The organism is Nocardiopsis nanhaiensis, assembly GCF_054778635.1.
Genome location: NZ_BAAGZJ010000034.1, coordinates 1 through 57,165, shown reverse-complemented (window position 1 = coordinate 57,165; position 57,165 = coordinate 1). Strand labels below are relative to the sequence as shown.

Below are 57,165 nucleotides of genomic sequence, written 5' to 3'. Positions count from 1 at the left end.
CACCTTCCCGACCCGGTCGGCGACCTCCTGGCTGATCAAGTCGGCGGCCCATCCGTTCATCGACCCGTAGCCTGTCGCGTACACCACGAGGTCGGCCGGGAGCTCCGTGCCGTCCTCGAGAACCACGGAGTCCTCGGTCAGCTCACGGACCTGGCCGTGCGCGAGCTTCACGTCCCCGTCGGCGACGAGGTCGGCGGCGCCCACATCGATGTAGTAGCCCGACCCTCGGCGCAGGTACTTCATGAACAGCCCGGACTCGTCGTCGCCCCAGTCGAGCCGGAACCCGGCCCTCGCCAGGCGTTCGTAGAAGTCCCGGTCGCGCTCCTTGATCGCGGCGTAGATCGGCTGCTGGAACGTGTGCATGATCCGGTACGGAAGTGATGCGAAGGTGAGGTCGGCCTTGTGCGTCGTCATGCCCGCGGCCAGGGCGCGCTCGGAGTAGAGGTCGCCTAGCCCGAGGTCCATCAGGGAGTCGGAGCGCACGATGTGCGTGGACGAGCGCTGCACCATCGTCACGTCGGCGCCGTTCTCCCACAGTGCACCGCAGATGTCGAAGGCCGAGTTGTTCGACCCGACGACCACGGCCCTGCGGCCCCGGTAGGCGTCCGGGCCGGGGTGCTCGGAGCTGTGGTGCTGCTCCCCGCCGAACCGGTCCTGTCCCGGGAGCTCGGGCACGTTGGGTTTGCCGGACATGCCGGTGGCGAGCACCAGGTGCTTGGGACGCAGCGTGAGCTCCTCGCCGTCCCGGTCGACGACGACGGTCCACTCGCCGCTCTCCTCGTCGTAGGCGGCGCTCTCACAGGTGGTGGAGGACCAGTAGTTGACCTCCATGACCTTGGTGTACATCTCCAGCCAGTCCGCGATCTTGTCCTTGGGGGCGAACACGGGCCAGTTGCGCGGGAAGTCCAGGTAGGGGAGGTGGTCGTACCAGACGGGGTCGTGCAGGCAGAGTGACTTGTACCGGTTGCGCCACTGGTCGCCGGGCCGGGCGTGGCGGTCGACCACCACGTACGGGACGCCGAGCTGGGTGAGCCGGGCCCCGAGCGCGATCCCGCCCTGGCCGCCGCCGACCACCACCACGTAGGGCTGGCGGCTGCGGCCCATCTCCTCGACTTCGGCTTCGCGGGCCTCGGCCCAGGTCACCCGGTCGCTGCGGGCACCGTGCACCGTACCCAGCGGGCGCGATGCGCCCGCGGACTCCTCGTGTCCCTTGAGCTCGTAGAGGGTCGTGAGGAGGGTGAACGCGCCCTCCTCGGTCAGGCGCAGGTGCCCGCGCCCGCGGCCGACCGCGGTCTCGAAGCCGATCCAGGCCTCGACCACCCCGTCGCTCTCGGTCGGTTCCTCCTCGGTGTGGAAGCCCGACGGGTCCGCGGTATCGAGGACGGAGGCCAGCAGGTCCGCCACGCCTTCGGGCCCCTCGACGGTCCGCAGGTTCCAGGTGAACGCGACCAGGTCGCGCCAGAAGCTCGTGGCGGCGAACATCCCCGCCGCCCGTCGGGTGTCGCGCGCGGTGAGCGCGGCCTCGAAGTCCGCGAGCCACGCGTCGACGCGTCGCTGGGGAGTGGACAGTCCAGACGAGTCCGCCTCGGATTCGGTGAAGAGTGTCATGGGACAGCCTCCTTGGCGTAATGTGACTGTCATCACAGGACAAATCGGTGCGCGGCGCACAGAGTTGCGGATGATTGCACGGGGCGGCCGCACGGAGTGGTGGACCCCCGGGTGTCGGCGCATTCGCGCACCCCAGGACGGACTGCGCGAGGACGGTGAGTCGTGAGAGGCTTCAACGCGATCGCTCCCGGCACCGACCTGCCCGCCCACGCCCGGTCCCTGCACCGGACCCGCAGCGCGGTCATCGGCGGGGACCGGCCCCCCGAACACCCGCGCACCCTCGTTGCCCGCTCCTGGTCGCGGGTGCTGGAGATGGGCGTCGACCCCGACGGCGCCAACCCCCGGCTCGTTCTCCCCCTCGACCAGATCGAGCGGCGGCGCCGAGAGTCCCCGCTGGCACCGGTGGTGGACGAGTTGCGCCGGATGCTCGCCGACGTCGCGGAGGCCTCACAGTGCCTCATGGTGATCACCGACGCCGACGGCGTCATCCTCTGGCGGGACGGCGCCACCCGGATCCGGATGCGTGCAGACAGCCTCGGCTTCGGGGAGGGGGCCTCCTGGACGGAGCGAGCGGTGGGCACCAACGCGATCGGTACCGCAATAGCCGAAGCCCAGCCGGTGGAGCTGTTCGCCGCCGAGCACTTCGAGAAGGGGCAGCTCCCCTGGTACTGCACCGCTGCGCCGATCCACGACCCCCGGACCGGGGCGATGCTCGGTGTCGTCGATGTCAGTGGTCCGGCGCTGACCCTGCACCCGCTGGTCGGCGCGCTCGTCGCGAGCGCCGTGCGCCTGGCCGAGATGCGCCTGGCCCGCTACCACGAGCAGAGCCTCGAGCGGCTGCGCGCGTCCGCGGGCCCGAGGGTAGCGGGCGCTTCCGGGCCCCTGTTGCTCGTCGACGAGGACGGTTGGGTGGCGCACAGTGCGGGGCTCGCCGCCCGGGAGCGTGTCGCCGCTCCGGTGGAGGACCGGGCGCTCACCGTGCCCGGCCTGGGGGTGTGCCTGCCGGAGCCGGTCCGGGGAGGCTGGTTGGTACGCCCGTGCGGTGACACGACCACGGTGGCGCTGAGGCTGGACCTGTCCGGGCCGCCCGCGCTCGAGGTCACCGGCGGGAGCGCCCCTTGGCGGAGCCCGCTGAGCACCAGGCACGCCGAGATCCTGCTGTCGCTGTACCTGGCGGGGCCGGCCGGCCTGAGCGCGTCGGCCCTGAGCCGGGCGCTTCACGGGGACGGGGACCACGTCGTCAGTACCAGGGCGGAGGTCTCCCGGCTGCGCAGGGCCGTGGGGTCGGTGGTGGCGTCGCGGCCCTACCGGATCGAGGACGGGGTCCGCCTCACCGTGGACACGGGCGGCGCCGAGCGCTTGGACGACTGCGCGTTCGTCCGCACCAGTGCCAGCCACGGAGTGCGTGCCCTCCTCCCGCCCTGAGGAGCCGAGCCCGCCGGTCCTGCAGGGCGGTTGCCGGGTCCAGGAACGTGTGTGCCTGCCGGGTCCGAAGGTGCGCGTTCGGCGTTGCCGCGTGCCGCTGCGGCCCGTACGGATCTAGTGTGGCGGTGATCAAACCCGTGGTCATGGCCGCAGTTTGCATGTTCATACATTTACGTGCATACTTTTTGCATGTCCAAGGTGCTCACTTCCCTGCCTGTCGGTGAACGTGTCGGAATCGCCTTCTCCGGAGGCCTCGACACGTCCGTAGCGGTCGCGTGGATGCGCGAGAAGGGCGCGGTCCCCTGCGCTTATACCGCCGACATCGGCCAGTACGACGAACCCGACATCGCCTCGGTGCCCGGTCGTGCCACCGACTACGGGGCGGAGTTCGGCCGCCTTGTCGACTGCCGTGAGGCCCTGGTGGAGGAAGGGCTCGCCGCTCTCGCCTGCGGAGCGTTCCACATCCGCTCCGGCGGCCGCGTGTACTTCAACACCACCCCGATCGGCCGGGCCGTCACCGGCACCCTGCTGGTGCGGGCCATGCTCGAGGACGGCGTCCAGATCTGGGGTGACGGCTCCACCTACAAGGGCAACGACATCGAGCGGTTCTACCGCTACGGACTGCTCGCCAACCCCTCCCTGCGCATCTACAAGCCGTGGCTGGACGCCGAGTTCGTCACTGAGCTCGGCGGCCGCAAGGAGATGTCGGAGTGGCTGGTCGCACGGGACCTGCCCTACCGGGACAGCACCGAGAAGGCCTACTCCACCGACGCCAACATCTGGGGCGCCACACACGAGGCCAAGGCACTCGAGCACCTCGACACCGGCATCGAGATCGTCGACCCCATCATGGGCGTGCGGTTCTGGGACCCCGAGGTCGAGGTCGCCACCGAGGACGTGACGATCGGCTTCGAGAAGGGCCGTCCGGTCAGCCTCAACGGCAAGTCCTTCGCCACCTCCGTCGAGCTGGTCCTCGAGGCCAACGCGATCGGCGGCCGCCACGGCATGGGCATGTCCGACCAGATCGAGAACCGGGTCATCGAGGCCAAGAGCCGCGGTATCTACGAGGCCCCGGGTATGGCGCTGCTGTTCGCCGCCTACGAGCGGCTGGTCAACGCCATCCACAACGAGGACACCCTCGCCACCTACCACAACGAGGGACGCCGCCTCGGCCGGCTCATGTACGAGGGGCGCTGGCTGGAGCCGCAGGCCCTGATGCAGCGCGAGGCCCTGCAGCGCTGGGTGGGCACCGCGGTCACCGGCGAGGTGACCCTCCGCCTGCGGCGAGGGGACGACTACTCGATCATGGACACCACCGGCCCGGCGTTCAGCTACCACCCGGACAAGCTGTCCATGGAGCGCACCGAGGACTCCGCGTTCGGTCCGAGCGACCGCATCGGCCAGCTGACCATGCGCAACCTCGACATCGCCGACTCCCGCGCCAAGCTGGAGGAGTACTCCGCCCTGGGCATGGTCGGCGACTCGCACCCGACGTCGATCGGCGCCGCCCAGGCCGCCTCGACCGGCTTGATCGGCGCGATGCCCGAGGGCGGTGCCGAGACGATCGCCTCCCGCGGCCAGGGCTCCGAGGACGACCTGCTCGACTACGCGGCCATCGAGGCCGGCACCGACTGATCCGGCATAGGAATCGGGCGGCCCGCCGCCCACCGCTTCCGTCCGCCCCGCCCGGTCCACAGAGCGGGGCGGACGTGTGTCCGGGGCCGGGGCCGAGCTGGCTGGTCAGGCGGGAGCGGCCGCCTCGATCGCACCCCACGTGAGGCTCTCCAAGTGGGGCCCGAGCACCCTGCCTTCGGTGAGGAGGGTCTCGCTAGCCCGGTCGCCCAACTCCGCGCGCAGTTCCCCCTCGTGTTCGCGGATCAACGCGTAGAGGCGCCCCCACCACTCCGGCCCGGCCGGAGGGGGTGGCCGGGGTGGACCTGGGCCTGACGTCCCTGGCGGTGGTCGCCGACTCCGACGGTGGGGTGTGGCAGGTGGCCAACCCCCGCCACCTGGAGGGGGCACTGACCGACCTGCGCCGGGCCTGCCGGAGGGTGTCGCGGCGCCGGGGCCCGGACCGGCGCACCGGGCGCCCTCCCTCGAAGCGGTGGGTCAAGGCCGACCGGGCCCGCAACAGGGTGCACCACCGGGTGGCGAATGTGCGCACTGATGCGCTGCACCACCTGACCACCAGTGTGGCGCGCGAGTACGGCACGGTGGTCATCGAAGACCTGAACGTGGCCGGGATGGTCAAGAACCGGCGTCTGGCCCGTCGCATCTCTGATGCGGGGTTCGGGCAGATCCGCCGCCAGCTGGACTACAAGACCGCCTGGAATGGCGGGCGCCTGGTGGTGGCCGACCGGTGGTTCGCCAGTAGTAAGACCTGCTCGGGGTGCGGGGCGACGAAAGCCAAGTTGCCGCTGCACGTTCGGGTGTTCGACTGCGACGCATGTCCCCTCGTGCTGGATCGGGATGTCAACGCAGCACGCAACCTCGCCGCCCTGGCGGCGCAGGTGGGCAGTACCGTACCGGAGTGGCCGGAGACCGGGGAGCGAGGGCTCCGAAGGCCCGTGGAGCCGACCGTAGGGCCCGCACCACCCGCACCCGCCGCAGGGCGGGTGCGGGGCGGGCCGGTGGCGCAAGACCGCACAAGCGGAAGGAAACGGGACACCGTCGTCAGGACACCCAACCCAGGTTGTGGTGACCCCGTCACGGACCTTTCGTGCACACATGCACGGGATGCTGATGATTGCTTAAGACATCAGCAACGGTACTGCTCATCCCACGCGCGTGCCCACAGGTCCCCGAGCAGAGGGCTGCCGTACTGGGCGCGGAACTGGGCGTCGAAGAGGTCGGGGGTCATCTCCCCGATGTCCGCTGTCTGGGATTCGCCGGTAGCGGGCGGGTGTTCGTTCGACAAGAGCCGACTCCTCGAGATCGGGGGTGGTCCTCGCACCAGAGTCTCGCAGCGGTCCCCAGCCGGGGGATTCCAGGCCGGAGGAGTGCCGTAAGTCCTGGTCATGCGGGTGGAGGCCGGGTCCTTCGGCCCTACACCGGACTAAGTACAAAACTTGACTTACTCCAGAAAACGCGGCAGACTTCGAGGCATGCCAACCCCTTCGGATTTCGAGCAGATGCTGCGCGAGTCCGCCCTGCGGGTGACGAGCCCTCGGTTAGCGGTGCTGACCGCCGTGCACGACCACCCGCACGCGGACACGGAGTCGATCATCGACGTCGTGCGGGGGAACCTCGGCACGGTGTCCAATCAGGCCGTCTACGACGTGCTCAAGGCGCTGACCAGTGCGGGGCTGGTGCGACGCATCCAGCCACAGGGCACCGTGGCCCGTTACGAGACGCGGGTCGGGGACAACCACCACCACGTCGTGTGCCGGTCCTGCGGTGCCATAGCCGACGTCGAGTGCGCCGTCGGCCACGCACCCTGCCTGACAGCGTCCCACGGCCACGGCTTCGCGATCGATGAAGCCGAAGTCGTCTATTGGGGCGAGTGCGCCGAGTGCTTCAGCGCACACAGCCCCTGAAACAGCAAGTTCACCCCTTCCCTAAGGAAGTCGATGTCTGAGAACAACGACGTAGTCGCGCCCACACCCGCGGAGAACCAGGGCGGCGGCTGCCCGGTCGCGCACGGTGCCCGGGCCCCGCACCCGACCGCCGGCGGTGGCAACCGCGGCTGGTGGCCGAATCAGCTCAACCTGAAGATCCTGGCCAAGAACACCCCCGTGTCGAACCCGCTGGGCAAGGACTTCGACTACGCGAAGGCCTTCGAGGCCCTTGACCTGGACGCCGTGAAGGCGGACATCGCCGAGGTCCTGACCACCTCCCAGGACTGGTGGCCGGCCGACTTCGGGCACTACGGCCCGCTCATGATCCGCATGGCCTGGCACAGCGCGGGCACCTACCGCTCGCACGACGGCCGTGGCGGCGGCAGCGCCGGCCAGCAGCGGTTCGCGCCGCTGAACAGCTGGCCGGACAACGTCAACCTGGACAAGGCCCGCCGCCTGCTGTGGCCGGTCAAGAAGAAGTACGGCCAGAACATCTCCTGGGCCGACCTCTATATCCTCACCGGCAACGTCGCGCTCGAGTCGATGGGTCTCAAGACCTTCGGCTTCGGCGGTGGCCGCGAGGACGTGTGGGAGCCGGACGAGGACGTCTACTGGGGTCCCGAGACCGGCTGGCTCGACGACGAGCGCTACACCGGCGACCGTGACCTCGAGAAGCCGCTGGCCGCCGTCCAGATGGGCCTCATCTACGTCAACCCTGAGGGCCCGAACGGCAACCCGGACCCGATGGCCGCCGCTCGCGACATCCGCGAGACCTTCGGCCGCATGGGGATGAACGACGAGGAGACGGTCGCCCTCATCGCCGGCGGTCACACCTTCGGCAAGACCCACGGCGCCGCCCCGGACGACAACCTCGAGGCCGACCCCGAAGAGGCCGGTTTGGAGATGCAGGGCCTGGGCTGGAAGAACCAGCACGGTGCCGGCAAGGCGGGCGACACCATCACCTCGGGTCTCGAGGTCACCTGGACCACCACGCCCGCGCAGTGGGGCCAGGGCTTCTGGAAGAACCTGTTCGAGTACGAGTACGAGCTCACCAAGAGCCCGGCCGGCGCGAACCAGTGGGTCGCCAAGGACGCCGAGGAGATCATCCCCGACGCCCACGACGCCACCAAGAAACACAAGCCGACCATGCTCACCACGGACCTGTCGCTGCGCGTCGACCCGGTCTACGAGCCGATCTCGCGCCGCTTCTACGAGGACCCCGAGGCCTTCGCCGACGCGTTCGCCCGCGCCTGGTACAAGCTGACCCACCGCGACATGGGCCCGAAGGCGCGCTACCTCGGCCCGGAGGTCCCCGAGGAGACGCTGATCTGGCAGGACCCGCTGCCCGCCCAGGAGGGCGAGGTCATCGGTGACGCCGAGATCGCCGAGCTGAAGACGAAGATCGCCGAGTCCGGTCTGTCCGTCGCCCAGCTCGTGTCCACCGCGTGGGCCTCTGCGTCGAGCTACCGCGACAGCGACAAGCGCGGCGGCGCCAACGGCGCCCGCATCCGCCTGGAGCCGCAGATCGACTGGGAGGTCAACAACCCGGCCGAGCTGCGCGGCGCCCTCGCCAAGCTGGAAGGCGTCGTGGAGGCGTTCAACGCCTCCTCCGCCAAGAAGGCCTCCCTCGCGGACGTGATCGTGCTCGCCGGCGGTGTCGGTGTCGAGCAGGCCGCCAAGGCGGCCGGCCAGGACGTCACCGTCCCGTTCACCCCGGGCCGCGTGGACGCCACGGCCGAGCAGACGGACGCCGAGTCGTTCGCCTACCTCGAGCCGGTCGCCGACGGCTTCCGCAACTACTACGGCAAGCAGAACCGCCTGCCCGCCGAGTACCTGCTGCTCGACAAGGCGAACCTGATGGGTCTGAGCGCGCCGGAGACCACCGTCCTGGTGGGCGGCCTGCGCGTGCTGGGCGCCAACTACGACAACTCCGACGTGGGTGTGCTCACCGACAAGCCGGGCACGTTGACGAACGACTTCTTCGCCAACCTGCTCGACTTCGGCACCAACTGGGCGCCGACCGGTGAGACCTCCGCGACGTCGCAGACGTTCGAGGCAAAGGACGACTCCGGTGCGGTCAAGTGGACCGGCAGCCGCGTCGACCTGGTGTTCGGCTCCAACTCCGAGCTGCGCGCCGTGGCCGAGGTGTACGCCTCCGACGACGCCAAGGAGAAGTTCGTCCAGGACTTCGTCGCGGCGTGGACCAAGGTCATGAACGCCGACCGGTTCGAGATCGCCTAAGGTCGCGTTCGTGTGCCCTCCTCCATGAGCGGCACCCGGATCCGGAACCGGCCCGACCGCCTCGGTCGGGCCGGTTTCCGTTGGGGCGGCTCTCCGGCACAGCGGACGGAGTGGGCTGGTTCACCCGCCTCCGCGACAGGACGCGTCAGGCCACTTCGGGCCCTGGGGTAGTGTCCTGGCGCGAACGGCCGGTACTGTCATGCGGCGAACCGTGCTCGCCGCGGGCAGCAGCCAAGGTGGCGGCCGTTCGCTCCTGTGTGAGAACTGTGCAGACGCGGGTGGCGTTGGTCTCGCTACCGCGAATCGGGTTGAACCCGAAGATAACGAAGTGGTATCGATAAGAGATATGCGTGTCGATCAGACCCCCGTGAGCCGCCCAGCGTCGGTGCCGACCGCCCCCGCCCCGGCAACGAGCTGGATCGATTTTGCCCGGGTCGTCGCGGCCGCGGCCGTCGTGATCGTCCATACGATCTCGCCGCTGGTGAGCACCGCCTACGCGGACCTCAACACCCCGCCCTGGTGGGTCGCGAACGTCCTGGACTCCGCGCTGCGGTGGTGCGTGGCGGTGTTCGTGATGCTCAGCGGGGCCTTGCTGCTGCGCCCGCGGGACGAGAACACCGGGGACTTCTACCGCAAGCGGTGGGCCAAGATCGGCGTGCCCCTGGTGGTGTGGACCGCCGGCTACCTGCTCTGGATGCGGTGGCGCGACGACATCAGCCTCGCCGACGCCGCCGGTCAGGCCGCTTCGGGATCGCCCTCGATCCACCTGTACTTCCTGTACATCATCGCTGGCCTGTATCTGTTCACACCGTTCCTGCGGACGGTGGTGGCCCACACGTCGCGCTCCGGGCTCTGGTGGTTCGTCGGAGTGTCGCTGGCTGTGGGCGTCACCGACCAGATCCTCGCCATGGTCGACGGTGCGGGCGGCGTGACCGCCGTGACGCAGTTCGTGCCCTTCCTCGGCTTCTACATGCTCGGGTACCTGCTGCTGCACAGCGAGCCGAACCCTCGGGCGACCCGCTTCGGCGCCGTCTCCTTCACCGTAGGAGTCACCGTCATCGCGGTGGGCGCGTGGGTGGCGACCATGGTGCAGGGGGAATGGGGGACCGGCGGCGAGTACGTGTACGACTTCCTGTCCCCGCCGATGGTGCTCGCGGGTGTGGGCGCCTTCCTGCTGCTGCGCGCCGGGGGACTGCGCCTGGCGGAGGCCACCGGACCCGTGGCGGTCAGGGCGACCAAGGCCGTCGGTGCGCTGTCCGGACTGAGCTTCGGCGTCTACCTCGTACACGTCATGGTCCTGAACACACTGCGCGACATCGGCGGCACCTTCGAGGGCACCCAGGCATTGATGGCGGCGAGCGGCTACGCGATCGCGACCGCTGCCATCAGCCTCCTCTTGGTGGCCGTCGCACAGCGGATCCCGCTGCTGCGCGCGACGGTCTGACCGTGCTCCCTCGCTGAACAGGCACCCGCTCCTGTGACGCCCCCACCGCCTGCTGGCCGGTGGGGGCGCCCGGCCGCAGACCGTGGTGCCGGTTCCCGCCGTTCGGGCAGGTCAAAAACGGGGCGACCCCAGTGTCCGCACCCGGCTACCATGAGCCCCATGTGCAGCCCGATCGCCTTCACGGAGCTCCGCCGCCTCTAGCGGCGGCGCCCGATCCCACCTCAGCGTCCTGCCGCCAGAACCGTGTCAGCGGGCGGCTACTGAATGCTGCCCGGAACATCTCTTCCGAGCGGTAGACACCTTTGTCTTTCACATCGAAACACCAAGATTCCCGGCGTGACGCCGGCTCCGCGCGGCCCTGGGTCGCGCTGACGTTCCTGTCGATGCTGCAGTTCGTGATCGCCATCGACGTCACCGTCGTCAACATCGCGCTGCCGTCGATCGGAGCGGACCTCGGGGTCCACACCCGGCAGCTGACGTGGGTCGTGGTCGCCTACACCATCACCGGAGGCGGCCTCCTCATGCTGGGAGGGCGCCTCGCCGACCTGTTCGGCCGACGGCGGGTCCTGATCGCCGGCACCTGGATCTTCGGCGGGGCCTCCCTGCTCGCGGGGCTCGCCCCGACCTTCGAGTGGCTCGTGGCCGCACGCCTGCTCCAGGGCGTCGGTGAGGCGCTGATCCTGCCCGCCGCGATGGCGAGCATCATCGTGCTCTTCCCGGAGGGCCCGCGCAGGTCCAAGGCGCTGGGCATCTGGGCGGCGGTGGCCAGCAGCGGGCTCGTCGTCGGGTTCGTGATGTCCGGGGTCATCACCGAGCTCTTCGGGTGGCGCTGGATCTTCCTGGTGACCGTTCCGTTCATCGCGATCGCACTCGTCGGGGTCCTAGCCGTCGTCCCGGCGGCCCACCGCCCCTCCCGGGTCCCGCTCGACGTCGCGGGCTCCCTGCTGCTCACCGCGGCGCCCCTGCTGTTCGTCTTCGGTGTCGTCGAGGCGGGAGAGGGCAGCGGTACCGGCATCGGCACGCTGCCGCTCGTGGCACTGGTCGCCGCAGTGGCCGCGGCGGTGCTGCTCGTCGTCGTGGAGCGCCGCGCCGCCGACCCGATGGTCCCGCTCGGCTTCCTCCGGAACTCGGGACGGCTGTCCGCCAACGCCGCGACCGCGTGCCTGAGCGCGGCGCTGTCGACCTCGTTCCTGCTGTTCACGCTGTACCTCCAGGACCGGATCGGCCTCTCACCCCTCCAAGCAGGGCTGATGCTGCTGCCGCTGGCGATCGCGCTCATCGCGGTGGTGACCTTCGTGCCACGCGTGATGGAGAAGGCCGGGCCCGCCGTCGTCGCGCGCACGGGGATCACGTCGACGGCCCTCGGCATCCTCTACTTCGCGACGACCGCCTGGTTCGGCGCCTCAGCGCCGACCTTGATTCCGGCGATGCTGCTCATCGCGGTGGGTATGGGCTTCGGCCTGGTCGGGCTCCAGTACGCGGCGGTGTCCGGGGTGACCGAGGAGAACGCCGGCATCGCATCGGGCATCCAGCGCGCCTCCGACCAGCTCGGCGGTGCGGTCGGCGTGGCGCTCTACATCGGCCTCGGGTTCTCCCCGCTGATGGCCCGCTTCGGGGACCCGTTCATCACCGCGAGTCTCATGGCCACCACGGGACTCGTCCTGGCCGGACTACTCACCCGAGGGATCGGCCGCGCCGAAACGGCGGATGACGAGGCCGAGGACGCTACCGCCTGACCGACGGCCACCCACGCGGTGCGGAGGCGCCTTGGCCCAAAGCCCGGTACCTCCGCACCGTGTTCGATCCGGGCGCGGTCGGTGAGTTCCTGGACCGGGCCGGTCCTGGCCTCCGTGAAGGAACGCCGTCCCCGGTACCGGCGCAGCGGTCTGTAGGAGCGACCGAGTGGCCAGAGCCAGCCGTTCGGCGTTTTCCGGATCGAGTGTGTCCAGGGTGAGTGGCAAGGACCTGCCGCGGTCGATCGCGGTGAGCGGCGAGTCCGGAGGATGGTCGATGAAGCGGTGGACGGGGGAGACGGACTTCTCGACGGGGCTGGCGGCGAGTGCCGAGAGCGCGCGTATCGTCACGCCGATCGCCGCGGGGAGGACGCTGGTGTCACCGCTCTTGGTGAAGCCGGGGTGGTAGAGCACGTAGCGGACCGGATTGTCGGGTCGAGCGGCGAACGCCACCCCGAGGAGGTCGTTCGCGCGCCCGGCCTGGAGCTGCGCGGTGACCATGCCGTAGCCGTGTTCGAGCTGGAGATCATCCCAGTGGATGCGCCCCTTCCGCACGCCCACGCCGGCGACGTTGACGATGACGGGGGTCTCGCTCCGCCGCAGCAGGGGGCTGAGCTCGTGGCTGAGGACGTAGCGGCTCAGGTAGTAAAGGGCGAACACCTGCTCGAAGCCCTCTGCGGTGACCGTCCTCTTCGGCGCCTGACGGTTGGCGAACAGGGCGAGCGCGTCGACGGCGTCGTGGCGCGCGGCGATCCGGCGGATTGCGGAGCGGGTTTCGCCGATGCTGGCCAAATCGACCCGGATGAATTCGATCCGGCCCGCGGCACCGGTCCGCTCGGCCTCGCTGAGGAGCCGACCGCCCTTGTCGGGGTTGCTGCCGAGCACGATGACGGTATCGCCGCGCCGGACCCGCGCCAATGCGAGCGCTCGACCCATACCGTCCGTTCCTCCGCTGACGACGATGACGGGCGGGCGGTCCGCGCTGCTGGACTTCGGGGCTTCCGGGCTCATGCTGCTCCTCGTTACTGTCGGTACGGAGCACCATCTTCGATAACGAGAAGCCAGCGGGGAAGAAGGCAGTTTGATGTCCGGTACGCACACGAATGTGCCCTTCATCGCCGGTACGCCCTTGAAGGGCCCGGTCCCCGCCGACGAGTACGAGCGGTGCCCGGTGACTGACTTGCTCCGGCGGATCGGTGACAAGTGGACGATCCTGGTGATCGTGCTGCTCGGCCAGCGCGCACACCGCTTCAACGAGCTCCACCGCGGCATCGAGGCCATCAGCCAACGCATGCTGACCCGTACGCTGCGAGGGCTGGAGGCCGACGGCCTGGTCCACCGGGAGGTATTCCCCACGCTTCCGCCGAGCGTCGAATACAGTCTTACCCCCCTCGGGCGGACGCTGCTCGAACCGCTCTCCGCCCTAGCCGAGTGGGCGGTCGAGCACGGAGCGGAGATCGCCGCCGCCCGAGGGTCCGGCTGACCCGGCCCCTGTTCTGGTCCGGGTGCGTATGACCCACCTGCCCGGAATCCACCGGCTGACCGTCAGGTGGAAGCATCCCGCCAGGCCCGGCGCAGCTGTTCGGCGACGACGCCCACCGCGGGGCTCTGGTGGCGTCGGGGGTGGGTGATGATGTGGACTCGGCAGTCCGGAAGCGGAGGGCCGTCGAGGACCCTCAGCGTGCCGGAGCGGATCTCGGACTCCGCGGTGATCCGCGGCAGCACGGTCCAGCCGAGACCGACGTCGACGCATCGTTTGATGGCCTCCACGCTGCCGAACCGCGACCGGCGTCCGGGTGCCTCCCCGGTGGCGGAGAGCTGGTCGGCGACGCCGTCGCTGTAGCCGCACCCCTCTTCGATCAGCAGAGCGTCCCGGCGCGTCAGCTGTGCCCACGTCCCCGTACCCTCGGTCCCGGTGCTCCCTCCTTCGGCGCCCCCTCTTGGGGTGCCTTGGTCGAGGAAGACCAGGGGTTCGGTGCCGGCCGGCTCGATCGTCAGCTCCGTGGGCGGTTCCCGGGGCTCCATCGACAGGGCGAGGTCCACCGTTCCCCGGCGCACCGAATCGAGGGCATCGTCGATGCCGCCCGGGGTGACCCATACCTGGACCGCGGGCTCCGCCCGGCGGACAGCGCTGATGATCGCCGGAAGCCGGTACGTGCACAGGGATTCGGGGGCCATGAGGCGTACGGTGCCTGACGGGCGGCCGCTGCCGCAGGCGGCCGCCCGCAGCCGCCCCTCCGCTGAGAGGACCTCTTCTGCGCGCGGGACGAGCCGGGCGCCGACGTCGGTGACGGCCACCCCGGTGGGGAGGCGGTCCAGCAGACAGCCGTCCAGCTGCCGTTCCAGCTTCTGCACGTGGCTGGTGACCGTGGACTGCGTGTAGCCGAGTTCCGACGCGGCGTCGGTGAAACTGCCCAGACGCGCGACCGCGAGGAAACTGCGCAGGAGCCGGGTGTCCACGGTGCCTCCAAACCGCCTGGAGTAGGATCTATTTAGTCTTGCAATGGATTCAATCATGAATCATTGTTTGACGCGATAGCATCCCGGGCCGGACGCTGGACCCGTGAGTGAACAGCGCAGTGAGAACCCGCGACGGACGCCGAGCGCGGACGGAAGGCGGGGCGACAGGCTCGTCGTCCTGCTGGTCGTGACCTTCCTGGCCTTCGTCAACTACGCGGCCCTGCTGTCCGTGGTGCCTCTCTGGGCCTCCGAGGGCGGCGCGGCCAGCGTGGTGGTCGGTGCGACGACGGGTGTGATGATGGCGGCCACGGTGGGCACCCAGCTGGCCATGCCGTGGCTGTTCGCCCTCTTCCGGCTGCGCACGATGATGGTCTTCGGTGCTGTGCTGCTGGGAGCACCCACCCCGCTCTACGCACTTTCCACGGAGGTCGTGCCGATCATGGCGATCACCGTGGTCCGGGGCATCGGCTTCGCCTTCGTCGTCGTGGCCGGGGCCACCCTGGTCGCGGACCTGGCCCCGGAGGGCAGGCTCTCGACCGCGGCCTCCTACTACGGGGCCGCCGCCGCGCTGCCGAACCTCGCCGCGCTGGCCGGAGGGGTGTGGACCGCCCAGACGTGGGGCTTCCCCCTCGTCTTCGGAGCCGCCGGTGCGGCCAGCCTGCTCGGGGCGGTACTGGCGGTCCGCCTGCCCGGGAAGAACCGCGGATCGTTCCACCTGGTGTCGGTGGGCGATATGCGCGCGATCGCCGCGCCGATGCTGTTGTTCCTGGTGACGGCGGGTTCGTTCGGGGCAGCGACTACGTTCCTTCCAGTTTCCGGCCCGGGGGCGGGGGCCGTGGCGCTCGCCCTGCTTGCGGCGTCGGTCGCCCTGGTGGTCGCGCGGCTCGGGGCGGGCGCGATCGGTGACCGGTACGGGCCGGGGCGGCTTCTGACGGCCTCGGTGCTCACCGGAGCCCTCGGAAGCGTCCTCATCGCCGGGTCGCTGGACGGACCGACCTGGGTGCTGCTGCTCGGGGCTGCGCTCCTGGGGGCCGGCTTCGGGGCGTGCCAGAACGAGTCCTTCGTGGTCACCGTCCAGCGGTTGGGGGCGGGACGCGGAGGCACGGCGAGCACCGTCTGGAACATCGCCTATGACGGAGGGCTGGGGCTCGGCGCGGTGGCGCTCGGGTGGGTCATCGGCGGCTTGGGATACGCGGGGGCGTTCGTCGCCATGGCCGCGGTTGCCGCGGCCGTGACGACGCTCTGCTGGATGCCCCGGCTCCCGCGCCTCGCGGGCAGGGCCGCGCGGTAACCGCCCCGAGCCGCCCTTGCCAGGTCAGCGGGGTTGATCTCAGGGAACCCTCGTACTTGTGTGAGGAGTGCACACAGAAGACATGAAAATCTCACTTGTCGACCGCATAAGCCTCTCGTAGGGTTCCTCTTGGTTTCGAGGAAAACGAGGATGCGCGAAGGATGGCGGAAGGGGCGGAGTGCCCTGCTTATGGCAAGTCTGACCAGTTCCCCGGCCATCTCCCAGCTTCGCTTTTCCCGGGCTGTCCATCCGTCGGTCCGATTTCCCGGCCACATGAAGGAAACGGTCCGTATTTCCAACGCCGGGCGAACAGCACGGATGTTCGAGGTCGGCCCTGGAGACCCCGGAGAGGGCCGCCCGGACATCGGCAAGGTACACGGCCACCGACCCGGCCACCGGGTCCGTCGGCGTTCTGCCTGCCCCGCGTGCCCCCGCCCAGGTGATCAACGAGGGGTCCTCCATGTTTGCGACGCCGGTATGGCTGGGATGGCGTTCTGTACGCCACCGGCCGGGAATCGTTCTGGGCGCGACGATCGTCCTGACGATCGCGGCGACGCTCGTGAGCGCGTTCGCCTTCATCTACTACTCCGCTGACCAGCAGGTAGCAACCGTCGAACGGTACGCCGCAGCTCCCGTGGTGGTGGCTTCCGACTACCCTTTCGGCGGGGTACCGATGGAGGTGACCGAGCGCATCGGCCAGTTGCCGGAGGCAGCCGAAACGGTCCCCGAGGTGAACTTCCCCGCTTCCGTGCTCACCCCGGACGGCGACGCGCTCCAGGTGCCGGGAACCCAGAACAGCTTCGGGCACGGCTGGGGCAGCGCCCCCTTGACCCCCTTCGACACCGTCGAGGGCGAACCACCGCGAACGGACACCGACGTCGTCGTCGATCAGGAGGTGGCCGCGACCGGCGGTATCCGGGTCGGAGACCGGGTCCGGGTCCTGGTCCTGGGAACGATCGCCGAGTACGAGGTCTCGGGGATCGCGGCCCCGGCACAGGGCGTCTCCTGGGACTACCAGTCCGCGCTCTTCGTCGAAGACGGCCACGCCTGGGACCTGTGGGAACTGGCCCCTGACCGGGCGAGCGCGATCGGCGTCCTGCCGGCCGACGGGGTCAGTGCGTCGGTCGCCCAGGATGCGGTCGCCGCGGTCCTGGGGGACACCGGGGGAGGTGAGTACCGTGCCCTGGCCGGGGCCGAGCGCGGCGAAGCCGAACAGAACATCTCCGCCCAGGCGGACCAGGCCGCGGCGTCCTCCATTTTCATGCTGCTGGTGTGGACCGCGGTGGTTTCCACGGGTGTGGTCGCCGGCGCCATCGGCCTGGCCGTGCGCGGGCGCGGCAGGGAGATCGCCGTCCTGCGTGCGGTGGGTGCCGCCCCGCGACAGGTACGCCTCATGGTCGCCGGTGAGGCCTTGGTGCTCTCCTTGGCGGCCCTCGTCATGGGTCTTCCCCTGGGCCTGCTCATCGCTGAGGCACTGGCCACGGGCGGTCTGACCCTGGGAGGCGGGTTCAGTCCGGCTTACAGTGTCCATTTCACGCCGGCGGCGGTCCTGGCCACGGTGCTGTTCGTCTTGCTCTCGGCACAGGTCTCAGGGGCGATCGCCGCACGGTACGCCCTGCGGATCCGCCCCTCCGAAGCGCTGGCCGAGTCCACCACCGAAGGGCGCGAGCTCGGCCGCGGCCGCGTCGTCGCCGGCCTCGTCGCCCTGGCTGGCTCGCTCGCGGGCGCCTTCGCCCTGGCCTTCCTCGCCTTGGAGGGCACGAGGGGCGACCTGGCGAACACGGCCACGGTACTTTTGGGCGTGGCGGGGGCGGGTCTGTTGGCACCGTGGCTGTTGCGGGGGACCACGCGCCTGATGCGCCGCCTCAGGGGCGGGCGGCCCAAAGGGCCCGGGCTGGCGCTGGCGAACGTGTCCTTCTACCACCGCAGGTTCGCCAGTGTGGCAGGCTCGCTGCTTCTGGGGCTGACCCTGGTCGGCGCGGCCGGAGCCGCGCAGCTGTACAACAACTGGCTGGCCGGCGATCGCGGGGCCGAGGCCTTCTCCTCCGACTTCATGGTGGTCACCACCGGCGATGACGGCTTCGGCGACGGCTCCCTCGCCGCGGCCGCCGACATCCCCGGTGTGGCTGCCGCCACTTCGCAGGCCGACCTGCCGGTAGAGGTGGACACCGCCGCCCAGGTACCGGAACAGGTGATGGCGACGGTGGTTACGGACGACGCGGACGCGACCGTGGACCTTGCTGTGGCCGAGGGCGGGTTCGCCCCTCAGGAGGCGGGGGCAGCCATGGTCAGCACCTACTTCGCCCAGGCCAACGATCTGAGTGTGGGCGACACCATGACGCTGCACGGACCCGATCCCGAGCTCGCGCAGGAGATGAGGGTGTCAGGCGTCTACGGCGAAGGGTTCCTCGGTCGGCAGGTCACGTTGGGCCCCGCCGCCGCCGAAAGCATCGGCATCGGCCCGGTGTGGTCGGCGGATCTGCACCTCAGCGTCGAGGAGGGGGCCGATACGGTCGCGGTGCGGGACCGGCTGGAGGAGGCCTTCCCCGCACAGTCCGCTACCGGCCTGTTCCACATTCACGACCGCGACGGCATCCGGGACCACTCCATGCAGATGTGGGCGGAGCAGAACACGTTCGGATCGAACGCGGTGATCCTGATCGCTGTGTTCCTCGCCCTGGGAGCAGCGAACTCGATCAGCGTCGCCCAGTTCGACCGCACACGCGAGTTCTCGAGTATGCGGTTGCTGGGGATCAGCGGGCCCCAGACCTACCGGACCGTCGGTTCGGAAGTGGTGCTCACCGTGGGGGTGCTCCTTGGCATGGCGGCGCTCGTGACCGTATGGATCGCCGCGCTCCTCGGACTGGGCTACAGCGGAAGCACCCTGACCGTGCTGCCGCATCTGCTGCCCTACGGCCCGGTCCTCGCCCTGGGCGCCTTGGCGCTGGTGCTCTCCACCTCGGGCGCGCTGGGCGCCGTTCGCAGCGCCCGAGCCAAGTAGCCCCCACCAACCGGAACACACGTGAAAGGCGTCCCTAATGCCGATGTCGAACGAGGGTCCCCGCGTCGGCGGGCGCGCACCCGTCAGTCCTCGCCCCGCTGTGCGCGTCTCGGGGCTTTCGAAGTCCCACGGGCAGGGGTCCGCTGAGGTGGCGGCGCTACGCGACGTGACGGTTGACCTGCCCGCCGCGTCCTTCACCGCGATCATGGGGCCCTCGGGATCCGGTAAGACCACCCTCTTGCAGTGCGCCGCCGGGCTGGCGGAACCCACCAAGGGCAGCGTCACCTTGGGCGAGACCGATATCGCGGGTCTGGACGAGCGGCGCCTGGCCCCCCTCCGCAGGGAGCGGATGGGGTTCGTCTTCCAGGGGTTCAACCTGCTGCCCGCACTCACTGGACGCGAGAACGTGGTGCTTCCCCTGCAACTTGCGGGGCGTGCGGTGGACACCGGGTGGCTGGAGGCCATCCTGGAGCGGACCGGTATGCGCGAGCACATCGACCGCCACCCGCACCAGCTGTCGGGCGGCCAACAGCAGCGCGTCGCCCTGTGCCGGGCATTGATGGCACGGCCCGAGGTCATCTTCGCGGACGAACCCACAGGCGCCCTCGACACCCGCACCGGGCAGGAGATCCTGTCCCTTCTGCGTTCCGCCGTGGACGATCTCGACCAGACGGTGGTGATGGTGACCCATGAACCGACGGCGGCGGTCCACGCCGAACAGGTCCTCTTCCTCCGGGACGGTCGGATCCAGGGCAGTGTGGTACGGCCTACGGTGGCCTCGATCACGGAATTCCTTGCCCGTTCCGAGAGCACACGCTGACCGGACGGTCTAGTCGATCCACCCGTTTTCCCTGGCTATTCGATAGGCGTCCGACCTGTTTCGCGCCCCGAGTTTGACGGTGCAGGAACGCAGGTAGTTCTGGACCGTCCCTTCGGCCAGATGCAGTCTGCGGGCCACGGATTTGACGGGCTCCCCTTTCGAGGACATTTCCATGATGTGTGTTTCGCGCGCTGTGAGCGGACCGGAATCGTGGTTGAGCGCATCGGCCACGATGTTCGGATCAAAGACCTTGACGCCGGAATCCACGCTGCGAATGTTCTGGGCAAGATCGTCCGGTGAGATGTCTTTGCTGATGAAGCCGAGAGCCTTGGTTCGCAGCGCCTGCCGGAGGTTGGCGGGTGTGGCGTAGCTGGTGATGAACAGCGTCCGGCACCGCGGCAGCGCCTCGTTGATCTCTCTCGCGGCGTCGAACCCGCTGATGCCGGGTAGCCGCACATCGAGCACCGCCACGTCCGGTTCCGCTTGCCGTGCCGTCTTCAGGACGTCCTCGCCCCGGTGGCACTCGGCCACCACCCTGATGTCGGATGTCAGGGCGAGTGTTTTCGCCAGCGCCTGGCGCAGGATTGCCAGGTCCTCTGCCAGAAGCACCCGGATTGCGGGCTTTCGATCTGGTTTCGGCATGGGGTTTTCCGTTTTCTTTCTCTGGGGGAAGTTTGAGAGGAGTCTATCTGCTGGCTGTCGGATAGGGGGTGGTCGCGGAGTTCAGGATACTTCCTGGTAATCGTATGACCAGCGAAAATTCCATCCGGGGTGCGGGGTTGGAGTGCGCCGCGGTCGCGTGTGGCTGATATCGGTCACATGATGGAACTGTGGTTGAAATAATGGTAGGAATCTGAAGTGTCCGTTCTTTGTGGGAGACGCGTGGAAGAGAGTCCTTTGAAGTCGGACACGTCGATGGAGCGTTCGATGGATGGACGGCCTGCCGGGCATGGCACTGAGGGTGACTTGCTCCGCACGGCGGGCGTGTTTGCCCTGGTGCTAGTGCTGACCCTGGTGATCGGATGTGCGGTCCTGGCTTGGGCTTCGGCGGGCGGGAACACCGATGCGCTCCTGCTGGCCGTGTCGGCCGCTGCCTTCGCCGTGCTGGCCGGGATCCACACCGTGCAGGTGCGTCGGGCGATCGCGGCCCACCGCCTGGTCGTGTCGTTGTCGCTGCTCGTCCTTCAGGCAGCCCTGGCCGTGGGTCTGCTGGCGCTCGGGGGGTGGCTGTGGCACGGTTCCACCGGCCTGCTGGCCAGTGCCGCACTCCTGGTTCTTCCGGGGCGCTGCGGCAGGTGGACGGCCGGAGCGATCACCGCGGCCGTCGCTCCCTTGGCCGCCCTGATGTCCCTGTCGTGGGAGCAGTGCCTGCACTGGCTGAGCTGCCACATCGTGGTGGTCGGCATCATCTGGTCCCTGGTGTTCTTCGCCCGGTCGATGCGGACGCACGCGCGGAAGGTCCAACGGAGCGAACGGGCCCGCTTCTCGTCGGACATCCACGACATCATGGGGCGGACCATTACCGGAATCACGCTCCAGGGGCAGCTCCTGCACCAGATGAGCTCGGGAAAGCCCGAACTGCAGGGCGAGGTGCGCAACCTGATGACCCTGGCCCGGGGCGCCCGCTCCGAAATGCGCTCCGCCGTCGCCGCGACCTGGTCCACGTCCTTGGCGGAGGAGTTCACCCGGGCGGAGGTGATTCTGCACGACGCCGCCATGGACGTCTCGGCGGAAGTCCAACCCTGTGCCCTGCCCCACGACATTGACCGGGCGCTGGCGCTCACCCTGCGCGAGGCGGTCACCAACATCCTCGTGCACAGCAGCGCGACCGAGGTGCGACTGTCCCTCAGGCGAACCGGCTCCGCCGTGACCATGACAGTGCGCAACGACGGGGCCGCCGAGGGGCCGGTGGAATGGGGCACCGGGTTGGCCGGGATCCACGAGCGCTGCCGGGAGTTCCAGGGTGGGATGAGCGCGGGGTCCACCCCGCGCGGAGCGTTCACGCTGACGTGCCGCATGCGGGTCGCCTAGCTCCTCCGTCCCACGTCCGGGCAGCTCCTCCTCGCCCTCGCTCCGGCGGAGGCATGCCCTATCCTGATACCGAGAACGATGATCGCAGTAATGAGCGGAGCGGGACATGGGCGGCACGAAGTGGACTTCGACCCAGTGGGCGCGGAACGGCGACGTCCGGCTGGCTTACGACACGTTGACCGGCTCCGCCGACGGGGAGCCGCTCCTGCTCATCATGGGTCTGGCGGTCAGTCGGCAGTGGTGGCCCGACGACCTGTGCCAAGCGCTGGGCTGGCAGGGCTTCTCGGTCGCCCGCTACGACCAGCGGGACTCCGGCGAGTCGACCTACCTGCCATCTACCAAGAGCCACCAGCCCTTCAAAGCGTTGCTGGGCAAGCGCGGCGAGGCGTACACGGCCGAGGACACGGCCGACGATGCCGTCGCGGTGATGGACGCCCTCGGGTGGGGGTCCGCGCACCTGGTCGGTGTGTCACTCGGCGGTGCCGTCGCGCAGCGCGTCGCCGTCCGCCACCCGGGCCGGGTCCGTACCCTGACCTCGATCTCGGCGGTCCCCGGCGACGCGGCGGGGCTGGGCACCCTGCGCTACATCCACCTGCCCGGCCTCGTCCGGACCAGCCGGATGCGCCACCCCGACACCAGAGAGGGATCCATCCAGGCCAGCGTCGACATCGCCCGGTTCTGCGCGGCGCCCGGCCACCCCTTCGACGAGCAGGAGGCGCGGGAACGGGCCGAACGCCTCGCCGAGATCGGCGTCGGTGACACCAATGCGCAGAGCCGCCAGATCGGCGCCCAGTGGCACGGCCCGGCGATCAGCACGATCACGGCGCCCACGCTGGTGCTGCACGGCCAGGACGACCCCCTGATCCGGCCGCGCGCCGCAAGCGCGATCGCCTCCCGGGTTCCCGGTGCCCGCCTGGTCACCCTGCCGGGCGTCGGCCACGACATCCCCGCGCGGGTGCGGCACACCGTCGCCGCGCAGATCCGAGCGCTCGCGGACAGTACGACCGGTCTGGCCGAACCGTCGTGACCCCGGCGATAGAAGCGCGTGCCGATCCGGCTAGCTGGGCTCTCGGATTGCGGTGACCAGGTCGTTCGCGGTCTCGGCGAGAGAGTCGAGGGCGTGGCGCAGAGGCCTGCGCGAAGCAGCACCGGCGTTGGTGACGGCCAGGACGCGCCGCGTCGGGGCCGGGTCGCCGTAGAGGGGGATGCGCACCACCGGGTAGCGGTCCGACCAGCGGGCCAGGCGCGACACCAGGCACACCCCGAAGCCGCGGGAGACCAGGGCGGTCCCGGTCTCCCACTCGTTCACGTAGTGGGCGACTTCGGGGGTGAACCCCGCGCTGGCGCAGGCGGTCATGACCAGTTGGTGGTAGGTGGTGCCGAGGCGCGCCACGATCCAGGACTCCGCTGCGGTCTCGGACAGGCGCACTTCCGATCTCCGGGCGAGCGGGTGGTCCAAGGGCACCAGCAGGTCGAGGGGGTCGTCGATCAGGTGAAGCTGGTCGAAGCGGGGGTCGGAGGCGGGGGGTGTGGTGGGGGTGAGCACCACGACGGCAAGGTCGACCGTGCCGGAGAGCACCAGGTCATAGCATTCGGCGGGCTCGGCTTCGATGGCCTGGGTGCGCAGGTGGGGGTAGGCCTCGTTGAGGCTCGCCATGGTGGGCGGAAGCAGCACACCGGCGGCCGTGGAGAAGCCGCACAGGGTCAGTGTTCCGGTGGGCTCCTCCACGTGCTCGGCGAGTTCGGCCCGGGCCCGCTCCCACTGGGCGAAGAGTATGTCGGCATGGGTCAGCAGAGTGCGGGCCCCCGACGTCAGCCGGACCTGGCGCCCGTGGTGGGTGAGCAGCACGACCCCCAGTTCACGGGAGAGCTGCTTGATCTGCTGGGACACGGTCGAAGGGGTGTAGTTCAGCGCCCGCGCCGCCGCGGTCACCGTCCCGTGGTGGTTGATCATGCGCAGCATCTGGAGCCGATGGTCGATCATGTGTCCTCACCGAACGAAATCCTTCAGTAACGTGTGCTATTCAAGCACGGTTGGTCGGATGCATGCTGGGGCCATGAAGCCCCGAGGTCGCCGACCGTTGAACGTGCTGGGGTCGCGGAGCCCCATGCAGCGCATGGCCGTCGCGGGTACCGCGCTGGCCGCCCTCTCCGCCGCCGCCAACATGGTCAGCCCGCTGTACCCGACCTACCAGCAGCTGCTGGGCATGTCCGATCTGACCATGACGGCCCTGTACGCCACCTTCGCCGCCACGGCCCTGCCCGCGCTGCTGCTCTTCGGCCCGGCCGCTGACGCGGTGGGGCGCAGACCCGCTCTGGCGGCCAGTCTCGTCTGCGCCTTCGCGGGAACCCTTCTCTTCGCCCTCGGCGGTGCCACCGGCACCCTGTTCCTGGGGCGAGTGCTGCTGGGCATCGGGCTGGGAACGGGCACCGGCGCCGGCATCGCGATGATGGTGGAGGCCTCGCCCGCACGGCGCCCGATGAGCGGATCGACCCTGGCGACCTTGGCCTTCGTGGGTGGAAGCGGGGCTGGGCCGCTCATGGCGGGCATCGTCGGCCAGTACGCCAAGGACCCGACCACCACGCCCTTCCTCGTCATGCTGGGCCTGCTGGCGACCGTGTACCTGTTGGTGCTCACCCTTGGCCGGGGAACGCCGGTCGTACGGCAGCGCTGGCGACCCACCCGGCCCTCGGTGCCCGCCGCTATGAAGCACAGCTTCGCCATCGCCGCCCTCACGGGCTTTGTGGGGTGGGCGGTCGTCGGCATCTTCTTGGCACTGCTGCCCTCCCTGGTGGACGGCTTCGGGGCGGCGTCCAACCTCGCGGTGTCCGGTGCCGTGGTCGGCGCGCTCCTGACGTGTTCGGCACTCAGCCAGCTGGGCGCCCCGCGGCTGGAGCCACGGGCAGCGCAGACCATCGGTCTGACCGCTTTGGCTATCGGCATGGCGGTGCTGGTCGGCTCCCATCTGCCGTTGTTCTCCGGAGCGCCGGCCCTGGTGATGACGGCGGTGGCGGCCGTGCTCTCCGGTTGCGGACACGGCCTCAGCTACTGGGGAGCCGCGACGGAGGTCGACGCCCTCACACCCGAGGGGTGCCGCGCGGGGGTCACGGCTTCCCTGTACCTGTCCTTCTACGCCGGTGCGGGAGCCCCCGCCGTGGTGGTGGGGCTGCTTTCCCTGGGGACACCGTTGATCAGCGCGATCCTGCTGGTGAGCATGGGCCTCTCGCTCTGCATCATCGTGCTCCTACCGGTTCCCAGCCTGGTGCAGACCCCGGTGCTGAGTCGGCCGGTGCCGCCCCTTCCCCGCAGGGCCGATTCCGTCGGAACCGGCGACCCCGGCACCGGATCGGCGGTGGCGGCCGCCCCCGCTGCGGCCGGGCTCGGCCGCTAGACCGTTCCGCCGGGAAGCTCCTGTTCGAACCAGACCACTTTTCCGTTGGCGCGGGCGCTGCTGCCCCACCGCCGGGCCAGGCGGCTGACCAGGATGAGCCCGCGCCCGCCCTCGTCGGTCTCTGCGGCGTTGCGGATGACGGGACGCTGGTGGTCGTCGTCGAACACCTCGCAGAGGAGGTGATCGTCGTGGAGGAGCCGCAACTCGATCGGGTTCGCGGCGTGCCGGACCGCGTTGGTCACGAGCTCGGTGGCCAGCAGTTCCGTGGTGTCGACGAGTCCGTGCAGGCCCCAGGCGGCCAGGGTCGTGCGCACGATGCGGCGTACCCTGGCCGGAGTGGTGCCCGAAGGTTCCAGGTACCAGTGCGCGACGTTTCCCGAAGCAAGTCCGCGGAACCTCGCCATGAGCAGGGCGACGTCGTCTTCGCGGTCCTCGGTGAGGAGCGAACCCACCAGTTTCTCGCACAGCGCGTCGAGGGGGCCCTGGTTCCCGGACAGGTGGGAGCGGAGTTGGGCCAGGCCGGTGCCGAGGTCCTGGCCGCGCCGTTCCACCAGGCCGTCGGTGCACAGTACGAGGATGTCGCCGTCCCCCATGGCCGTCTCCACGGTTTCGAAGGCGATGCCGCCCAGGCCGATGGGGCCGCCCGCGGGCAGGTCCAGCTGGTCGGTGTGCCCGTCCGCGCGCAGCACCACCGGGGGAACGTGTCCGGCGTTGGCGAGTGTGCACCGGCGGGTGACCGGGTCGTAGACGGCGTAGATACAGGTGGCGAAGTAGGTGTCGCCGAGCTGGTGGGCGAGGTCGTCCAGGTTGCGCAGGACCTGGTCGGGCGGCAGGTCCAGGGCGGCCAGGGTCTGAACCGCGGTTCGGAACTGGCCCATCGCCGCTGCCGAGCCGACACCGTGTCCCATGACGTCGCCGACCACCAGAGCGGTGCGCCCTCCGCGCAGGGGATGGCGTCGAACCAGTCACCACCGATCTTCGCCGTGTGGCTGCTGCTCAGGTAACGGTGGGCGAGCTCGACGCTGCCTAGCCGGTCGGACAGCTGCGGCAACAGGGCCCGCTGCAGCTTGTCGACGATGTCGGCTTCAGCCCGGTAGATGTCGGCGCTGTGTACACCAAGGCCTGCCTGGGAGGCCAGCTGGCGGGCCAGCAAGGTATCGACCTCGTCGAACGGGGGGCGTTCGGCGTCCCGGAGCAGGACCATCGCCCCCAGTACCCGGCCGCGCACCGCGAGCGGCAGGGCCAGCATGGACCGGCCGACCAGCAGCTGTTCCAGGCCCGGTGCCGGGTGGTCGGACGCGAGTTCGGCGGCCTGGGCGTGGTCGACGCGCGTGATGACCAGGGGGTCGCCCGAGGCCAGGGTGCGGCGGACCGGGCTGGAGGGGCTCATGATCTGGACGGAGCCTTCCGGGAACACCAGGTCCCACGTGTCCGTCGCCTCGTGGTGTTCGGTGGCCACCCGGCGCATCGCCGTCTCTGCCGGATCGTCCGCCCCGGGCGCGGCCAGGTCGACACGGTGCGGAGCGAACAGCGCGTCGATCAGGTGGACGGTGGCCACGTCGGTGACGCGGGGGACCGCGACCCGGCTCAGCTCGCGGGCGGTTCGCTCCAGGTCGAAGTGGGCCCCGATGCGGTCGGTGGCGGCGTTGAGGAAGGTCAACGGTGTGCGCATGGCGGCCCTCAGCCCCTGCTCACGAGGGAGCGGGTCCCCGCCGTGATTGATCGGCCGGTCCGTGGTCATCGCTCTCTGCGGCACATGAGGAAGATCTGGATTTCGGGTTCGGCCTGGGTGGTGGCCGGGATGTAGGAGTGGACCTTCTCTTCCTCGATAGTGAGTCCGGCGCGGCCGAGTACAGCGTGGAGGTCGTCGCGCAGGTAACCCGTGACGCGGAGCGGTTGGCCGAGGAACGGGATGACGATGTCGTCCACGTCGGCCTCGACCATAGACAGGCAGAGACGGCCACCCGGGACCAGGGATCTGCGGATGGTCCCCAACATCTCGGAGATCCCTGAGCGGGGCAGGTGCAGCAGCGAGAAGAAGGAGACGATCGCGTCGTATTCGGCCTCGTCAGGGGAGAGGTCTACCATGTCGCCCTGGACGATGTCGGCTTCCGGGACGTTGGCGCGGGCGAGGTCGACCATGCGGGGAGACAGGTCGAGGCCGGTGACCCGGTGTCCTGCGGCGGCCAGTTGGCCGGTGGTGGGCAGGCCGGTGCCGCACCCGAGGTCGAGGACGCGAGCCCGGTCGGGAAGCCGGCGCAGTAGCCGTCCGGTGAAGTCGATCTGGCCTTCCTTGTGCGGGAACGCCTCGTCGTAGCGGTCGCCGATGGCGTCATAGGCGGCCGCCTGTGCCTGCTCGCGTTCGTGCCAGGGCCGGGCCCCCGGAGCGTGCTCGCCCGTCACCTTGGCTTCTTCGGACATGGAGCACCGGTCCTTTGCCTCGCTTCGTTCGGGCGGATTCTCCACGGGATGCGGCACAGCGGTGCTACGGCTGGCGGACACCGGATTCCGTGAATGCTGGGAACGCCCTGTGTAAAAGCAGATGCTACGGTCACTCGTGTCTTGAGGCAATGTACGCGGTGAATTCTCGCAAAAGCGACAAAAAGCCATGAAAAGACGATTCCGGAAGCCGTGCGACTGGGAACCGAGGGTGGAATGGATCTGCACCGAGCCGTCACCGACGGTCGAGTCCATCAATGCGGACCGGCAGTGGAGGCCGCCGCCGACGACTACGGCCACCTGACCCACCGCCGCCCCTCGTCGGTGGTGGAGGCGGGATCGGTGCGCGATGTGGCCGCGGTGCTGCGGCTGTGCACGGACCGCGGGATCCCTGTGGCACCGCGCGGTCAGGGGCACTCCACCGACGGACAGGCCCAGGCCGGCGGCGGCGTGGTCATCGGAACGGGTGCCCTGAGGGCGGTCGAGTGGGACCGCGACCACCGGGTACGCGTCCAGGCGGGCGCGCTGTGGAGCCAGGTGCTGGACCACACTCTCCAGCGCGGACGTGCTCCCCGGGTCCTCACCGACTACCTGGAGCTCTCGGTCGGGGGAACGCTCTCCGCGGGCGGGCTCGGCGGTGCCGGGCACCGGTACGGCGCCCAGACCGACGGGGTAACCGAACTGCAGGTGGTCACCGGTGCCGGCGAGGTCGTGACGTGCTCACCCGCGGACCGGGCCGCGCTCTTCCACGCGGTGCTGGCCGGGCTGGGACAGTGCGCGGTCATCACCCGTGCCACCATCGAGACGGTTCCGGTCCCCGAACGGCTCAGAAGGTACGTGCTCGAGTACCCCGACCCGGCCGCGCTCATGGCCGACCAGCGCCGGGCCGCCGCGGGCGGGCGCTTCGCCTACATCGAGGGCCAGGCGCTGCCCGCCCCCGGAGGCGGATGGCGCTACGTGCTGGAGGTTGTGGCCTATCCCGATGATCACGCGGATCCGGGCGCCGAGGGCGTGCGCATCGGCGACCTGGGCCACCGGAGGGGCACGGAGGAGGTCACCGATCCCACCTTCGCCGAGTTCGCCCACCGGATGGACGAGGGCGTCGCCTATTTGCGGTCCACCGGCGAGTGGCACGCCCCCCACCCGTGGTGGAACGCCCTGCTGCCCGGCAGCACCGCTGAGGCGGCCGTGGCCGAGGTCTTCGCCGAGCTCACCCCCGCCGACCTCGGGCCCAGCGGTCTGGCCCTGCTCTACCCGATCGCCCGCCCCCGCACCCGGATGCTGCGGGCACCGGACGAGCCCCAAGTGTTCTTGCTTTCGCTCCTGAAGACCGCGTCGCCAGGGCCCGGGGTCCCCACCGCCCAGGCGATGGTCGCGGCCAACCGGCGCCACTACGAGAAGATCCGTGCCCGCGGCGGCTTCCAGTATCCGGTGGGCAGCATCCCCATGAGCAGTGAGGACTGGCGCGAGCACTACGGTCCGCACTGGCCCGACCTGGCCGCGGCCAAGCGGGAGTACGATCCCGCCAACGTCCTCACCCCGGGGCCTGGGATACCGACCTGACCCCCGGAGCCTCCACCCGTTGAAGGGCTCAAAGGATCCGGTCGGGGACGGCGGCACGAACCATGCGCACGTTCGGGAGCCTGCCCCGCCAGAGGTGCTGCTCATCGGTCGTCCGGAAGCCGTACCGCCGGTAGAATCGGATGGCCCGCTCGTTGTAGGCCGTCACCCACAGACGCATGGGCCCCTCTCCCGCCCAGCTGAGGAACACGGCCATCAGCTGGGCGCCAATACCGTTCCCTTGGGCTTGACGAAGTAGGTACATGGGCCCCAGGTTGACGAACTCCTCCTCCCGGCGACCGCACAGGAAACCGACGATCTCGTCCCGGCACCGCACGACGCGGCAGAAGAAGTGGTCAGGCCCGTCCTCGGCACCGGCGATGAACTCCCGCCACTGGGCGGTCCCCTCCGGTGCGTTGACCGGATCACGTTGTTCGCGGATCCATGCCTCGTCGATCCCCGCTGCCTCGTTCGGATAGTTCTGGAGCCACGTGGCCAGCAGGACCTGTGCGATCGCCGGTGCGTCATCGACCCGGGGGCTTTCGATCACGTGCTCCACGTGGCTCCTTCCTGTCACTGTGACCCCGTTACTACGAGGGACTGGTGGCGGAGCGCTCTGCCGCGTCCGCGCCTTCCGGTTCGGTCCGGTCCGCCCCGGTGCCCTCGGCAGCTGGTTCCGATTCCAGAACACCGATGCCCCGGAGCATCACCGCGGTCACCACGGCCAGGACGAGGACGGCACCCGCACCCGTCCAGCCCGTCGTGTTCAGCCCCGCGACGAACGCCTCCTGGGCCTGAAGGAACACGGAGGCGGGGATGTCCTCCGAGACGGTGGCTGCCCCGGACAGGCTGTTCTCAACGACCCGCGCCGTGTCCTCCGGCAGCCCGGAGAGTGCCTGGGTGTCCATCCTGCTGGTGTAGACGGCGGCGGACAAGCTGCCGACGACGGCGATCCCGGCCGCCAACCCGAGTTCCTGCACGGTCTCCGACATGGCCGAGGCCGATCCCGCCTTCTCCGGAGGAGCGGCGCCCACCACTAGGTCGGTGCCCAGCGCGGCGAGCGCGCCCAGTCCCAGGTACACCAGGGAGAACGCCAGGACCACGGAGTACAGCCCGCCGGAAGCCCCCACCACGCCCATCAGCGCGTACCCCAGGGAGGACAGCACCAGTACACCCGCCACCACGAAACCCGGGCGGATCCACCGGGTCAGGACCGGTGCGATGGTCGCGGAGAGCATCATCATCAGCGCGGGCGGGCCGAACCACAGGCCCGCGGTCAGGGGGCGTCAGCCCTTCGATGAGCTGGAGGTACTGGGTGGTGAGGAGCATGGTGCCGCCGACCCCCACCAGGCCGACGAGCATCACCCCCAAGGCGACGCTGAAGGCACGGTTCCTGAAGAGGCCCATGTCGAGCAGCGGGCTCTCCAGGAAGAGCTGGCGGCGGACGAAGACCACGGAGAACACGGCGCCGACCAACGCCGCGGCGATCACCGGCAGGGTCGGTCCCGCCTTGGCGAACTCCTTGATCGCGTAGACGACGGGCAGGAGGGCCAGCAGGGACAGGAACACGCTCGGCAGGTCGAACCGGCCGCTCTGCGGTGCCCGGTACTCGGGCAGCAGGACCGGAGCCAGCAGGAGCATCAGGCCGATGATCGGCACGGCGATCAGGAAGGCCGCGCCCCACCAGAAGTAGTGCAGGAGCACACCGCCGACCAAGGGACCGGCGGCCATACCCCCGGCGAAGAAGGTCGCCCACAGCCCGATGGCCAGCGCCCGCTGGCGGGGGTCGTGGAACATGTTGCTGATCAGGGCGAGCGTCGAGGGCATGAGCGTGGCGCCGGCGATACCGAGCGCCGCGCGGGAGGCGATGAGTATTTCGGCCGTGGGCGAGTAGGCGGCCGCGATCGACGCTGCGATGAAGGCGACGCCACCGATCATCAGCAGGCGCCGGCGGCCGATCCGGTCCCCGAGGGTGCCCATCGTGATCAGGAAGCCCGCGATCAGGAAACCGTAGGCGTCCACGATCCACAGCTCCTGGGTGCCGCTCGGGCTCAGATCCATGGCGAGGGAGGGCAGGGCCAGGTGCAGGACGGTGAGGTCCAGCCCCAGGAGAACGGTCGGCAGGGCCAGTACGGCCAGGCCGGCCCACTGCGCCGGGCCCGCCCTGCCGCTGCGCTTCACTGACATGTCTCGGATCCTCTCCTTGTGCTGTCGGAACGGCTCCAGACTGGGCGGGACCGCTCACGGGCAGCGCACGGGCCACGCACGGCCGCGCACGGAGCACGCACGGGGATCCCGGCCCCGCCTTGTACCCTTGGGGCATGCGTTTTGGGGTGCTTGGCTCGCTCGCCGTGTGGGACTCCAGTGGTGCCCAGCTCCCGATCACGGAATCGAAGGTCCGGGCGCTGCTCGCCAACCTGCTGGTCCACCACGGAAGGCCGGTCTCCACGGACCGGCTCATCGAGGACCTGTGGGAGGGGAACCCGCCCCAACGGCCCCTCAACACCCTCCAGACCAAGGTCTCCCAGCTCCGTAAGGTGCTGGGGGCCGAGCGCGTCCTCCGCGCCCCGGCCGGCTACCGGGTCCGCGTAGGGGACGGCGAACTCGACGCGGACCGGTTCCGGAGGGCCGTCGAAGAGGGGGAGCGCGCGGGGGAGCCAGGAATCCGCGGCCGACTTTTCTCCGAGGCGCTCGACCTGTGGCGGGGACCGGCCTTCTCAGAGTTCGCCGACGCCGCGTTCGTCCGTGCTGAGGCCGCACGCCTGGACGAACTGCGCGTCGAGGCGGCGGAGTACCTGGCCGAGGCGCGCATCGGAACAGAGGAGAACCCCAAGGCCGTCGCCGGGCTGCGGGAACTCGTCGAGGAGCACCCGCTTCGGGAACGGCCGCACGGCCTGTACATGCTGGCCCTGTTCAGGGCCGGAAGGCAGGGGGACGCCCTCCAGGTCTTCCACGACCTGCGTGCCAGGCTGGGCGGCGAACTGGGTGTGGACCCCGGTCGCGCACTGAACGAGCTCTATGCCTCGCTCCTGCGCCAAGAGCCGGAGTCCATGGCGCTGCCGCAGGTCGCGGAGTCCCCGCGGAGAGATCTGCTCGACGTCCCGGAGCCTCCCCGGAGCAACCTTCCCAGCCCGCCGACCGGGCTCATCGGGCGCGAGTCCGAGCACGCGCACGTGCGCGGGGCGCTCTCCGACCGGCACGGGAGCTGCCTGGTGACCCTGACCGGCCCCGGCGGCGTGGGCAAGACCCGCCTGGCCGTCGATGTCGCGCACGCGCTGACCGAGGAGTTCCCCGACGGTACGTGGATCGTCGAGCTGGCCGGGATGGATCGCGATGCCGCGCCCTCGGAGCTGGCCGAACGCGTCATCGCGGCCCTGGGCCTGTGCGAAGGCGTTCCGGACTCCGAGTTCGACCTGGTGAAGTGGCTCCGCGAGACCTTGGTGACATGGCGGACGCTCCTGGTCCTGGACAACTGCGAGCACGTGGTGGACTCGGTCGCGGAGCTGGCTTCGGCGCTGCTGGAGGTCGACGGGGTGCGGCTCATGGTGACCACCCAGGAGCCGCTCGACGTGCCCGGGGAGACGGTCTTCCCCGTGGCGCCGCTGACGCTGCCCGGCCACCAACGTGAACCGGCGGAGATGACCGCTTCCTCCAGCGCGGTGCGGCTCTTCGTGGAGCGGGCCGTGGCCGCCTCGCCCGGGTTCGCACTGACCGGGGACAACGCCGCCGACGTCGCCGCGATCTGCCGCCGCCTGGACGGCATCCCGTTGGCCATCGAACTGGTCGCCGCCCGGATGCGCGCACTCACGACGGAGCAGGTCGCCACCGGTTTGGACGACCGTTTCGCCCTGCCGACCGGGCCGGGGCGCGGTCGGCCCACCCGGCAGCAGACCCTGCGGTCCATGATCGACTGGAGCTGGCACCTGCTCACCGAGGCGGAACGCAGGGTCCTGCGCCGGTTGGCGGTGCACCGGGACGGATGCACGCTCGACGGGGCGCGGGCCGTCTGCGCCGAGGGGACCGGCCTCCGCGCCGGGGAGGGGAGGGCCGGTTCCGAAACGCGGGACGTGCTCGACGTGCTCTCCTGCCTGGTCGACCGGTCACTCCTGGTGCGCGAGGGAGGGCGGTACCGGCTCCTGGAGTCCGTCGCCGCGTACTGCGACGAACGGCTGAACGAGGCGGGCGAACTCGAGGAGGTGCGCCGCAGGTTCGTCTCCTTCCACGTGCGGGAGGCAGAGCGACAGGACCAGTTGCTGCGGGCCGGGCGGCAGGGCGAAGCACGGACGTGGTTCGACAGCGAGACGGTGAACCTGCGCTACACCCTGGAACTGGCGGTACGCGGCCGGGACGCCGAGACCGCGCTGCGCCTGGTCACCGCGCTGGCCCGGTACTGGCGCCTGCGCAAACGGGGGGCCGAGGCCCAGCGTTCGCTGGAGGCGGCGCTGCGGCTCGAGGGCGGACCGCCGGAGGAGCGGTACCTCGCCAGCGGATGGCTCACCGCCTTCCAGGGAGGCGAGCCCTCTGATCTTCCTGAGCCCTCTGAGCCCTCTGAGCACCGTGCGGACCGTGAACACCGCGAGGACCGCGTACGCAGCGCGGACAGCGCCGGCCGCAAGGACCGCGCCGCCCAAGGGTAGGGGTACGGGGACTCCGGTCCTTCACCACCGGCAGCTGCGCCCGCGGCCGCTGCGCACGGCCGCGGTTTCCTCAGACATGCGCCACGGTCACGGTGCCGAACGGCCCGAACCCCCACCCGAGGGAGGGGTTCTCCACCCTGGAGGCCCCGGCCTCGCGCAGGAGCTCGCCGACGCGGTCGCGTGTCCGCAGCACCGAACCGGTGACCGCGAGGCTCCTCAGGGCGTATTCGGCTGCGTGGTCGTCGGTGGGGGCCTTGTCGGCGGTACGTTCGGCCAGTACCAGGGCGGGTCCCGCGGCGAGCGCGGCCCGCAGCAGTTCCAGCGCTTCCCCGTCGCCGCGGCCTTCCAGCGCGCCGATGAGGACGGCGCAGTCGTTGGTCGGCCACGTGGCCTCGGCGGTGCCCGGCAGGTGCACGGTGCGACCGCGTGCGATGTGCGAGGCGACGAACGGTGCGGCCTCTCCGCACACCGCGATGGTGCGTGCGTCGGCGACCGGGGTGAGCTGCGCCAGGGGTTCGACCACGAACTGGAGCTGGTCGGCGGCCCGCTCGTGGTGCGCGGTGTCGAGGGCCTCGTCACGGGCGCGGCGCTCATGCCAGGGGGCGGTTCCCAAGCGCGGCGACGCGCGGCCCGAGCGCACCACGTCGAGGAGGTCGACCAGTGCGAGCGCCTCAAGGTTGGCCGGGTTGTCGAGCGAGAGCGCTTCGAGCGGCGCGTCGTCCATGAGGATGCCGCCCCGGGCGGTGTTGCGGTACCGCTCACCGTCCCGCTCGACCAGCCCCAGCGCCTGCATCGCGTCGAGCAGCGGAGCGAGGTGCTCCGGCGTCGCGCCGGTTTCCCGGGCGAGCTCGGCGAGGGTCGCGAAGCCGTGGCTGATGAGGGGGGCGATGCCGAGCGTGACGGCCACGCGCGTGACGATCGGCGGCGCCAGCTCCGTCATCTCGTGGACTTCGTGGAGCAGTTCCTTCGAGGTCTTCTCGGCGTCTCCGGCAACTTCGGGACCGGTCCGTTCCGCCTCGTCGCGGGGTGCGGTGTCCTCAGCCCCGGCTGTCTTCGGGCGCCGCCAGTATCCGACGACCTCGACGTCCTCCTTGGGAAGCCCGAGGTCCTTGCGGAGGTAGCGGCGGATGGGGGCGATCGTCATGGCCTCACCGCCGACCCACGCGTAGACGCGCAGGTCCGGTAGTGCCACGTCCCGCACGGCGTCGAAGAGCCGCGGGCTCGTGCCCGCGGGGGTGTCACCCCGCACGAGCCAGTCGATGCGGACGTCCGCCGCGGTCGGGATGTCCTGGCGGTCGGCCTTGGTCGGGATTTCGACGATCACGCGTCCGCGCGTGCCTTCGGGTGCCTCGGCCAGCCAGCGGCCGATCGCCGGCAGTGCGGTCTCGTCGCCGACCAGGAGGTGCCACTCGGCCTCTTCGTTGCGCAGCGCGCACGTTTTCGGGCCCGCGAAGTAGATCTCCTCGCCCGGCCGTGCACGGTAGGCCCAGCCCGCGGCCAGGCCGTGGTCGTGGCGGACGAAGTCGACGTCGAAGGTGTTGGTCTCCGGGTCCCACGACCGCACGGTGTAGTCCCGGGTACGGCTGAAGGCGTCGGGGTCCCACGCGAACCGGTTCTCCTCCTGCGTGCCGATGTGCGGCACCGTGCCGTCGGCGTGCGGGACGACGAGCTTCACGTGGTCGTCGAAGCCGTCGGACCGGAACGGAGGGCGTTCGAAACCCGCACCCATCACCCCGGGGGTGAGATCCTCGCCGGTGAGCGTGATCCGGCGCGTGTTGGGCGTGACGTCGACGACCCGGGCCACCTCAGCACGGCGAAGCACGATGGGGTGGATCTGCAGGGGCCGAGAGGTTCGGGGCACGTGAACTCCTGAAAGAAGCCTGAGGCGGATTCAGGTGAGCCTAACCTAACCATCTGATGGGCAACAAATCACCCGGCGGAGTTCCGTCCCATGGCGTACACGGGCGGAACAAAGCCATCGCAGACCCGGTTCCGTCCGAAGCCTCCCCCGCACCTTGGTCAGGCACGCGTCACCGGTTCCGGTGCGGCGGACCGGAACGCCGAGGCCATACTGGCCAGGAGGCCTATCAGCCCTACGGCTCCGTTGACGACCCCGCTGACGAACGGCACCCAGTCCGGTTGGCCGACAGCGGTCATCACGAGGCCGATCGCGCCGAGGACGGTCATGAACACGGCGGCAAGGTAGATGTCGCGCATTCCCCAGTACCAGGCCAGGGGGAAGAAGTGCAGGCCGACCGCGAAGGCGATCCAGGCGACGTTGGCCTGCATGGGCCAGTCGAAGTGGAGCAACAGCGTGATTCCGCCGACGATCAGGACGATCTCCAGGGCGACCACGACGAAGTAGAAGGGGCCGAACCGCATCGCTGGGCCCTGCGCCTCGGTTTCGGTACCGCCCCAGACCCTGTCAGCGGAGCCGTCCGGTCCGTGGTCCGGGGCTCGGCCGACAGCACCCGACATCCGACGCCCGCTCGCGATGGCCAGGACGCAGATAACGAGCGCGGCGACGATCGCGAGGCTTCGCAGGACGAGCGCGACGGTCGGGTGGAGCGGTGCCCCGGTGTTGAGGAGGACGAAGGCCAAGCAGAAGCCGGTGCCGATCAACACGCCTGAGTATCGGGTCATTCCACGGGGATACCCGGGACTGTGGTCTCCGCACCGAGGTAGGGCGAGGTGGCCACAACCGGTCGGGCACCTTGCAGCTTGCGCCGATACCCCGCTCAGGCCTGACCGAAGCACAGCACGATCTTGCCCACGTGGGACCGGGAGGCGAGTTCGGCCTGGGCGCGGTGCACCTCACCCAGCCCGAACCTGGCGGCGATCACGGGGCCGACCTGCCCCCGGCGGGCGATGTCCGCCAGCAGCGCGAAGTGCGCGGGCGTGTGCATGGACGAGCCGATCAGGGACCTGTTGTTCAGGTACAGGCGGCGGACGTCGAAGGACGCCGGGTAACCGCCCAGAGCGCCGGCCACGACCCAACGGCCGCCCTCGCGCAGGTGGGGGAGCCCTTGTTCGATCAGGTCGCCCGCGACGACGTCCAGTACGGCATCCAGACCCTCGGGGGCGTGTTCCCGCACGTCGGCCCAGAGATCACCGTCGCGGTCGATCACCCCGTCGGCCCCTGCCCCCTGTACGGCGGCGTGCTTCCCGGCACTGGTGAGTGCGAGGACGCGTGCGCCACGCGAGCGCGCGAGCTGTACCAGCGCCAGTCCCACCCCGCCGGAGGCCCCGGTCACCAGGACGGTCTCTGCTGCGTGCACCCCGCCGCGTTCGATCATGCCCAGCGCTGTGCCGTAGGCGGTGGGGAGGGTGGCGAGTTCCTCGTCGGTCAGGCTCGAGTCCTGGACGGAATGGACCCGTTCGGCGGCGACCGCGGCGTACTCCGCGTAGCCTCCGTCGCGCTCACTGCCCAGCAGTCCGACCGGGTGCGCGTGGGGGCCGGGGCCGTCGTACAGCGCCGGGTCGACGAGGACCCGGGCGCCGAGCAGCGCGGGATCGGTACCCTCCCCGAGGCGTGCGACCGTGCCCGCGATGTCCGCGCCCTGGATGCGGGGGAAGTCGATCGGCCCCCGCCAGCCGGCCTTCGCCCGCGGATCGCCGGGGAGGCCGTAGGTGCCCTCGCGGGTCCACAGGTCAGTGTTGTTGAGTGCCGCCGCGGACACGCGCACCAGGACCTCGCCCGCGGCCGGGGCGGGCGTGGGCACGTCCGCCAGTTCGAGGGTGTCCGGTCCGCCGTGCCTGGTGAGCCGGGCCGCCCGCATCGTCTTTGGAACGCTCCGCATTCTCTGCCCCTCCTTAGTACACTGATCTGTAAAGCGCTACACGAGACAGGGTACACAGAGCTGTGAATGAACCGTCGATGCCCGATCCCGAGACACTCACCCCGGGGGCGCGCAGAATCCTCGACACCGCCGCCGAACTCTTCTACGCGAACGGCATCACCGCCGTGGGTGTGGACCTCATCGCCGCCCGCTCCGGGGTGACGAAGAGGACGCTCTACAACAGTTTCGGCTCCAAGGACGCCCTGGTCTCCACCTACCTGCTCGAGCGCGACCGCCGTTGGCGCGCGCTGGTCACACGGTGTGCGGACGCGCGGTCGACCGATGCCGAGCGCCTCCTCGCGCCGTTCGACGCCCTACGGGAATGGGCATCGGAGCACCCCCGGGGATGCGCGTTCATCAACGCACTGGCCGAACTCCCGGACCCCGGCCATCCCGCGCACCGGATCGCCGTGGACGAGAAGCGGTGGCTGCGCGACCTCCTCGAACGCTCGGCCGAGCGCATGGGCGCCGAACAGCCGGGAGACCTGGCCGCCCGGCTCCTCTGTCTCCACGAGGGCGCCCTGGCCATGCAGGCCACCGCCCCCGATCTCGACGGGGTGCGCATCGCCACGGAGCTCGCACGCGACCTGGTGCGCGCCGCGGTCTGAGCCCCGCCGAGCCCCGCCGAGCGACGGCTGCGCCGGAGGCATCACCGTCTGGAGCCCCAGCCATGGCGCACGCGCTCGAAGCCGCAGTAGGGCGAGGGCCGGGCCACCACGAAGTGGTGAACCCGACCCACGTAGGACTCACCGCGAAGGATCGGAGATCTTCCCGTAGCCGAGCGCACTCCAGAAGTCGCCACGCACGTAGCGCTGCTCAGGCTCAGGATCGAAGTCCCAACGGCGCACCCGCCCCTTCTGCAGCGCCTCGGCGACGAGACGGCGGCTCGCCTGGCTCGAGAGCACGTCGGATTCCAGGTCGGGGAGGTCGTACCGGGCCTCGAGTGCTTCCCGCATCTCCCGAACGGACTCCGCGTACTCGGGCCTCTCGGCACGGTTCTGCAGCTCATCAGGGTCCGCAGAGAGATCGAAGAGCTGCACCGGGTCGCCCGGGCACACCACGAGTTTCAGGTGCCCCCGCACCAGCGTCAGCTGGGGCCGGAACGTGCCCTCGGCGAGGTACTCGATCACGATGTCGCGGTCGGCGGGGGACGCTTCGCCCGCGCGCTCGCGACGTGCGGTCTCGAGCAGCGACTGTCCGGCCTGCTCACTTGCGGCGGGGGCACCCGAGAGCTCCAGCAGGGTGGGCATCAGATCGAGCAGGCAGACCGGGTTGGCGAAGCGGCCCTTCGGTACCAGGTGCTCAGGTCCGTGCACGATCATCGGGACCCGCGAAGACTGCTCGTACGGTGACATCTTGTACCAGAGGCCCTTCTCGCCCAGCATGTCACCGTGGTCGCTCGTGACGATGATGACGGTGTCGTCGGCGAGACCGAGCTCGTCGACGCGCTCGCGAATGCGGCCGATGTGGTCGTCGATATAGCTCACCGCGGCGTAGTACGCACGGCGGGCCCTGCGTACCTCGTCGATGGCGGGCTCCCGCTTGTCGAACCCGCTCATCGCCCGCAAGCGGTGGCTGTGCGGATCCTGCTCAGGATCGGGAACCTCAGGATGGGCCGGATCAGGGATCCCGTCGTCGGCGAACCGGTCCCAGTGCTCGCGAGGCGGCTCATACGGATCATGCGGGTGAATGAACGAGGTGACCATCAGGAAGGGCAGGTTCTCCCCCGCGGCCTGGTTGGCACGGACCCTGTCGTTGAGGTGGCGCAGGGTCCGGAATCCGACCTCGTCGTCGAAGTCCTGCTGCACCGTGGCCTTCGATACACCGGCGGTGAACACCGCATCGGCGTCGTGGTACCACTGGAGCCGGTCCTCCAGGCTGCGATTCCAATCGGGGACCATGTCGAGATCGGCCGGGTAGACGTCCGTGGTCAGCCTCTCCTCGAAGCCGTGCTGCTGATCCGGCCCGATGAAGTGCATCCTCCCGATCAACGCCGTGTGGTATCCGATCGCCCGCAGCCGGTGGGCAAAGGTCGGTTCGGAGGCCGCGAAATCGTCTCCGTTGTCATAACAGCCGATCGCTGAGGGCATGCGGCCGGTCATCATCGACGCACGCGAAGGCGCGCACAGCGGAGTGTTGCAGTACGCGCGGTCGAACACCGCCCCCTCTTCGGCGAGAGCATCGGTGTTCGGGGTCCTCGCCGCCTGGTCACCGTAGGCACCGAGAGCCTGTGCCGCCATCTGGTCAGCCTGGACGACGATGATGTTCGGTCTATTCTGAGTCATGGTTCTTCCTTGCAGTCATACGGAACAACGGGGTGTGGATTGAGCTGCTGCGGTCCCCAGCGCGGGACGACCAGCCGGCGGCCGGGGGCAGTGGGTGGCGCCGAAGCCAAGGTGCTGGGGCGGCTCGCCGCCGCTGCCGCCGACGAACTGCGCATGGTCGGCCTCGCAGGAGGCGCGTTCCTCATGGGCTGCTCGGACCGGTTCGCCTATCCGGAAGACGGAGAAGGACCTGTTCGCGAGGAGCGGGTAGGGCCGTTCGCCATCGCGCCGAAGGCGGTGACGGTGGCCGAGTTCGCCGCCTTCGTGCTCGACACCGGGTACTGGACCGATGCCGAGAGCCTGGGGGATTCCCTCGTGTTCCAGGGCCTGCTGCCCCAGAGGCTGCGCAGCAGTGCCCCGGCGGTCGCGCAGACGCCGTGGTGGCGCCAGGTCGAGGGTGCCTGCTGGCATCAGCCCGAAGGCCCCGGATCCTCGGCGGAGTCCCGCAGCGGACACCCGGTCACCCATGTGTCGCAGCGGGACGCGAGAGCCTATGCCGAGTGGGTCGGTGCCCGGCTTCCGTCTGAGGCCGAGTGGGAGTTCGCGTCGCGCGGCGGACTCGAGCAGCAGCCCTTCCCCTGGGGTGCCGTACGAGAACCCGACGGGGTGCCCCGCATGAACACGTTCCCCGGTGACTTCCCGGACGGCCCGAACGGCCCGGTCGGCACCGTGCCCGCTGCCGCGTTCGAACCCAACGCCTACGGCCTGTACAACACCACGGGCAATGTCTGGGAGTGGACCAGCGGTGTCTTCGGCGGAACCGACGGACGACCCGTGCTGCGGGGCGGATCCTACCTGTGCCACGCGTCGTACTGCCTTCGGTACCGCACGTCCGCGCGCACCGCGGCGACCGCGGACACGACCCTCGGCCACGCGGGCTTCCGCCTGGCCCTCGACACCGGCTGAACGGTACGGGCCCAGGGCGATGACGTCAGCGGCCCTCACGGTCGGCCTCGGTTTCCGATGCCTCGCCGCGAGGGTCTTCCGCTGCGGTCTGTTCGGGGGTGACCTCCGAAATCTCACCGGTGACCGCGTCATAGCCGTCGGCCCACTCCCCGGTTTCGAAGTCGTAGCCGACCGGTTCGCCCTCTTCATTGGTGCGCTGGTACCACTCGGTGTAGCTGCCGTCGGTGGAGTCGATGGCGGCCCCGGCACCACCCCCGGGCCGGGAGCCCACGACCTTCAGTGAGAAGTCGTCGCCGTACCGGTCCACGCCCTCGGTCACGGCGTTGTTCACCGCCGTCTCGACATAGCGCATGCGCAGGGCCAGAGGATCGGTGCGCAGTTCCTTGAACCACGCGACGATGGCGATGAGCAGCACGAGTGCGAACGGCACAGCTGTGACGATCACGAGTTGCTGCAGACCTTCCAAGGCCATCGCATCGCCGAGAAGGAGCATCACGATCGCGATTCCCGACATGACCAGGCCCCAGAAGACGACCACCCAACGGCGGGGCCTCTGATCTCCCTGAGTGGTGAGCATGCCCATCACGACCGATGCGGAGTCGGCGGCAGTGATGAAGAAGATCGCGAGCACCAGGATCACGAGATAGGGCAGCCACTCGACATACGGCAGGTTGCCGATGAGGGTGAAAAGCACCTCAGGTGCGGGCATGTCGTCTGTGAATCCGTCCGCGCCGTCCCGGTACATCCAGATGGAGGTTCCGCCCATCACTCCGTAGGCGACGAAGAGCAGCGCCGACGGAATGAAGATCGTGCCGAGGGTGAACTGGCGGATGCTGCGACCGCGGGAGATGCGTGCCAGGAAGATGCCCACGAAAGGCGACCAGGAAATCCACCACGCCCAGTAGTAGACGGTCCACAGCGACTGGAATTCCTGAGTTTCCGGACCCCACGAGAGCGATCGGCCCATCATGTCGAACAGGGAGCCGAGATACTCCATGATCGCCGAGGGAAGCAGGTTCAGGAGGAACAGTGTGGGGCCGAAGAAGAGCACCACCGCAATCATGCCGATGGTGAGAACGATGTTGGTGTTCGACAGGTACCGGATGCCCCGGGCGACGCCCGAAACGGCCGAGACCACGAATCCGACGGTCAGAATCGCGATGATGACGACCAGAGTGTCGTTCGTGAGCTCCCCGGCGCCCGACACGATGGTGACGCCGGCGCCGATCTGCATCGCCGCGATACCGAGAGCGGCGGCGGTGCCGAAGAGTGTTGCGATGATCGCGAAGATGTCGATGAGCTTTCCGGCGAAGCCCTCGGTGAGGTTCTTGCCGAACAGGGCGCTGAAGATCGAGGACATGAGCAGGGAGCGCCCGCGGCGGTAAGCGGCGTAGGCAACGGCGCCGCCGACCAGTGCGTACATGGCCCACGCGTGGAAGCCCCAGTGGTAGTACATCTGGGCGAGTGCCGTGTGCATGGCCTCGACCGACTCCGGCTCGTTGGTCAGCGGCGGAGGTGAGACGAAGTAGCCGAGCGGCTCAGAGGGTCCCCAGAAGAGGACCGCCACACCCAGGCCGGCGGCGAACAGCATGGCCGTCCAAGAGAACGTGCTGAACTCGGGCTCTTCGCCGTCCTTTCCGAGCGGGATCCTGCCGTAGCGCGAGAACGCTATGCCCAGGAGCGAGACGAGCACGATGATGGCCACGGCATTGAACATCCAGCCGAGGTTGTCGGTCGACCAGTAGAAGGCCGTCTCAGCGACCGCGGCGACGCTTTCCGGTGACGAGATGCCCCAGGCGACGAAAGCGACTGTCAGTGATCCGGCGATCGCGAACACGAGCCAGTCGACCCGGTAGCGGCGGCGCTGTTCGTCGATCGCGATGCCGGGGACGAGGACCGGATGCGTGTCGTGGGGATACCTGGGATGCCGGTAGTCCAAGCTTCCCCACGCGCTGGCACCCGTGCGGTTTCTCGGGTTCGAGATCTCCTTATTGTCTTTGTCGTCCGTGTGCCGCTTCTGGGGGTATATCGGCGGCTCTCCGCCTGTGGACGAGTTTTCGGGCATGACAAAAACAGCCTCCTCATGGGTCTGCAAGAAGAGTTGCGGATCGGGCCGAAAATGGCGCGAACGCACGATGAGAAAGGGAAGTGAAGGGCTTGAAAAGCCGACGATTATTCCGCAGGGTTCCAGTGGAAGTAGTAGCTATTGCTGTCTGGGGTGCTACGGAAGGACATGCACGCATATCTGCATACATGTTGGTGTCAGGAAGCGTCAGCCGCCGTTCCCGACGATGCCGATTCGATGGCCCGGAGCGCGCTTGGTTACGGCTCTCCGCCCCACCAGCCGATTGCTACGCCTGCCCACGAGTCGTTCTCGTGGCCGACCGTGTCAGTCGAGGCGTGAGATCTGGTTGGGTCACAAAGGGCGGCTCGGATTCTCAGGCGCTTCGTGAGCCTGCTGCGCCTGGGCTGGCGCTGCACCAACGATGCGAATTCCGACATAACTAAATATAGTAACTGCAATGCTGGATTCTGTCAACTTCTCGAGTTGGAATCTATTGTTCAATTCTCCTTCGGTCGCTTGGGTTCAAGGTTGCGGGCTTCGCTATTGGGTAGGGGTGTATTCCACTGGGCCTTGGACTTGAAAAGGTTGTCTGGGCGATCATGTCCCTCATACGTGACTGAGGGGCCATGGAGGCGCGCCGAGAATCGTGGAATGCAAGCACGAGCAGACAACCGGGTCCGGAACACCCGGGTAGCCACCCGACGTCCCGGGCAGGGCGAGGACCTGATCTCCAGCCTTCGACGGTTCATGCGGTGAGGCACGCCCGCCGGTAGGCAGTCCCGGGACAGGGCATGTGTGTGCGGACGGGGCGGTCAGCCGCGGACCGGCCCGCCAAGCACCCGGAAGGTACGGCCCTCGTACACCAGAGGGCTTCCGCCTTCGGGGCTTCCCGCGTCGTGCACTTCCACCGCGGTCAGGAGACTGTCGCCGACACGGAAGCGCCCGACGATCGGCCCCCTGAGCCAGGAGACCGTGCCGGGCAGAACGGGTTCGCCCGTGGGCAGGACGCTCCAGCCGGACCCGGCGAACCGGTCGGTACCCCGAGCCGCGAAACGCCCGGCGAGTGCCGCCTGGGAGTCGGCGAGGAAATGCACCGCCACGCTCGGGACCAGCTGGAGCAGGGCGTGCGCGGAGGTCCCTCCGGCCACCGAGAAGGCGAGCACGGGTGGGTCGGCCGACACCGAGATGACCGAGGTCGCGGTGAAACCCCGCGGCCCGTCTTCCGTCGCGAACGTGATGACGGCGACACCCGCCGGGTGGCGGCGGAAGACGTCCTTGAACTCGTCCGGGCCGATCGGTCCGCGGGCGACGGCCCCTCCAGCGGCCCGTGTGCCGGTCGCTGGCGCCTTGGTGCCGCATACCGGGTGCGTCCGCTCACCCATGGTGGTCCTCCGCCCTTTCCGGCGCCGAACAGCTCGACCGTTCCTCGGTGACCCAGTCGAGAGCGCGCCGCATCTCGGGACCGAAATCCCGTGGGAAGGCGTGGCCGAGCCCGGGGGTTCGCTCCGCCCGCACCCGCACACCGTGCGCCGCTGCCCACCGCGTGTACTGGTCGACCGACCCCGTTCCATCACTGAGTACGAGCACCGACGGGCGGTGCTCGCTGGTGCGGGCCGTGGTGTCTCCGTAGGGTCCCCGCGCCGGGAAGACCGGTGCGACCGCGATCGCGCCGGCCACGGCGCCGCCCCGCTCCACGGCCGCCCGGGCGGCCAGAACCGCACCGGCGCCCAGACCGACCACGACCACCGGGGTGGAGGGCCGTGTCCCGCCGGCCGCGTCGACCGCGTCGGACACCGTCCGCATGGCGGCTTCCCGCCCGCTCCACACCGCGGTCTCCGGTGCGACCTCGACCGGTGAACAGGCTGCCAGGACCCGGCACCGCGGAACCCGCCGCCACAGATCGGCCTGGAACGCCCGGGGCAGGGGACCGTTGCCGTGCAGTGTGACCACGGTCAGGTCCGGTTCCTCCGGCACGGTGATCCACTCAGGGGAGCGTTCGGGCGCGGCGGGCCGTTCTGCCCATCGGGCCTCGGCCCGGGCACGCAGCTCCGAGCCCTCGGGCAGCTGCCAGGCCTCGGACAGGGACGCGTCGTCCAGGAGGGCGGGTGCCCACCAGCCGCCGGAGCGCTCGCTGTCGAGCAGCCGCCGGAGCGCCTGTTCCGGGGCGCCGTCGAGCCCGTGGCACCCCGCGATCACGTAGTCGCACCAGAACGCGGTGGCCGGTTCCACCCGGGCCAAGGCGGTCGCCAGGGCGACGGCCTCCCCGGTCCGCCCCTCGGTCGTCGCCGCGCGGATCCCGGAGACCAGCACGTCGGTGCGCTCCTCCCCGCCCCTCACGGCCGCATCGCCATCTCGTGGAAGACCCCGTCCGGGTCGTGGTCGGCGAGGACCCGATCGATGCGCGCGGTGTCCCCGTAGGCCTGCTCCCGCAGGTCTCGGAAGTCACCGGTGCCCGCGTGGAAATTGCCGTAGATACCCAGCACCCCGGTATCCCTTACGGCGCGCCCCAGGTCCTCGCACCAGGCGACACAGGGGCCGTCACCCTCCGGGCCGCTCCACTCGGCCTGGACGGTGAGCAGAAAGCGGGCCCGCCGGTGCGCGAATGCCGTCGCGCGGTCCTCGCCGTCGGCGACCGCACCGCCCAGCGTCCGCAGGGTCGCGTAGGCACCGTCCGGACACGTGTCGTCGAAGGCCTTGAGAAGCGCGCGCACGATCGCCGGGTCGAGATCGGCGAGGAAGAAGGAGCAGGAGTAGGCACGCAGTCCGTCGCGTCGCGGCGGCACCGGTTCCACGAAAGGGTAGGTGCCACTGAGGTCCAGGAGGGGCTCGCCCAGTCGTGTGTACGGCTCGAGTACCGGCCCCGCGTCCGCCGGGTCGCCGCAGTGGACCGCCCCGACCGACACCGCCCAGCGGCCCCTGATCCGAGCTGCCAGGGCAGGGGCGTCCGGCAAGCGGCGAATCGTCAACTGCGGGCTGACCTCCCGCGGGCCGTCCGCCACCGCCGTACACCAGCCGTCGAGGACCTCGCGGGCGGACTCGAGCGGGTGGAAGACCTGGGCGGTGGCCACCTCGGGGGTGACGGGGCTCGTGCTGAACTCCAGGTCGGTGACGACCCCGATGCCTCGGCCCGCACCCCGAGCCACCCAGAACAGGTCGGCCCCGGAATCGCGGTCCACCCTGCGGTACTCTCCCTCAGCGTCCACGAGACCCAGCCCGACCAGGCGGTCACAGGTCAACCCCCAAGCGCGTGAGAACAGGCCGACCCCGCCGCCGAGCGCCACCCCGGCCACTCCCGTGGACGGTGCGTTGCCACTGGGTACCGCCCGGCCGTACCGCACGGTCGCGGCGTTGACGTCGTACCAGACGGCGCCAGCGCCCACGGTCACGGTGTGCGAGTGGCGGTCCATACCGACACTGCCCAGCCGACGCATGTCCAGAACCATGCCGTCCTCGCACAGCGCACTGCCGGAAACGTGGTGGCCGCCGCCGCGCACGGCGATGGCCAGCCCGGCCTCGCGCGCCGCCCGGACCGCCACGCCGACGTCCGCGGTGCCGGCGGGCCGGACCACTGCGCGCGGAGAGACCTCGGCGCGGGAGTTCCACAACCCCACCGCCTCCCGGTAGCCGGGATCCCCGCGCCACAGGACGTCACCCGAGACCGCGGCGAACCGTCGGGCCGCCGGCGTGTGTGAACGAGTCGCCATCCCGCCCCCTACCTGCGCACCGACAGGGCCAGGCCCGACGCCCACTCGACCATCACGGTGACGATGCGTTCGTCGTCGTGAATGGTGGACCGGAACTCGCCCACCCACTCCGGGTGCTGGGCCACCCACTTCTCCTGCGGCAGGAGGTCGTCGGCGACGAGGATCCCGCCCGGGGCCAACAGGCCGACGGTCAGGTCCCTGGCGAGGAACTTGGGGTGCCCCGCGTCGGCGAAGACGATGTCGTAGCGCGGCCCGCCGTAGTCGCTGATCCAGTCCCGGGTGTCGGAGTGGTACACCCGCACCCGGTCCTCCCCCGCGAGGATGCCGCGGCTGTACTCGCACGCCTCCCCGTGGATCTCGACCGTGTCCAGCCGGGAGTCGGCGGTCATGCCGTCCAGCATCCAGGCGGCGCCCACACCCACCCCCGTGCCCAGTTCGAGGAAGCGCCCACCGGGCTTGCTCGCCGCCAGCGCGCGCAGCAGCGCCCCGGTCTCCCTCGACGAGGAGAGCCCGTATCCCACCTCGTCGGCGAGGTTCTCCGCCGCGATGACGCGCGCGGGTACCGTCCCGGCCATCGCGCTGTGTTCTGCCTGAGTCTCGGTCATGAGACCGCCTCCTCCATCCAGTCGAGCATGTGGGGATAGACAGCGCGCGCCGCGCTGTCGGTGTGGATTCCGTGGCCCTCACCGGGCAGCGGTAGGAGCGAGACGCCCTCGTTGCCGCGATACTGCTCCAAGGCCGCGACGGGGATGCGGTCGTCCAGCTCGCCGTGGGCGATGAAATGCGGGACACCGAGCTCGCGCGGTGCCTCCCGGACCCGGTCGCCGAAGGCGAACTCGGTGAAGGCGCGCACGCCCGCGAAACCGCTGTCGGCCACGTCGCGGGGACTGACGAACCCGGCGAGGACGACCGAGCCGACCGCGTTCGGAACCAGCTCCGCGCAAGAGGAGGCCACGTACCCGCCATAGCTCATCCCGAAGGTGACCACGGGACCCACGGCGAGACGTTCAGCGGCCGCGCACGCGTCGCCGACGTCGTCGACTCCGTACGAAAAGGCGCTCCTGGGGCGGAAGCGCGGTTCGCGCAGCCCGCTCGAACGCACGTTGACCTTGACCACGCGCCACCCGGCGGCGGTGAGCACCTCGACCAGGGGCGCGTACTCCGACCAGACCGGCTCGTGCGGGCCGCCCGGAAACACCACGCAGGTGGCCCGCGGCCGCGTCGGCGGGTCGTGGACCAGGCAGGGGACCGGCTGGTCGCCGTTGGCCACCACCTCGGCCCGGACCCCGGCGTCACCCGCAGAAAGACCGAATCCGGGCGTGTCCAACCGGTACAGGCCTCGGGGAGCCTCGGTGGTCGAAGCCGCGAAGACCGCCTCGCCCCGCGGCGAGGCCGCCACCGACCTGACGGTGCCCATGGCACCGGACTCCCACACCGGCTCGGCCGCACCGCGCGACCAGTCCCACACGAACGGTTCCAAGCTGGGCCAGCGCTCACGCACCAGGACCACACGGTGGTCGTCGAGCCAGGCCGCGACGGGCTGCAGGATCTCCCGGCAGGATCGGGGGCCGGCGCCAACGCCGTCCCGGGTACGGAACACGTGCGCCTGGTAACTCGAGCGGCTGCGCACCACCACCAGAGCATGTTCACGGGAGGGTGAGCACGAGATGAGGGTGACCGTGCCGCCGGCCGGCAGGGGGAGCGACCACGGTTCACCCGGAGGCCCGCCGTGCAGTCGCCCCTCGGACACGAACAGCGGGTGTCCCCCGGGGCCGAGTGCTGAGGCGTGGTGGGCGTCGCGCACTGCCGCGTGCTCGCCGTCCCAGTCGGTGACCGTGCCCGGTTCCACCCGTTCCCGGACGGTGTGCCACGTACCGTCGCGCAGGGTGATCAGGGAGCCGTGGTCCTCGGACGGGTCCTGCAGGACACAGCTCAGTACCGCACTGTCGTCACCGGTCATCGGTTGGCGGGCCCACCCGGGCGGGGCCGCCACCCGCTCCCACGTGCCGTCGTGCGCGAGGGAGGCCAGGTCCCTGCCGCCCCAGGCCGTGGCCGAGACCAGCCACCGGTCCCGCCACCACGCCACCGAGCGGGGCGGGTAGTCGATGAGTGACTCCGCGAACGGGCGGGGCAGGCCGTCCACGACCGCTCCACCACGCCGCGGCAGGCGGCCGAGCTCCTCGGCGGTTCCGTTGTCTGTGCCGAGCATCAGCTGGCTCCTTCCGGGTCGGACCTCGGTACGGGACTGTGACCGCGCAGGTTCCACAGGGCCACCGCGAGCGCGACCAGCTGCAGCGCGGCCAGGCAGGCGAACGCCCAGCCGATGGCGGCACTGTCGGCCACGGTTTCCCACACCTGCGGCAGGAACGGCATCAGGACCTGGCCGAGCACCATCGCCGAGACGAAGACCCCGCCGAGCTGTTCCTCGCGGAACGCGCGCTGGAGCAGGGTGGCCCTCGCCACCGCGGCCACCCCGGCACAGGCCCCCATCACCAGCGCGGCGGCCGCGACCACGGCCAGGAGCTGTGACAGTGCGACCCCCAGCAGGCACGCCCCCAGGACGGCGGTGGTCAGAAGGAGCGCCGCGAGCTGCTCCCTGTGGGCCTCCAGCCGTGCCGCCCAACGGGCGCCGAAGATCGAGCCCACCGCCAGGGCGCTGAGGACCAGTCCGACCGGCACGGTGACGTCGGTGGTCCCGACCACCTGGGGGACGGCCACCGAGAAGGTGAAGACCGCGCCTTGCGCGGCCGCGCTCGTCACCACCACCGTCCGTGCCACAGCGTTGCCGCGGATCGACCGGAACCCCGAGGCGAGCCGCTGCCAGAACGCGGCGAGCGGCCCGGGACCCTGCGGCTTGTCCGTCGCCCCGGCCGGTCCGCCGCCGGCCCGGTGGGCGCGCACGTAGTGGCCCAGGAGAGCGAACGCGACCAGCAGAGCGGTCACCGCGATGCCGGTCGTGGCCTCCACACCGATCAGTTGCAGTATCCAGATGACGACGGGCGGGACCAGGACCTGAACCGTGTTCCACTGGACCACCAGCATGGAGTTGGCCCTGCCCAGCGCCGACGGCTCCGTTTCGTCCCGAAGCAGCCGCGGTAGCGTGGCGCGCGTGGCCGACAGGTAGGCCGCGTCCAAGGCGGCGACCGTGCCCACCAGGACGTACAGCATCCACGTGGGTGCGGCCCCGGTGTACAGGGCCAGACCGAACAACCCGATGCCCGCGGCACGTGCCAGGACGGTGAGACGCGCGAACCCCGCCCGCTGCTCCGGCCGCCGGTCGAGCGCCGCCGTGATCACCGGTGCCAGCAGCAGCGGCATGATCCGCAGCGCGAAACCCAGCGCACCCACCGAAAGCACCGCGCCGTAGGCCACGGCGGTCAGCATGAGCACGAGGATCTCGAACACCTCGGTGCCCACGAGCGCGAACCCCGCGCCCCACCACACCGATCTCAGCGCGGGGTGGCGACGGCGCAACTGCCGCGCCGAAGGGCCGCTGTCGTGTGGACGGGCTGCGGCGCCCCGTTTCCCGGGCGGCCTCATGCTGCCTCGCTGTCCAGTTCACGCGCCCTCTGCGCCCACGGCACTGCCTCCCCGTCGAGACCGAGCTGCTCCAGTTGGGACGCGGCGCGGTGCGCGGCGAAGGCTCCGGCCAGCGTGCCCGCGGCGGTGGCCCGGGTGAAGCAGGCCAGCGCGTCCTCCTCGCGCCCGATGATCCAGAAGGTGTCGCCCGCCGCGAGATTGCTGTAGGGGTCGGCCGGGTCGATCCGCGTGATGCGCTCGGCGGTCTCCTCCGCGTCGGCGGCCCCGTGTGGGACCGGCTTGTGCAGGAAGGCCTTGAGAGCAGCCTCCAGGACCAGCCGTTCGGCGTGCAGGGCCGCCGTGTACCGGGCCGGATCGGTGGACCCCTGCAGATCCACGGCGATCCGGCGGGAGGAGTCCAGGGAGGCGAAAGCGCCCTCCGGGTCGCCCTCGAGCCAGGCGTGCAGGGCGACCGCGCGCTCGAGGTGGCTGCGGTACAGACCCCAGCGGAAGGTGTCCTCGGCGCACTCTTCGAGGATCCGCGTGCCGAGGCCGACCCAGTGCCGACGTGCTCCGGGGTCCTTGGTGCTGCGGCTGTAGTGCGCGATCAGCCGGATCACGGCACCGAGGCGGTGCAACGGGTCCCATCCCTCGTGTCCGGCGATCTTGGTGAAGGGCCGTGCGGCCGCCTCGGAGCTGCGGGAGGCACTGTAGGAGGCACGCAGAACCTCGCTGTACAGGACGGGGTCCTTGCGTTCGCGTGCCTCGGGGCCGAGCCGGTCGACGACCGTGCGGTACTGCGAGAGGAGGTTGAGCGTGAGCGCGGTGAGCACGAGCTCGTCGGTGGCGGCGTCCTTCATCCGCCCCAGGACGTCGTGGACCCGGTCGGCCATCGGTGCGGCGCCGTCCGCCTCTTGGCGGTCGAGTGCCGGGTCGTGGGTGAGTCCGCAGCCGGCGAGGACCTGGGCTCGGAACCCCGCGGGGTAGAAGGACCCCGGGAAGAGCCGCTGCTGGGGGACTCGGCCGGCAGCGACCTCCTCCACGAGGGGAGCCAGCGCGTGGCCAGGGGAACGCTGTCGGATTCCGCCGAGAAGTCGCCCAGATAGGCGGACCAGACGGTTCGTCGGCCCTCGATCTCCGAGGCGAAGCGGTCACCCGGGCCGGCGGTGCGCAGCGGCCGGGCGGCGTCACGCGGATAGGGGACGAGAGGTCGGCGCATGGTGTCGGTCATGAGGGTGCCCGCTCTTTCAGGTGGGGTCTACTCGATGTAGCCGGGGGACAGGGCGTAGTCGTGCTCGCTGTCCCTCGGGACGAGGAATTCGGGGTGGGGCACGACCGTGCGGATGACTGCGGGGCCGGTGCCGGGCGCGAGGTCGATGACCACGGGGCCGGCACCGAAACGGTCGTGGACCTCGTGCTCCAGGTCGACCGGCTCCTCCGGGGCCGCCGGTGGATCGGTCGCCTCCAGAGCGGCCAGGTGAGCGAGGAAGTCGCCCTGGCGACGCGCCATCCGTCGCGGGACCGCGAGTTCCTCGGGGTCCGACGAGGTGTTCGCGAGTGCCGCGCGCACGCTGACGGCCTCGCAGACCGCGTGGAGTAGCGCGAGCGGAATCTGGCCCGGCTTGCGGGCGCACGCGCCGAAGGTGATCTGCTCCCGGTCGGTACGGACCACCGCGGCCAGGACGGTGCACGCCGGAACGTCACCGACGATCCGCCATGCCCGGACCCGCAGGTTCTGGGCCGCGAGCTGATCCCGCAGCTCCATGGGAAGGCAGTCCTGCGCCTGCGCGTCGATCCCGACCACGCTTGTGGTCCCGTGCCAGACACCGCGTACGGCGTGCCGCTCGAGGCACTCCAGCAGAGCCGTGGTGGCGGCCGTGTCCGGGTCGGGGTGCGCCGCCGTGCCCACGGAGGACTGCTTCCACCGCAGGGGGCGCCCGTCCGTCCAGCCGAGCAGTGACGTGTAGGCGGGTACGGCAGCCGGGCGCAGTTCGTCCTTTCCCAGGTGCTGCGTGCCCTCGATCCACCACTGCTCGTCGACGAGGCCCGGGTGGGTGGCCACGAGGTGTACACCCCGTTCGAGCAGTTCCTCGCGGGAGCGGAGCAGGCTCGGGCCGCGTTCGATCAGCGTGGCGCGTTCCAGGGCCTCAGCGCGGGCACGTACCCGTGCCCGCTCCGGGTCCACGTCGCACGCGCCGCCCACCACCGTCTTCTCCGATGTACTCGGAAACGTCGACAGGAAAAGCGTGCTTGATAGTATTGGCCAGGTCTTCACTGCGGCTCCCCTGTCTGGCGGACATCGGATCGGCTGCGGTGAACGATCGGTTGGGGTGAGAGCCGGTGATGTGCTAGCGACACACCACCAGCTCTCACCTTTCATCAGGGCCCGCGTTGTGCTAGCGACACAACGGCGTCAGGCCCGGCACGGAGACTTAGACCATGTAGTCCGTGCACAGCAGGACGGGGTAGTCCTGGTCGTCCTCGTGGGTGCCGAGGTCCCAGTCGAACTCAACGGTGTTCTCCTGCATTTTCATCACCTTTCTTTTACTTTTCTTGGGTATGCCGTTATCGCTTTAGGGCTACTGCGATAATGGCGGGTCACCGAGAATGCTCTGCGTGGCAGAACAATGACCTCAAGGGGCGGCGTGTCCTGTTCCCTCCGTTCCCAGGCGCTCCGGAGTGCGAGCACCCCGGGGTCGCCGAAGGAGTTTTTCGGGTGGAATCACGTGCGGTACCCCTTTCCCCGGTGACTGGTCACAGAGTGCCGTGCGTTACTGCACTTGAGGGTCCCATGCCTGGTCGAGGCGGGTTCACCCGGTCACTCCGCGAACGTTGTGAAGCTGAGGGGCACGGCGGAGAATGATCATCCGCGATGGTCGTCGGTCAATGTGTCCCATTGTCCGGGGGTAACAACTTCGAAGTTAATGAACGCCTTGTAGTTCTGTCAACGAAGTGGCCACATCGGGTCATAATCGGGCGTGCGACGTACGTGAATTATGTTCGCTTTCCTTTGCCTGGGGCAATTTTGAGTAGCACTATGCGCCCTGCCCCGGGGCCCGGGTGCGGGGAGTGGAGACGCAGGGATCCGCGCGTAGGAGGTCTTCGAGCGGGAGTTCCGCACTGCGGCCAAGAGCGTACGCTCCGCGCCCGCAGACGGTGAGCAGACTGTTCGAGGGAGGGTTTCCGACGGGCCTCCTTCTGCGGGTAAGTGTCCTGCAGGGTGTGGATTCGTCAGGACAGGCGACGGTGCCCGAGCCGCTGCCGCCCATCCAGACCAGGGCGTGGCAGCGGGCCGTGGCACGGGAGAGCGGAACCGTAGAAGCGCCTCGTGACCGACGCTTCCGGTCACACTCGCGACGGCTCGTTCGTCATCCAAGCAAGGACCGCTGAACGGAAGGGTGATCGATATGTGCCAAACGGAGGCCTTCGAACGGGAACGGCCGCGCCTAGCGCGTCTCGCAACCAGCGTGCTGGATGACCACGCCGAGGCCGAAGACGTCGTGCAGCAGGCCTGGCTCCGGTTGGAACGCTCCGACACAGACATCGACTGCCTACCGGCGTGGCTGACGACGGTGACCACCCGGCTGTGTCTGGACCGGCTTCGGTCCCGAGTCCCGGTGGCGGTGGCCGACTTCGGGGTGGAGGAGGTCGCGCCCGACGTCGCGGACGAGATCTCGCTGGCCGACACGGTCGGCGTCGCCCTGCAGGTGGTGTTGGATCGGCTCTCGCCGCAGGAGCGCGTGGCGTTCGTGCTGCACGACAGTTTCGGCTTCGAGTTCTCCACCATCGCCGCCATCCTCGACACCACGCCGGTGGCGGCACGCAAGCTCGCCTCACGGGCCCGCGCGAAGGTGCGCCAGCCGTCACCCGAGGACCAGCTGGCCAACTGGCAGGTCGTTGACGCGTTCATGGCGGCAGCGCGCAACGGCGAGTTCGAGCGACTGATACGACTCCTTGCCCCCGAGGCCGCAGTGACCGCCGACGCCGCAGCCGTCCTGGTCGGCACACCGGAGCGGATCAACGGTCGTCACGAGGTGGCGACGTTCTTCAACGGCAGCGCGCACGCTGCGCTCCCGGTCTACATCGACGACCGGCCCGCCGCCGCCTGGTTCCACCGGGGGGAGGCGAAGGTCCTCTTCGATTTCACCCTGCTCAGCGGTGTCGTCAGCGGCATCACGTTCCGCGCCGAGCCAGAGGTGCTCGCCCGGGTGTCGCGCCGCGACGGCGAAGAACGACGCTCCTGACGCCGGCGGCGGTCACACTCGCCGTCGGCCACTCGTCAATCAGGTGAACGGGCACGCAACCCGTCACCGTCGAAGGGATCGAACATGAAGAAGATGACCTGCCGCCAGCTGGGAGGACCCTGCGAGCTCGAGCACCGTGGAGAGAGTGCCGACAGCGTCATCAAGGCCCACGATCGCCACCTCAGGGAAGCGGAGAAGGCCGACGATGTGTCCCACCAGCCAGCCCGTGACGCCATGAAACGCCGCTGGCGCCACCCGAAGAAATCGCTCGACTGGTATCGCGAGGTGAAGAACACCTTCGCCGGACTTCCCGAGAGCTGAAGCCACCCATCGACGACGTGCGTACCGGAAGCGAGAGACTCATGACCTCGACGACGAACCCGACGACCGCCCCCAGGGACAGGCAGGAAGTTCCCGGGGGAGTGGTGCACCAACTACCCACCGACCTGCGTGAGGCACTCATCGGCAACACCTCGGCCCTGACTGCCTGGAAAGACATCACACCCCTGGCCCGCAACGAGTTCATCTGCTGGATCGAAGACGCCAAGCAGGAGACCACCCGTCAGCGCCGCATCCGCATCGCCGGGGAGAAGCTCGAGGACGGCCAGCGCCGACCATGCTGCTGGCCCGGATGCAAGCACCGGGAACGGACCGGAAAGTAGGCACGTCTGCCTTCTCCCAGTCGATGCCGATGCAGCCGTCAGCCAGGCGGGATGTTGTGCGTGAGCCGGAACATGTTCCGGCTGTCGACATCCGACTTCACCGACACCAGGCGTTCGTACACTTCGGGGGCGTACGCGCGCTTGACGTCCGCCGGATCCGCTTCGTCGCTGGGCAGGAAGTTGACGTAGGAACCGCCGGTGCTCCACGGCTCCATGGACTCGACGAGCAGGGCGCCACCGAGCTTCCGCACCTCCACCACGGCCACCGGCGAATCCGACCCGGACCATGTTCTCCCATCGGGACCGGCGCCGAGTGGTTCTACGCGGTGCGCTCTCCTGTGGTGACCAGGGCCCAGCACGGTATCGGCATGTCCGACGCCCTGGTCCACCCGGCCGAGGGCGCGAGTGCTGGATGCCCGAAACCGTCTGAGCCTCCTCCTGACTGGCAGCAGCGAGCGCACGGACAACAACCTGTCGTTGAAGTCCTAGGGGTAGGTGGGGCCCGGCCCAGGATTCGGTCATGTGCTAGGGATACTGTGCGTCGCTCCAATGATCTATAGGAGGACATCTTGGACACGCCCGTGCGCGTCGTCGACGTCGCCGTCATCGGCGGCGGCCCGGCAGGGCTGGCAGCCGGGTACTTCCTCCGGCAGGCAGACGTGGACTGCGTCATCCTCGACGGGCAGGGGGGACCGGGCGGGTTCTGGAACGGTTACTGGAACGAGTACTGGGACTCCCTGCGGCTGATCTCCTCGGCCGAGCACAGCTCTCTGCCGGGCTGGCCGATGCCGAAGGAACCGGGACGGAACTACCCTTCGGCACGGCACGTTGCCGACTACCTGGCCGAGTACGAGCGCCGCCACGACCTGCCCGTGCGCCGTCCGGTGACCGTGAGCGAGGTGCGCCGCTCCGACGGGGCGCTGGAGGTGGTCGGTTCCACGGGGACGTGGCGGGCCCGGCACGTGGTCAGTGCGACCGGGACCTGGCGGCGTCCCTACACGCCTGACCACCCTGGCCGGGAGCTCTTCGAGGGTAGGCAGCTGCACACAGTGGACTACCGCCGCCCGGAGGAGTTCGCCGGGCAGCGGGTGGTGGTCGTGGGCGGCGGAAACGCCGCGGCGCAGCTTCTGGCCGAGCTTTCGGAGGTCGCGCATACCACGTGGGTCACCCGGCGCGCTCCCCGCTTCATGGCTGACGACGTGTACGGGCGTGTGCTGTGCGATACGGCCACCCGCCGCGTCCAGGGCGGTGGAACAGACGGGAGCGCCGACTCCCTGGACGATATCGTCATGGTGCCGAGTGTGCGCCGAGCGCAGGAGCGGGGCGCGCTCAAGGCGCGGCCGATGTTCGAGCGGCTCACCCGGACCGGCGTGGCCTGGGCCGAGGGCGATGAATGGGCGGCCGACGCGGTCCTGTGGTGCACGGGGTTCCGTCCGGCCCTGAACCACCTGGCCCCGCTGGAGCCGTTCGACTCCGACGGCCGGATCCCCGTCGACGGAAACTGCTGCCTCCGGGAGCCATACCTGCACCTACTCGGCTACGGCGACTGGACCGGGGCCGCCTCCGACACGCTGCTCGGCGCGGGCCACACTGCAGAAGCCGCCGTCGGCCGGATCGTCGAGGACCTGAACCCAGGATAACGGGCCACCCGTGAAGGGGTCCGCCGAGAGTGGGTGGGAGAGCTCCACGAGTTTCGTATTATCGGCGGCACCGGGTTGGACTTGGACCTCGACAGCGTCTACAACTCCCGTGATCTGAACCTGAAGTGGAAGCAGTCCATGGGCCGCGACATCGGCCTGGTCCTACTTTCGGAGTTCGAAGCCGACTTCTACCAGCACGATCCCGCATCGACACCCGTCGATGCGTTGGTTCCGAGTCTCTAGAAACTCCGGTAAGAAACACGTGGTTCTTTCCTATGCCACCGGCTTATGTCCCCACCGTGGTCTTGTGCCAGGATTCTCGGTGATGAGCGCACCCCCTGAATCCGCCGAACCGTCCCTCATCGCGTTGGCCGCTTTGCTGGACCGCTCCCTGGCCCAGATCACTGATGCCGCCAGCGACGCACGCACCTTCGACCGGGAAACCATCAGGGCCGCCTCCGATGTGTGGGACAACAACACCTTCCCCCTGTTGCGTGCGGAGTGTGTCAAGTCGAATCGGACAGGGGTAGGTGATCGTCAGGCCGCTTCACACAGGTCAGCGCTGTGCTGCGCGGTAGGTGCGGTGTCCGGTTCGTTGATCCACGCGGCCTCGGGAAGAGCAG

The 57,165-nt window shown here is 69.7% G+C and carries 46 protein-coding genes and 4 pseudogenes (1 of these 50 only partly in view); 24 read left to right on the top strand and 26 right to left on the bottom strand.

Annotation, left to right across the window (positions count from 1 at the left end):
* Positions 1-1,608: the 5' portion of a flavin-containing monooxygenase gene (locus ACYVD1_RS17705; RefSeq protein WP_460773744.1), read on the bottom strand. 219 nt of this gene lie to the left of the window's left edge; the window shows 1,608 of its 1,827 coding nt (coding positions 1-1,608); it begins with the start codon at positions 1,606-1,608; its stop codon lies off the left edge, out of view.
* Positions 1,609-1,770: 162 nt separating this feature from the next.
* Between ACYVD1_RS17705 and ACYVD1_RS17700 the strand changes: the two genes are divergently transcribed.
* Together ACYVD1_RS17700 and argG are read left to right on the top strand one after the other, a co-directional pair.
* Positions 1,771-3,033, top strand: coding sequence for a GAF domain-containing protein (locus tag ACYVD1_RS17700; protein WP_460773740.1), 1,263 nt, complete (start codon positions 1,771-1,773; stop codon positions 3,031-3,033).
* 189 nt (positions 3,034-3,222) lie between these two features.
* Complete coding sequence (argG, locus tag ACYVD1_RS17695; RefSeq protein ID WP_460773738.1) at positions 3,223-4,668, top strand: argininosuccinate synthase; 1,446 nt, start codon at positions 3,223-3,225, stop codon at positions 4,666-4,668.
* A 105-nt stretch (positions 4,669-4,773) separates the two neighbouring features.
* On the opposite strand, the gene ACYVD1_RS17690 is transcribed toward argG, so the two are convergent.
* Complete coding sequence (locus ACYVD1_RS17690; protein WP_460773735.1) at positions 4,774-4,914, bottom strand: hypothetical protein; 141 nt, start codon at positions 4,912-4,914, stop codon at positions 4,774-4,776.
* A 41-nt stretch (positions 4,915-4,955) separates the two neighbouring features.
* Here ACYVD1_RS17690 and ACYVD1_RS17685 point away from each other — a divergent pair.
* Positions 4,956-5,471: pseudogene (locus ACYVD1_RS17685) on the top strand (RNA-guided endonuclease TnpB family protein); the annotation flags it as partial.
* 320 nt (positions 5,472-5,791) lie between these two features.
* On the opposite strand, the gene ACYVD1_RS17680 reads toward ACYVD1_RS17685, so the two are convergent.
* A complete protein-coding gene (locus ACYVD1_RS17680) occupies positions 5,792-5,950 on the bottom strand; it encodes a hypothetical protein (protein ID WP_460773796.1) in 159 nt (52 codons plus the stop codon).
* Between the two features lie 187 nt (positions 5,951-6,137).
* Here ACYVD1_RS17680 and ACYVD1_RS17675 point away from each other — a divergent pair, with 187 nt between their 5' ends.
* The 4 genes from ACYVD1_RS17675 (at position 6,138) to ACYVD1_RS17660 (ending at position 12,011) form a co-directional block, all read left to right on the top strand.
* Positions 6,138-6,569, top strand: a complete 432-nt coding sequence (locus tag ACYVD1_RS17675) for a Fur family transcriptional regulator (protein ID WP_460757740.1) — start codon at positions 6,138-6,140, stop codon at positions 6,567-6,569.
* A gap of 33 nt (positions 6,570-6,602) precedes the next feature.
* Positions 6,603-8,831, top strand: a complete 2,229-nt coding sequence (katG, locus tag ACYVD1_RS17670) for a catalase/peroxidase HPI (protein ID WP_460773731.1) — start codon at positions 6,603-6,605, stop codon at positions 8,829-8,831.
* Positions 8,832-9,177: 346 nt separating this feature from the next.
* Entirely contained in the window at positions 9,178-10,275 is a 1,098-nt protein-coding gene (locus ACYVD1_RS17665) for an acyltransferase (RefSeq protein WP_460773728.1), read from the top strand.
* Positions 10,276-10,658: 383 nt separating this feature from the next.
* Complete coding sequence (locus ACYVD1_RS17660; protein WP_460773725.1) at positions 10,659-12,011, top strand: MFS transporter; 1,353 nt, start codon at positions 10,659-10,661, stop codon at positions 12,009-12,011.
* Here the strand turns inward: ACYVD1_RS17660 and ACYVD1_RS17655 are convergent.
* The gene (locus tag ACYVD1_RS17655) at positions 11,946-13,019 is read right to left on the bottom strand and encodes an SDR family NAD(P)-dependent oxidoreductase (RefSeq protein ID WP_460773722.1); all 1,074 of its coding nucleotides are present in this window, start codon (positions 13,017-13,019) and stop codon (positions 11,946-11,948) included. The genes ACYVD1_RS17660 and ACYVD1_RS17655 overlap by 66 nt on opposite strands.
* Before the next feature lie 73 nt (positions 13,020-13,092).
* Between ACYVD1_RS17655 and ACYVD1_RS17650 the strand changes: the two genes are divergently transcribed.
* Positions 13,093-13,491, top strand: a complete 399-nt coding sequence (locus ACYVD1_RS17650) for a winged helix-turn-helix transcriptional regulator (protein WP_460773718.1) — start codon at positions 13,093-13,095, stop codon at positions 13,489-13,491.
* Between the two features lie 62 nt (positions 13,492-13,553).
* Here the strand turns inward: ACYVD1_RS17650 and ACYVD1_RS17645 are convergent, their stop codons facing one another.
* The gene (locus ACYVD1_RS17645; RefSeq protein WP_460773716.1) at positions 13,554-14,468 is read right to left on the bottom strand and encodes a LysR family transcriptional regulator; all 915 of its coding nucleotides are present in this window, start codon (positions 14,466-14,468) and stop codon (positions 13,554-13,556) included.
* A gap of 103 nt (positions 14,469-14,571) precedes the next feature.
* Here ACYVD1_RS17645 and ACYVD1_RS17640 point away from each other — a divergent pair, with 103 nt between their 5' ends.
* From ACYVD1_RS17640 to ACYVD1_RS17630, 3 genes are all read left to right on the top strand, one after another.
* The gene (locus tag ACYVD1_RS17640; RefSeq protein ID WP_460773711.1) at positions 14,572-15,759 is read left to right on the top strand and encodes an MFS transporter; all 1,188 of its coding nucleotides are present in this window, start codon (positions 14,572-14,574) and stop codon (positions 15,757-15,759) included.
* Between the two features lie 460 nt (positions 15,760-16,219).
* Complete coding sequence (locus ACYVD1_RS17635; protein ID WP_460773707.1) at positions 16,220-18,760, top strand: FtsX-like permease family protein; 2,541 nt, start codon at positions 16,220-16,222, stop codon at positions 18,758-18,760.
* Between the two features lie 43 nt (positions 18,761-18,803).
* On the top strand, positions 18,804-19,580 hold the full coding sequence (locus ACYVD1_RS17630; RefSeq protein ID WP_460773703.1) for an ABC transporter ATP-binding protein: 777 nt from the start codon (positions 18,804-18,806) through the stop codon (positions 19,578-19,580).
* 9 nt (positions 19,581-19,589) lie between these two features.
* Here ACYVD1_RS17630 and ACYVD1_RS17625 read toward each other — a convergent pair whose 3' ends face one another.
* On the bottom strand, positions 19,590-20,222 hold the full coding sequence (locus ACYVD1_RS17625) for a response regulator transcription factor (RefSeq protein ID WP_460773700.1): 633 nt from the start codon (positions 20,220-20,222) through the stop codon (positions 19,590-19,592).
* Between the two features lie 285 nt (positions 20,223-20,507).
* Here ACYVD1_RS17625 and ACYVD1_RS17620 point away from each other — a divergent pair, with 285 nt between their 5' ends.
* Together ACYVD1_RS17620 and ACYVD1_RS17615 are read left to right on the top strand one after the other, a co-directional pair.
* A complete protein-coding gene (locus ACYVD1_RS17620) occupies positions 20,508-21,611 on the top strand; it encodes a sensor histidine kinase (protein ID WP_460773697.1) in 1,104 nt (367 codons plus the stop codon).
* Positions 21,612-21,717: 106 nt separating this feature from the next.
* Complete coding sequence (locus ACYVD1_RS17615; protein ID WP_460773694.1) at positions 21,718-22,638, top strand: alpha/beta fold hydrolase; 921 nt, start codon at positions 21,718-21,720, stop codon at positions 22,636-22,638.
* A 30-nt stretch (positions 22,639-22,668) separates the two neighbouring features.
* Here ACYVD1_RS17615 and ACYVD1_RS17610 read toward each other — a convergent pair whose 3' ends face one another.
* Complete coding sequence (locus ACYVD1_RS17610) at positions 22,669-23,595, bottom strand: LysR family transcriptional regulator (protein ID WP_460773691.1); 927 nt, start codon at positions 23,593-23,595, stop codon at positions 22,669-22,671.
* Between the two features lie 73 nt (positions 23,596-23,668).
* Between ACYVD1_RS17610 and ACYVD1_RS17605 the strand changes: the two genes are divergently transcribed.
* Positions 23,669-25,003, top strand: a complete 1,335-nt coding sequence (locus ACYVD1_RS17605) for an MFS transporter (protein ID WP_460773689.1) — start codon at positions 23,669-23,671, stop codon at positions 25,001-25,003.
* Here ACYVD1_RS17605 and ACYVD1_RS17600 read toward each other — a convergent pair.
* The 3 genes and pseudogenes from ACYVD1_RS17600 to ACYVD1_RS17590 all read right to left on the bottom strand — a co-directional run bounded on the left by ACYVD1_RS17600 (position 25,000) and on the right by ACYVD1_RS17590 (position 27,424).
* Entirely contained in the window at positions 25,000-25,950 is a 951-nt protein-coding gene (locus ACYVD1_RS17600; RefSeq protein WP_460773793.1) for an ATP-binding SpoIIE family protein phosphatase, read from the bottom strand. The genes ACYVD1_RS17605 and ACYVD1_RS17600 overlap by 4 nt on opposite strands.
* 224 nt (positions 25,951-26,174) lie before the next feature.
* Positions 26,175-26,393 (bottom strand): annotated as a pseudogene (locus tag ACYVD1_RS17595) (GAF domain-containing protein); the annotation flags it as partial.
* 347 nt (positions 26,394-26,740) lie between these two features.
* Positions 26,741-27,424: a class I SAM-dependent DNA methyltransferase gene (locus tag ACYVD1_RS17590; RefSeq protein WP_460773686.1), complete on the bottom strand. Its 684-nt coding sequence runs from the start codon at positions 27,422-27,424 to the stop codon at positions 26,741-26,743.
* Between the two features lie 234 nt (positions 27,425-27,658).
* Between ACYVD1_RS17590 and ACYVD1_RS17585 the strand changes: the two genes are divergently transcribed.
* Positions 27,659-29,005 carry an FAD-binding protein gene (locus ACYVD1_RS17585; protein WP_460773682.1) on the top strand — a complete coding sequence of 449 codons (1,347 nt, stop codon included), beginning with the start codon at positions 27,659-27,661 and terminating at the stop codon, positions 29,003-29,005.
* Positions 29,006-29,033: 28 nt separating this feature from the next.
* On the opposite strand, the gene ACYVD1_RS17580 is transcribed toward ACYVD1_RS17585, so the two are convergent.
* Positions 29,034-29,561: a GNAT family N-acetyltransferase gene (locus tag ACYVD1_RS17580; RefSeq protein WP_460773679.1), complete on the bottom strand. Its 528-nt coding sequence runs from the start codon at positions 29,559-29,561 to the stop codon at positions 29,034-29,036.
* Between the two features lie 31 nt (positions 29,562-29,592).
* Positions 29,593-31,189: pseudogene (locus ACYVD1_RS17575) on the bottom strand (MFS transporter).
* A gap of 134 nt (positions 31,190-31,323) precedes the next feature.
* Here ACYVD1_RS17575 and ACYVD1_RS17570 point away from each other — a divergent pair.
* Positions 31,324-33,639, top strand: a complete 2,316-nt coding sequence (locus ACYVD1_RS17570; protein WP_460773676.1) for an AfsR/SARP family transcriptional regulator — start codon at positions 31,324-31,326, stop codon at positions 33,637-33,639.
* A gap of 70 nt (positions 33,640-33,709) precedes the next feature.
* On the opposite strand, the gene ACYVD1_RS17565 is transcribed toward ACYVD1_RS17570, so the two are convergent.
* The 3 genes from ACYVD1_RS17565 to ACYVD1_RS17555 all read right to left on the bottom strand — a co-directional run bounded on the left by ACYVD1_RS17565 (position 33,710) and on the right by ACYVD1_RS17555 (position 37,439).
* The gene (locus ACYVD1_RS17565; RefSeq protein ID WP_460773673.1) at positions 33,710-35,500 is read right to left on the bottom strand and encodes a siderophore-interacting protein; all 1,791 of its coding nucleotides are present in this window, start codon (positions 35,498-35,500) and stop codon (positions 33,710-33,712) included.
* Between the two features lie 158 nt (positions 35,501-35,658).
* Positions 35,659-36,282 (bottom strand): hypothetical protein, encoded by a 624-nt coding sequence (locus ACYVD1_RS17560; RefSeq protein WP_460773670.1) that lies wholly within the window; start codon positions 36,280-36,282, stop codon positions 35,659-35,661.
* Between the two features lie 95 nt (positions 36,283-36,377).
* The gene (locus tag ACYVD1_RS17555; RefSeq protein ID WP_460773668.1) at positions 36,378-37,439 is read right to left on the bottom strand and encodes a zinc-binding dehydrogenase; all 1,062 of its coding nucleotides are present in this window, start codon (positions 37,437-37,439) and stop codon (positions 36,378-36,380) included.
* Positions 37,440-37,516: 77 nt separating this feature from the next.
* Here ACYVD1_RS17555 and ACYVD1_RS17550 point away from each other — a divergent pair, with 77 nt between their 5' ends.
* Positions 37,517-38,086 (top strand): TetR/AcrR family transcriptional regulator, encoded by a 570-nt coding sequence (locus ACYVD1_RS17550; RefSeq protein ID WP_460773665.1) that lies wholly within the window; start codon positions 37,517-37,519, stop codon positions 38,084-38,086.
* Positions 38,087-38,224: 138 nt separating this feature from the next.
* Here ACYVD1_RS17550 and betC read toward each other — a convergent pair whose 3' ends face one another.
* Positions 38,225-39,763, bottom strand: a complete 1,539-nt coding sequence (gene betC, locus ACYVD1_RS17545; protein WP_460773662.1) for a choline-sulfatase — start codon at positions 39,761-39,763, stop codon at positions 38,225-38,227.
* A 153-nt stretch (positions 39,764-39,916) separates the two neighbouring features.
* Between betC and ACYVD1_RS17540 the strand changes: the two genes are divergently transcribed.
* The gene (locus ACYVD1_RS17540) at positions 39,917-40,708 is read left to right on the top strand and encodes an SUMF1/EgtB/PvdO family nonheme iron enzyme (protein WP_460773790.1); all 792 of its coding nucleotides are present in this window, start codon (positions 39,917-39,919) and stop codon (positions 40,706-40,708) included.
* Between the two features lie 25 nt (positions 40,709-40,733).
* On the opposite strand, the gene ACYVD1_RS17535 is transcribed toward ACYVD1_RS17540, so the two are convergent.
* The 9 genes from ACYVD1_RS17535 to ACYVD1_RS17495 form a co-directional block, all read right to left on the bottom strand.
* A complete protein-coding gene (locus tag ACYVD1_RS17535; protein WP_460773659.1) occupies positions 40,734-42,647 on the bottom strand; it encodes a BCCT family transporter in 1,914 nt (637 codons plus the stop codon).
* A 938-nt stretch (positions 42,648-43,585) separates the two neighbouring features.
* Positions 43,586-44,155 carry a flavin reductase family protein gene (locus ACYVD1_RS17530; protein WP_460773656.1) on the bottom strand — a complete coding sequence of 190 codons (570 nt, stop codon included), beginning with the start codon at positions 44,153-44,155 and terminating at the stop codon, positions 43,586-43,588.
* Positions 44,148-45,110, bottom strand: a complete 963-nt coding sequence (locus tag ACYVD1_RS17525) for a hypothetical protein (protein WP_460773654.1) — start codon at positions 45,108-45,110, stop codon at positions 44,148-44,150. Before ACYVD1_RS17525 ends, ACYVD1_RS17530 begins: the two co-directional genes overlap by 8 nt.
* A complete protein-coding gene (locus ACYVD1_RS17520) occupies positions 45,107-46,477 on the bottom strand; it encodes an FAD-binding oxidoreductase (RefSeq protein WP_460773651.1) in 1,371 nt (456 codons plus the stop codon). The genes ACYVD1_RS17525 and ACYVD1_RS17520 overlap by 4 nt, the downstream gene beginning before the upstream one ends.
* Positions 46,478-46,485: 8 nt before the next feature.
* Entirely contained in the window at positions 46,486-47,082 is a 597-nt protein-coding gene (locus ACYVD1_RS17515; RefSeq protein ID WP_460773649.1) for an O-methyltransferase, read from the bottom strand.
* The gene (locus ACYVD1_RS17510; RefSeq protein WP_460773647.1) at positions 47,079-48,686 is read right to left on the bottom strand and encodes an alpha/beta hydrolase family protein; all 1,608 of its coding nucleotides are present in this window, start codon (positions 48,684-48,686) and stop codon (positions 47,079-47,081) included. Before ACYVD1_RS17510 ends, ACYVD1_RS17515 begins: the two co-directional genes overlap by 4 nt.
* Complete coding sequence (locus tag ACYVD1_RS17505) at positions 48,686-50,017, bottom strand: MFS transporter (RefSeq protein ID WP_460773645.1); 1,332 nt, start codon at positions 50,015-50,017, stop codon at positions 48,686-48,688. Before ACYVD1_RS17505 ends, ACYVD1_RS17510 begins: the two co-directional genes overlap by 1 nt.
* Positions 50,014-51,039, bottom strand: coding sequence for a hypothetical protein (locus tag ACYVD1_RS17500; RefSeq protein ID WP_460773643.1), 1,026 nt, complete (start codon positions 51,037-51,039; stop codon positions 50,014-50,016). Before ACYVD1_RS17500 ends, ACYVD1_RS17505 begins: the two co-directional genes overlap by 4 nt.
* 215 nt (positions 51,040-51,254) lie before the next feature.
* Positions 51,255-52,199, bottom strand: a complete 945-nt coding sequence (locus tag ACYVD1_RS17495) for a YcaO-like family protein (RefSeq protein WP_460773641.1) — start codon at positions 52,197-52,199, stop codon at positions 51,255-51,257.
* Positions 52,200-53,403: 1,204 nt separating this feature from the next.
* Here ACYVD1_RS17495 and ACYVD1_RS17490 point away from each other — a divergent pair.
* The 3 genes from ACYVD1_RS17490 (at position 53,404) to ACYVD1_RS17480 (ending at position 54,902) form a co-directional block, all read left to right on the top strand.
* A complete protein-coding gene (locus ACYVD1_RS17490; RefSeq protein ID WP_460773639.1) occupies positions 53,404-54,240 on the top strand; it encodes a sigma-70 family RNA polymerase sigma factor in 837 nt (278 codons plus the stop codon).
* An 84-nt stretch (positions 54,241-54,324) separates the two neighbouring features.
* Positions 54,325-54,561 (top strand): hypothetical protein, encoded by a 237-nt coding sequence (locus tag ACYVD1_RS17485; RefSeq protein ID WP_460773637.1) that lies wholly within the window; start codon positions 54,325-54,327, stop codon positions 54,559-54,561.
* Between the two features lie 41 nt (positions 54,562-54,602).
* Positions 54,603-54,902, top strand: coding sequence for a YdeI/OmpD-associated family protein (locus tag ACYVD1_RS17480; protein ID WP_460773635.1), 300 nt, complete (start codon positions 54,603-54,605; stop codon positions 54,900-54,902).
* A gap of 38 nt (positions 54,903-54,940) precedes the next feature.
* Here the strand turns inward: ACYVD1_RS17480 and ACYVD1_RS17475 are convergent, their stop codons facing one another.
* A complete protein-coding gene (locus tag ACYVD1_RS17475; protein ID WP_460773632.1) occupies positions 54,941-55,168 on the bottom strand; it encodes a BBE domain-containing protein in 228 nt (75 codons plus the stop codon).
* Positions 55,169-55,471: 303 nt separating this feature from the next.
* Here ACYVD1_RS17475 and ACYVD1_RS17470 point away from each other — a divergent pair, with 303 nt between their 5' ends.
* From ACYVD1_RS17470 to ACYVD1_RS17460, 3 genes and pseudogenes are all read left to right on the top strand, one after another.
* Positions 55,472-56,542, top strand: a complete 1,071-nt coding sequence (locus ACYVD1_RS17470) for an ArsO family NAD(P)H-dependent flavin-containing monooxygenase (RefSeq protein ID WP_460773628.1) — start codon at positions 55,472-55,474, stop codon at positions 56,540-56,542.
* Between the two features lie 81 nt (positions 56,543-56,623).
* The gene (locus ACYVD1_RS17465; RefSeq protein WP_460773624.1) at positions 56,624-56,785 is read left to right on the top strand and encodes a hypothetical protein; all 162 of its coding nucleotides are present in this window, start codon (positions 56,624-56,626) and stop codon (positions 56,783-56,785) included.
* 82 nt (positions 56,786-56,867) lie between these two features.
* A pseudogene (locus tag ACYVD1_RS17460) lies at positions 56,868-57,165 on the top strand (hypothetical protein); the annotation flags it as partial.

What these genes read in the sequence shown, in the direction of transcription:
- argG (WP_460773738.1), top strand. Translation starts at nt 3,223, where the DNA reads ATGTCCAAGGTGCTCACTTCCCTGCCTGTCGGTGAACGTGTCGGAATC.
- ACYVD1_RS17675 (WP_460757740.1), top strand. Translation starts at nt 6,138, where the DNA reads ATGCCAACCCCTTCGGATTTCGAGCAGATGCTGCGCGAGTCCGCCCTG.
- katG (WP_460773731.1), top strand. Translation starts at nt 6,603, where the DNA reads ATGTCTGAGAACAACGACGTAGTCGCGCCCACACCCGCGGAGAACCAG.
- ACYVD1_RS17665 (WP_460773728.1), top strand. Translation starts at nt 9,178, where the DNA reads ATGCGTGTCGATCAGACCCCCGTGAGCCGCCCAGCGTCGGTGCCGACC.
- ACYVD1_RS17660 (WP_460773725.1), top strand. Translation starts at nt 10,659, where the DNA reads ATGCTGCAGTTCGTGATCGCCATCGACGTCACCGTCGTCAACATCGCG.
- ACYVD1_RS17655 (WP_460773722.1), bottom strand. Translation starts at nt 13,019, where the DNA reads ATGAGCCCGGAAGCCCCGAAGTCCAGCAGCGCGGACCGCCCGCCCGTC.
- ACYVD1_RS17650 (WP_460773718.1), top strand. Translation starts at nt 13,093, where the DNA reads ATGTCCGGTACGCACACGAATGTGCCCTTCATCGCCGGTACGCCCTTG.
- ACYVD1_RS17635 (WP_460773707.1), top strand. Translation starts at nt 16,220, where the DNA reads ATGTTTGCGACGCCGGTATGGCTGGGATGGCGTTCTGTACGCCACCGG.
- ACYVD1_RS17630 (WP_460773703.1), top strand. Translation starts at nt 18,804, where the DNA reads ATGTCGAACGAGGGTCCCCGCGTCGGCGGGCGCGCACCCGTCAGTCCT.
- ACYVD1_RS17625 (WP_460773700.1), bottom strand. Translation starts at nt 20,222, where the DNA reads ATGCCGAAACCAGATCGAAAGCCCGCAATCCGGGTGCTTCTGGCAGAG.
- ACYVD1_RS17620 (WP_460773697.1), top strand. Translation starts at nt 20,508, where the DNA reads ATGGATGGACGGCCTGCCGGGCATGGCACTGAGGGTGACTTGCTCCGC.
- ACYVD1_RS17615 (WP_460773694.1), top strand. Translation starts at nt 21,718, where the DNA reads ATGGGCGGCACGAAGTGGACTTCGACCCAGTGGGCGCGGAACGGCGAC.
- ACYVD1_RS17610 (WP_460773691.1), bottom strand. Translation starts at nt 23,595, where the DNA reads ATGATCGACCATCGGCTCCAGATGCTGCGCATGATCAACCACCACGGG.
- ACYVD1_RS17605 (WP_460773689.1), top strand. Translation starts at nt 23,669, where the DNA reads ATGAAGCCCCGAGGTCGCCGACCGTTGAACGTGCTGGGGTCGCGGAGC.
- ACYVD1_RS17590 (WP_460773686.1), bottom strand. Translation starts at nt 27,424, where the DNA reads ATGTCCGAAGAAGCCAAGGTGACGGGCGAGCACGCTCCGGGGGCCCGG.
- ACYVD1_RS17585 (WP_460773682.1), top strand. Translation starts at nt 27,659, where the DNA reads ATGGATCTGCACCGAGCCGTCACCGACGGTCGAGTCCATCAATGCGGA.
- ACYVD1_RS17570 (WP_460773676.1), top strand. Translation starts at nt 31,324, where the DNA reads ATGCGTTTTGGGGTGCTTGGCTCGCTCGCCGTGTGGGACTCCAGTGGT.
- ACYVD1_RS17560 (WP_460773670.1), bottom strand. Translation starts at nt 36,282, where the DNA reads ATGACCCGATACTCAGGCGTGTTGATCGGCACCGGCTTCTGCTTGGCC.
- ACYVD1_RS17555 (WP_460773668.1), bottom strand. Translation starts at nt 37,439, where the DNA reads ATGCGGAGCGTTCCAAAGACGATGCGGGCGGCCCGGCTCACCAGGCAC.
- ACYVD1_RS17550 (WP_460773665.1), top strand. Translation starts at nt 37,517, where the DNA reads ATGCCCGATCCCGAGACACTCACCCCGGGGGCGCGCAGAATCCTCGAC.
- betC (WP_460773662.1), bottom strand. Translation starts at nt 39,763, where the DNA reads ATGACTCAGAATAGACCGAACATCATCGTCGTCCAGGCTGACCAGATG.
- ACYVD1_RS17540 (WP_460773790.1), top strand. Translation starts at nt 39,917, where the DNA reads ATGGTCGGCCTCGCAGGAGGCGCGTTCCTCATGGGCTGCTCGGACCGG.
- ACYVD1_RS17530 (WP_460773656.1), bottom strand. Translation starts at nt 44,155, where the DNA reads ATGGGTGAGCGGACGCACCCGGTATGCGGCACCAAGGCGCCAGCGACC.
- ACYVD1_RS17520 (WP_460773651.1), bottom strand. Translation starts at nt 46,477, where the DNA reads ATGGCGACTCGTTCACACACGCCGGCGGCCCGACGGTTCGCCGCGGTC.
- ACYVD1_RS17515 (WP_460773649.1), bottom strand. Translation starts at nt 47,082, where the DNA reads ATGACCGAGACTCAGGCAGAACACAGCGCGATGGCCGGGACGGTACCC.
- ACYVD1_RS17510 (WP_460773647.1), bottom strand. Translation starts at nt 48,686, where the DNA reads ATGCTCGGCACAGACAACGGAACCGCCGAGGAGCTCGGCCGCCTGCCG.
- ACYVD1_RS17505 (WP_460773645.1), bottom strand. Translation starts at nt 50,017, where the DNA reads ATGAGGCCGCCCGGGAAACGGGGCGCCGCAGCCCGTCCACACGACAGC.
- ACYVD1_RS17490 (WP_460773639.1), top strand. Translation starts at nt 53,404, where the DNA reads ATGTGCCAAACGGAGGCCTTCGAACGGGAACGGCCGCGCCTAGCGCGT.
- ACYVD1_RS17485 (WP_460773637.1), top strand. Translation starts at nt 54,325, where the DNA reads ATGAAGAAGATGACCTGCCGCCAGCTGGGAGGACCCTGCGAGCTCGAG.
- ACYVD1_RS17480 (WP_460773635.1), top strand. Translation starts at nt 54,603, where the DNA reads ATGACCTCGACGACGAACCCGACGACCGCCCCCAGGGACAGGCAGGAA.